Here is a 56,063-nt window from a genome sequence, read left to right as displayed (position 1 = left end):
CGATCAGCACCTCGGGCGCCGAGGCGCCGGCGGTGACGCCGACCGTGGTGATCCCCTCGAGGGCGCGCCAGTCGATATCCTCGGCGCGCTGCACGAGCTGGGCATAGGCGCAGCCCGCCGCGCGCCCGACCTCGACGAGGCGGCGCGAGTTCGAGCTGTTCGGCGCGCCGATCACCAACAGCGCGTCGATCTTCGGCGCGATCGCCTTGACCGCGGCCTGGCGGTTGGTGGTGGCATAGCAGATGTCTTCCTTGGCGGGGCCGACGATGCCCGGAAACCGCGCCTTCAGCGCCGCCACGATCCCCGCGGTATCATCGACCGAGAGCGTGGTTTGCGTGATGAAGGCGAGGCGCGCGGGGTCGCGCGGCGCCAGATGGGCGACATCCTCGACGGTTTCGACGAGCAAGACCTCGCCCTCGGGCAGCTGGCCCATCGTGCCGAGCACCTCGGGGTGGCCGGCGTGGCCGATCATCACCATCTGCAAGCCCTCGGCATGGTGGCGCTCGGCCTCGATATGGACCTTGGAGACGAGCGGGCAGGTCGCATCGACAAAAACCATCTCGCGGCGGCTGGCCTCGGCGGGCACCGATTTCGGCACGCCATGGGCCGAGAAGATCACCGGCCGGTCATCGGGGCATTCGTCGAGCTCCTCGACGAAGACCGCGCCTTTCTCGCGCAGGCTGTCGACCACGAATTTGTTGTGCACGATCTCATGGCGGACATAGACCGGCGCCCCCCATTTCTCGATCGCCATCTCGACGATCTTGATCGCGCGGTCGACGCCCGCGCAAAAGCCGCGCGGCGCGGCGAGGTAGAGGGTCAAAGCGGTCATGGCGGTCTCCTGTTCGGCCCGGACCAGACCTAATGCGCGCGCCTGCCCGCGTCCAGTGCGGGTTGCGCGGGCGCATTTGCGTATTTGGGCCAAGAAGAAGCGAGGGCTGTTTCTTCTTGGTGATAAATACGCAAGCTCCGGCGGGGCTGGGGGCGCGCAAGACAAAGGGGCGCGCGGGTGTCCGCACGCCCCTTGATCTGGTTGGGGTCCGACTCAGGCCTCGGTGCTGTCGCCCTCGCGCGGCTCGCGCGGGGGGCGGCCGATCACGTCGCGCAGCGCGTCGAGTTCGATGAAATTGTCGGCCTGGCGGCGCAGTTCATCGGCGATCATCGGCGGCTGCGAGCGGATCGTCGAGACCACCGAGACGCGCACGCCCATCCGTTGCAGCGCCTCGACCAGCGGGCGGAAATCGCCGTCGCCGGAGAACAGCACCGCATGGTCGAGCCGCGGCGCGAGTTCCATCGCGTTCACGGCCAGCTCGATATCCATGTTGCCCTTGACCTTCCGCCGGCCCATCGAGTCGGTGTATTCCTTGGCGGGTTTGGTCACCATGGCGTAGCCGTTGTAATGGAGCCAGTCGACCAGCGGGCGGATCGGCGAATATTCCTCGTTTTCCAGAAGCGCAGTATAGTAGAACGCCCGCACCAGCTTGCCGCGGCGTTCGAATTCCTGGCGCAGGAGTTTATAATCGATGTCAAACCCGAGCGCTTTCGCGGCTGCGTAAAGGTTCGACCCGTCGATGAACAGCGCAAGCCGTTCGTCCTTGTAAAACATCAATCAGTCCTTTCAACAGGCCCATCGAATGCGTCCGGGGTGGTTGACGCGGGCACTTGAATCACCAATTACGCCGACGGGATGCGTTTCCGTCGACCGACATAGCAAGGGCCTCCGGGCAAGGGTATCTGTCTTTATGTTCAATAGCGGTTTCTTGATTGCGCTCGGTGCGAACCTTCCCTCGGAGGTCGGCTCGCCGGCGCAGACGCTGGTCGCGGCGCTGGCGCGGCTGGGCGGGCAGGGGCTTTCTTTGCGCGCGGTCAGCCGGTTCTATCGCTCGCCGGCTTTCCCGGCGGGGTCGGGGCCCGATTATGTGAACGCGGCGGCGGTGGTGGCGGGCGAGATGGCGCCCGAGGCGGCGCTCGAGGCGCTGCACCGGGTCGAGGAGAGCCTTGGGCGGGTGCGCGCGCGGCGCTGGGAGGCGCGCAAGATCGATCTCGACCTGATCGCGGCGGGGGCGGCGGTTCTGCCCGATCGCGAGACCTTCGACGCCTGGCGCGCGCTGCCGCTCGAGGCGCAGATGCGCGAGGCGCCGGGGCGGCTTGTGTTGCCGCATCCGCGGCTGGCCGAGCGCGCCTTCGTGCTGATTCCCCTCGCCGAGATCGCGCCGGGCTGGCGCCACCCGGTCACCGGAGAAACCGTCGCGGCAATGGCAAAACGCCTCCCCGAGGCCGAAAAAGCGGCTTTGCACCCTTTCGAGGCGCCCTTTGCGGCGGATTGACCGCTTGTCAAGCGCTTGACGAGCGCCTAAATAGGCCGCTCACACCTCCCAAATCCTGACAGGAGATGCCGATGGCCCGCGTGACGGTTGAAGATTGCGTTGACAAGGTCCCGAACCGTTTCGAGCTGGTGATGCTGGCTGCCCATCGTGCGCGCGAAATCGCCGCCGGTGCGGCGCTGACCATCGAGCGCGACAATGACAAGAACCCGGTCTGCGCGCTGCGCGAGATCGCCGAGGAAACGCAGTCGGCGGACGATCTGCGCGAGCGGCTGATCGAGAGCAACCAGACCCAGATCGAGGTTGACGAGCCCGAGGACGATGCGATGTCGCTCCTGATGGGCGGCGAGGTCGATGCGCCGAAGGAAGACGACATGAGCGAGGAGCGCATGCTGCGCGCGCTGATGGACGCGCAGGGCCGCGACTGACGTCAAGACAGGGGGACAGAGCGCGAGATGATCGACGTCGAAGACCTGATCGCGCTCGTCCGCAATTACAATCCGCATACCGATGCTGATCTGATCCGCCGGGCCTATGCCTACGGGATGAAGATGCATGACGGGCAGTTCCGGCACTCGGGCGAGCCCTATTTCTCCCATCCCGTCGCGGTCGCCGCGATCCTGACCGAGCAGCGGCTCGACGATGCCACGATCGTCACCGCGCTCTTGCATGACACGATCGAGGACACCCGCTCGACCTATACCGAGGTCGCGGGGATGTTCGGCGCCGAGATCGCCGATCTGATCGACGGGGTGACCAAGCTCACCAATCTCCAGCTCTCCTCGGCGGCCTCGAAACAGGCGGAGAATTTCCGCAAGCTGTTCATGGCGATGTCGAAGGATCTGCGGGTGCTGCTCGTCAAGCTCGCCGACCGGCTGCACAACATGCGCACGATCCGCTCGATGCGGCCCGAGAAACAGGCCCAGAAGGCGCGCGAGACGATGGAGATCTTCGCGCCGCTCGCCGGGCGGATGGGCATGCAATGGATGCGCGAGGAGCTCGAAGACCTCGCCTTCAAGGTGCTCAACAACGAGGCGCGCACCTCGATCATCCGCCGCTTCGTCAGCCTGCAAAAGGAATCGGGCGATGTGATCCCGAAGATCACCGCCGATATCCGGCTGCTGCTCGAAGAGGCGCAGATCGACGCCGATGTCTTCGGCCGCGCCAAGCGCCCCTATTCGATCTGGCGCAAGATGGAGGAGAAACAGCTCGCGTTTTCGCGGCTCTCCGATATCTACGGCTTCCGGGTGATCACCCAGAGCGAGATGGATTGTTATCGGGTGCTGGGGCTGATCCACCACCGCTGGCGCGCGGTGCCCGGGCGGTTCAAGGATTACATCAGCCAGCCGAAGACGAACGGCTACCGCTCGATCCACACCACCGTTTCGGGGCGCGACGGCAAGCGCGTCGAGGTGCAGATCCGCACCCGGCAGATGCATGAGGTGGCCGAGGCCGGGGTCGCGGCGCATTGGTCCTATCGCGATGGCGCGCAGACCGAAAACCCCTTCGCGGTCGACCCGGCGAAATGGCTCTCCTCGCTGACCGAGCGCTTCGCCGAGGGCGATCACGATGAATTCCTCGAGAACGTCAAGCTCGAGATGTATTCCGACCAGGTGTTCTGCTTCACCCCGAAGGGCGATGTCATCAAGCTGCCCAAAGGCGCGACGCCGATCGATTTCGCCTATGCGATCCACACCCGTATCGGCAATTCCTGCGTCGGCGCCAAGGTCGACGGGATCCGCGTGCCGCTCTGGACACGGCTGAAGAACGGCCAGTCGGTCGAGGTGATCACCGCCGCCGGCCAGCGCCCGCAGCCGACTTGGCTCGATATCGTGGCGACCGGGCGCGCCAAGGCCTCGATCCGCAAATCGCTGCGCGAGGAGGACCGCACCCGCTTCGTCAAGCTCGGCTCCGAGCTCGCGCGGGTGGCGTTTGAACATGTCGGGCGCAAGGTCACCGACAAGGCGCTGCGCACCGCGGCGAAAACCCTCGGCCTGCCCGATGAGATCGAGGTTCTGGCCCGGCTCGGCTCGGCCGAACTCAAGGCGCGCGAGGTGATCGAGGCGCTCTACCCCGAGCTCGCCGCGCGCGGGCCGGTCGATACCGTCGAGCCCACCCGCGCGGTGCTGGGCCTCGGCGCCGATCAGAGCTTCCGACGCGCGAAATGCTGCCAGCCGCTGCCCGGCGAGCGGATCGTCGGCATCACCTATCGCGGCCAGGGCGTGGTGATCCATGCGATCGACTGCCCCGCGCTCGAGGAATTCGAGGAACAGCCCGACCGCTGGATCGACGTGCATTGGCAACCCGGCCAGCACCCGCCGGTCTATACCGCCGCGCTCAAGATCACGATTTCGAACGATGCCGGCGTGCTCGGCCATATCTGCAGCTTGATCGGCGGCCAGAAGGCCAATATCTCGGATCTGCATTTCGTCGACCGGAAACCGGACTTTTACTCCCTCGTGGTAGAGGTCGAGTTGCGGGACGCGGAACATCTGCACACGCTGCTCACGGCGCTGGAGGCCGAGACGGATGTGGCGCAGGTCGAGCGCTGGCGGGATCTCGCGCGCAAGCCCTGAACGGGCGCCCCGGCGGCGGGGCGAAAGGATGAACGGTGGTTTTCAAACGGCGCGATAAACGCCCCCTGCTGACGGCGCTGCGCGAGGCGATATGGCCGCGAACCGGCTGGACGCGGGCGTTCCATTACGTCAAGCACCGCGTGAACCGCCTGCCCGACCGCCCCCACCGCATCGCGCGGGGCGTTTTCGCCGGGGTGTTCATCTCCTTCACGCCGTTCTTCGGGTTCCATTTCCTCTCGGCGGCGGCGGTTGCGCTTTTGGTGCGCGGCAATGTGCTCGCCTCGTTGCTGGCCACCTTCTTCGGCAACCCGGTGACCTTCCCGATCATCGCGGTGAGCTCGGTCAAGCTCGGCCACTGGATGCTCGGCCGCACCCCCGGCCTGCATCACGGCGACAGCCTCGGCGCGACCTTCCTCGCCGCGGGCCATGATCTCAAACACAATATCGTGGCGATCTTCACCCCCGCCCATACTGAATGGAGCGGGCTTGCGATGTTCTTCAAGGATGTCTGGCTGCCCTATCTGGTCGGCGGCTTCATCCCGGGGATCATCGCGGGGGTCATCTGCTATTACATCTCGCTGCCGATCATCGAGGCCTATCAGAAGCGCCGCCGCACCCGGCTGAAGGAACGGCTCGAGAAGATCCGCGCCAAGATCGCCACCAAGCGCGAGGAAAAGCGCGAGGAAAAAACCGCCCGCGTCGAGGCCGCCAAGGCCCCCGAGGCGCCCAAGCCCTGACCGCGCGCCTCTGGCTGCGGCAGGTTTTGCGTATTTTTGCCAAGAAGAAACAGCTGTCTCAGCGCATTTCCCGCTGTTTCTTCTTGGTCCAAATACGCAAATCCGGCGCGCGCCACCCTTCCCTCCGCCAGGGCGCTCGCGCATAATCGCCCCAAAATGTGCCGCCCGAATTTGCCGGAGAAAATCATGCCCCATTCGCTGCGCCTTGGTGTCAATATCGACCACGTCGCCACCCTGCGCAACGCGCGCGGCGCGCCTTACCCAGAGCCCCTGCGCGCGGCCAAGCTCGCCGAAGCCGCGGGCTGTGACGGGATCACCGCGCATCTGCGCGAAGACCGCCGCCATATCCGCGACGAGGATATCGCGCGGCTTGCGGCCGAGCTCGTCGTGCCGCTCAATTTCGAGATGGCGCCGACGGCCGAGATGCAGGCGATCGCGCTCCGGATCCGCCCGCATGCCTGCTGCATCGTGCCGGAAAAGCGCGAGGAGGTGACCACCGAGGGCGGGCTCGATGTCGCGGCCGATCGCGCGCGGCTGGCCGACTATATCGCGCCGCTCAGCGCGCAGGGCACGCGGGTGTCGATGTTCATCGGCCATGATCCGGCGCAGATCGAGGCTTCGGCGGCGATCGGTGCGGCGGTGGTCGAGTTGCACACCGGCCATTATTGCGACCTGCATTACGCGGGCCGCTTTGCCGAGCGCGATATCGAGCTCGAGGCGCTGGCGGCGGGGGCGGCCTATGCGCATTCGCTCGGGCTCGAGGTCCATGCCGGCCACGGGCTGACCTTCGAGACGGTCGGGCCGATCGCCGCGATCCCCGAGGTTCGCGAGCTCAACATCGGTCATTTCCTGATCGGCGAATCGGTGTTTCTCGGGCTGGAGGGGGCGATCGGGCAGATGCGCGCCCTGATGAACGCCGCGCGGGGCGAGTGAAGGAGGGCGCGCCATGATCCTCGGCGTGGGCTCCGATCTGGCCAATATCGAGCGTATCGCGGGCACGTTGGCGCGGTTTGGCGACCGGTTCCGCAACCGGGTCTTCACCGAGGCCGAGATCGCCAAGGCCGCCTCGCGCGCCGATCAGGCGGGCACCTATGCCAAGCGCTGGGCGGCGAAGGAGGCCTGCTCGAAGGCGCTCGGCACCGGGCTTGCGATGGGGATCTCCTGGAAGGACATGGGGGTGACGAACCTGCCCACCGGCCAGCCGGTGATGGCGCTGACCGGCTGGGCAGCCGAGCGCCTCGCGGCGATGACCCCGGCGGGCCATGAGGCGGTCGTTCACGTCAGCTTGACCGATGATCACCCCTGGGCGCAGGCTTTCGTGGTGATTGAGGCGCGCCCGCTTCCTTGACACAGGGCCCCGGGCGGGCCAAGGAAGGCGGAACCTGAAAAACCTGAGGACCGGCAGAATGGCGAGCAAAACGGATGGCGGCATCGTCGAGACCATCAAGACGATCTTCTGGGCGCTGCTGATCGCGGGCGTGTTCCGCACGCTGTTCTTCCAGCCGTTCTGGATCCCCTCGGGGTCGATGAAGGACACGCTGCTGATCGGCGATTTCCTCTTCGTCAACAAGATGGCCTATGGCTATTCGGCCCATAGCTGCCCGTTCTCGGCCTGCCCGATCTCGGGGCGGCTCTTCGGCTCCGAGCCCGAGCGCGGCGATGTCGTGGTGTTCCGCCACCCGACCAAGGGCGTCGATTTCATCAAGCGCCTCGTCGGCCTGCCGGGCGACCGGATCCAGGTGATCAACGGTGTGCTCAACATCAACGGCGCGCCGGTCAAGATGGAGAGCGCGGGCGAGTTCACCGAGGTGAAGGCGCCGCAGGGCCCGCAGGGGCTGCTGCCGCGCTGCAAGAATGACCCGGTCGGCCAGGGCGGCACCTGCATCAAGGACCGCTACCTCGAGACCCTCCCCAATGGCGTCAGCCACGAGATCCTGAACATCTCCGACAGCTGGGTCGCCGACAACACCCCGGTCTTCGTGGTGCCCGAGGGGCAGTATTTCTTCATGGGCGACAATCGCGACAATTCCGAGGACAGCCGCTTCCCGGCCGCCGCGGGCGGGCTCGGCTTCGTGCCCTTTGAAAACCTGATCGGCCGCGCCGACCGGGTGATGTTCTCCTCGGCGGGGCGGTCGCTGTTCTTCTTCTGGACCTGGCGGATGGACCGCTTCTTCAAGGCGATCGAGTGAGCGAGGGCGGGGCGGTGAAGATCGGCGCGGATCTCGAGGCGTTCATGGGCCGGCTGGGGCATCGCTTTGCCCGGCCCGAGCTTCTGATGCGCGCGCTGACCCACAGCTCGATCGGCTCGGCCACCCGCCCCGATAACCAGCGGCTCGAATTCCTCGGCGACCGGGTGCTCGGCCTGACCATGGCCGAGGCGCTCTTTCGCGCCGACCGCGCCGCCTCCGAGGGCCAGCTCGCGCCGCGCTTCAACGCGCTCGTGCGCAAGGAAACCTGCGCCGATGTCGCGCGCCAGATCGACCTCGGCGCGGTCTTGAAACTCGGCCGCTCGGAGATGATGTCGGGCGGGCGGCGCAAGGAAGCGCTGCTCGGCGATGCGATGGAGGCGGTGATCGCCGCGGTCTATCTCGACGCGGGCTTCGAGGCGGCGCAGGCGCTCGTGCTCAGGCTTTGGGGCGCGCGGATCGACGCGGTCGAGGAAGACGCGCGCGACCCGAAGACGAGCCTTCAGGAATGGGCCCAGGCGCGGGGCTTGCAACCGCCCAAATACGTCACCATCTCGCGCGAGGGGCCCGACCACGCCCCCGTCTTCACCATCGAGGCACAGCTCGCCAATGGCGAGAGCGAGCGTGCCACCGCCGGCGCGAAACGGCAGGCCGAACAGGCCGCCGCCCGCGCCCTTCTCGCCCGGCTGGAGGGCCAAGCATGACCGAGACCACCCGCGCAGGCTTTGTCGCGCTCATCGGCGAGCCCAATGCCGGCAAATCGACCCTTCTCAACCGCATGGTCGGCGCCAAGGTCTCGATCGTCACCCACAAGGTCCAGACCACCCGCGCCCGGATCCGCGGCGTGTGCATGGCGGGCGCGGCGCAGATCGTCTTCGTCGACACGCCCGGCATCTTCCGCCCGCGCCGCCGGCTCGACCGGGCGATGGTCTCGGCGGCCTGGGGCGGCGCCTCGGATGCCGATATCGTCGTGCTGCTGATCGAGGCGCATCGCGGCCTGACCGAGGGCGCGCGCGCGATCATCGCCGCGCTGAAGGAGCGCGAGGGAACCCAGCCCGTCGCGCTCGCGATCAACAAGATCGACCGGGTGAAGGCCGAGAAACTGCTCGAACTCGCCGAGGCCGCGAATGCCGAATACCCCTTCGCCAAGACCTTCATGATCTCGGCCGAGCGCGGCTACGGGGTCGATGACCTGCGCGACTGGCTCGCGGGCGAGCTGCCGGTCGGCCCCTGGTATTACCCCGAGGACCAGATCGCCGACCTGCCGATGCGCCAGATCGCGGCCGAGGTCACCCGCGAGAAACTGACCCTGCGGCTCCATGAAGAGCTGCCCTATCAGCTCACCGTCGAGACCGAGAAATGGGAGGATCGCCCCGATGGCTCCACCCGCATCGACCAGCTGATCTATGTCGCGCGCGATGGCCACAAGGGCATCGTGCTGGGCAAGGGCGGCGAGACGATCAAGGCGATCTCCACCGCCGCCCGCGCCGATCTGGCCGAATTCCTCGGCCGGCCGGTGCACCTCTTCTTGCAGGTCAAGGTCCGCCCGAACTGGCTCGAAGAGGCCGAGCGCTACTCCGAAATGGGCCTCGATTTCAAGGACGGCGATTGATGGCAGGGCCCCGCCTGCGGGCGGAGCTCTGGGTGCGCGCCTATCTCAAACGGCTCGAACTGGCCAATATCCCCGCCTATATCGCCGCCCGCGGCCAACCCGACAGCGGCGCGGTGATGGTCAAATGCGCCCGCCTCGACGGCACCGCCCAGCTCTACGAGCGCCGCTCCGATCTGATCACCGGCGGCTGGCAATGGCTCATCCTCCATGACGGCCCCGAGCCCGAGATCGACGCCTCGATCCGCAAACAGCGCGGCTTCGACCCCGACCTCTGGGTGATCGAACTGGAGAGCCGCGAAGGCCGCACGCTGCTCGACGAAGCCGGCCTCGCCGACTGACTTTCCCTTTCATCTTGCACCAAATATCCTGCGGGGGTCCGGGGGTGCAAAACCCCCGGCCGGATCACAAGCGCATCATGGACTGGCAAGACAGCGGCACCATCCTCTCCACCCGCCCACATGGCGAGACCTCGGCGATCGTCGAGGTCTTCACCGCGGCGCATGGCCGCCACGCGGGGCTGGTGCGCGGCGGCGTCTCGCGCAAACTCGCCGCGACGCTGCAACCGGGCTCGCATGTTGCGGTCTCCTGGCGCGCGCGGCTCGAGGATCACATGGGCACCTTCACCATCGAGCCGCTGCGCTCGCGCGCGGGCGCGCTCTCTGACCGGCTGGCGCTCGCCGGGCTCAACGCCACCTGCGCGATGCTGCGCTTTGCCCTGCCCGAACGCGACCCGCATCCGCGCCTCTACGCCGCCTCCGAGCCGCTTTTCGACGTGATCGGCGCGGCGATCGAGGGCTGGCCGGTCGATTATCTGCGCTGGGAGCTCGCGCTCCTCGACGAGCTCGGCCTCGGGCTCGACCTGAGCCGCTGCGCGCTGAGCGGCTCGCGCGAGGATCTCGCCTTCGTCAGCCCCCGCACCGGCCGCGCGGTCAGCCGCAAGGCCGCGGGCGACTGGGCGCCGCGGCTCCTGGCCTTGCCGGAGGTCCTGCTCGGCCAGGGCCCGGCCACCTGGGGCGAGATCGGCGCGGGGCTGCGCCTCACCGGCCATTTCCTCAACCATTTCGCCGAGGAGCATCACCGCCGCGCCCTGCCCGAGGCCCGCAACCGGCTGATCGCGATGATCGCCCGTCAGGGCTGAGCGCGGGTATCCAGACGCAGCTGCATCAGCGCGAGATCGAGCCAGCGGCCGAATTTCTGCCCGACCTCGGGCATCCGCCCCACCGGCTCGAAGCCGAGGCTCGCATGCAGCGCGATCGAGCCCGCATTCCCCGCCTCGATCGCCGCGACCATGATATGCGCCCCGCGCGCGCGCGCCTCGGCGATCAGCGCCTCCATCAGCGCGCGCCCGCGCCCGCCGCCCTGCGCGCCCTTGCGCACATAGACCGAATGTTCGACCGTCGCGCGATAGCCGTCAAAGGCGCGAAACGGCCCATAGCTCGCATAGCCGAGCACCGCGCCGCCCTCCTCGCAGACCAGCACCGGAAAGCCCCCCTCGGCCCGCGCCGCCATCCACGCCCGCCGGTTTTCGGCATCGACCTCGATGTCGTTCCAGATCGCGGTCGTCTCGCGCACGGCGGCGTTATAGATCTCGGCCAAGGCGGGGGCGTCGGCGGGGGTCGCGGGGCGGATCATCAGGCTCTCCTTTTCGCGCGAGAATGCCGGAACCACGCGCGGGCGCAATGCAAAACGGGGCCCCAAAGGGCCCCGCTGCCGGAGATTTCAGCCCGCTCAGCCGATCAGACGGCGCGCGATCACCTGCGCCTGGATCTCGGCCGCGCCCTCGAAGATGTTGAGGATGCGCGCATCGCACAGGATCCGCGAGATCGCATATTCGAGCGCGAAGCCGTTGCCGCCGTGGATCTGCAGCGCGTTATCCGCGCTCGACCAGGCCACGCGCGCGCCGAGCAGCTTCGCCATACCCGCCTCGACATCGCAGCGCTCGCCGTGGTCCTTCTCCCAGGCGGAGAAATAGGTGAGCTGGCGCGCGATCATGATCTCGACCGCCATCATCGCGAGCTTGCCGGCGACGCGCGGGAATTCGATCAGCGATTTGCCGAATTGCTTGCGGTCGATGGCATATTGCATGCCGATCTCGCAGGCGGCCTGCGCCACGCCGACGGCGCGGGCGGCGGTCTGGATGCGCGCCGATTCGAAGGTTTCCATGAGCTGTTTGAAGCCCTTGCCGGTCTCGCCGCCCAGGAGGTTCTCGCCCTTGATGCGGAAGCCGTCGAAGCCGAGCTCATATTCCTTCATGCCGCGATAGCCGAGAACCTCGATCTCGCCGCCGGTCATGCCCGGCGTCGGGAAGGGGTTGTCATCGGTGCCCGGGGTCTTTTCGGCCAGGAACATCGACAGGCCGCGCCAATCGGTGGTGTCGGGCTCGGTGCGCGCGAGCAGCGTCATCACATGGGTGCGCTGGGCGTGGGTGATCCAGGTCTTGTTGCCGGTCACGACCCAATCCTCGCCGTCCTTGACCGCGCGGGTGCGCAAGCTGCCGAGGTCGGAGCCGGTGTTGGGCTCGGTGAAGACCGCGGTCGAGAGGATCTCGCCGCTCGCAAGCCCCGGAAGCCATTTGGCTTTTTGCTCCTCGGTGCCGCCGCACAGGATCAGCTCGGCGGCGATCTCCGAGCGCGTGCCGAGCGAGCCCACGCCGATATAGCCGCGCGAGAGCTCTTCGGTGACCACCACCATCGAGGCTTTCGAGAGGCCGAGCCCGCCGTATTCCTCGGGGATCGTCAGGCCGAAGACGCCCAGCTCGGCGAGCTCCTCGATGATCTCCATCGGGATCAGCTCGTCCTTGAGGTGCCATTCATGGGCGTTCGGGATCACGCGTTCCTCGGCATAGCGGTGGAACTGGTCGCGGATCATCTCGAGATCTTCGTCGAGGCCCGAGGCGCCAAAGAGCGCGCGGCCCTGATTGTCGCGCATGCAGGCCACGAGCGCCATCCGCGCGGCGGCGGTGTTGCCCTCGGCCATCAGTTTTTGCGCCGCCGTGGATGGCGCCCAGCTCACGCCGAGATCGGCGAGGCGCGCGACCTCGGTCTGGCTCATCGGGATGCCGCCGGCGATCTGGTTGAGGTATTCGCCAAAGCCGATCTGCAGGATCAGGCTCTCCATCGGGCCGAAGGCGCCGGCCTCGGCCACCCGGCCCGCCCAGCCGCGCAGCTGCATCAGCGACTGGTTGTAGGTCGCAAGCCACGAGAGCGCATGGGCGGCGAATTGATGCTCCTCGAGCGCCGCGCCCGAAACCTTGCCGTCGCGCGTCACGCGCGCGCGCAAGGCGGCGGTCGCGTCATCGGTCAGTTTCGCCACTTCGGGCAGCACGGCTTCGGTCAGAGCCAGCAGGTCGGTCATGTGAACGTCGGTCATTTGAGCCCCATCATGCGCCATGAATCGGTATCCTTCTTGCGGTTGCCCCGTGCTTAGGGCCTTCGCAGGCGCAGCGCAATAAAAATTCGCGCGGTGGTATAAATGTGACCGAATATGTCGCGCCGGTTTGACTCAGGCGGCGACCGGACTTCGGCTGCGGCTGCGGGCGGCGGCGAGAGATCGGGTCTCGAACCCCTCCAGAACGCGGCGCACCGGGCTGCGGTGCTCGGGCAGGGCGCCGAGCGCGGCGAGATCGGCGAGCGCGGTCGTCGCGGCGAGCGCGGGCTGGCGCGCGAGGCGGCCGGCGTTCAGGCTTTCGAGGCGGCAGCCGTCGGCGATCAGCAGGTGATGGCCCTCGAGCAAAACGCCCTGCCAGCCGAGCACATTGGGGCGATCGGGTTGCAGCGCGGTGCAGCCGTCGACGAGGTGGCGCGCCTCGACGAGCACCTCATCCTCGCCGAAGAGATAATCGACCGTGGGCCCCGAGAGCGCGATGCGGTGCTGCGGCAGAACCCACAGATCGCGGCTCGCGCCGAAGCTCGGCGCGCAGAGCCGCACCGGGCGCAGATGCCCGAGCGCGGGCAGCGCGATCCGCCCCGACCAGAGCACCGGCTGCGCGCCCGCATCCACCGTCTCCACGAGATCGCCCGCGCGCAGATTGCCCGCCGGGCGCCAGCCGGTGGGCGTCAGAAGCGGCGTCGAGGGCGCGAAACAGGCCGCGGGCCCCGCCGGATGCAGATGCGCGCCGACCGCCAGCCATTCGACCCGCGGCCCGATCCGCGCCGGCGCGCGGCCCTCGGCCAGCGTCTCGAGATCGGCGCGGGCGAGCGCGACGGGGGCGGGGGCGGCGCGTTGGCGCAGCGTGCCGCGCTCGAGCGCCTCGAGGGTCAAAAGGCTCTCGCCCGCGATGCAATCCCACCGCCAACTCAGCCGCATCGGCCCGCCCTCGGCGCAATCGGCGCTGGCGTCGATCGAGAGCGCATGGAAGGCCGCGCCGCGGCGGATCTCGAGGCGGATCAGCCCCTCGCGATCGAGGGTGAGCGCGAGCCGGTCGGCGCCCGCGCCCGGCGCGGTGAGGTCGAAGAGTTCGAGCGGGCCGGTTTCGCCACGGGTGAGGGTGAATTCGAGCAAGAGGCTGCCCTGGGCGAGCTGGCCCGGCACCCGCGCCTGATCGAACTCGACCCGGCCGTGATGGGGCAGATAGGCGGCGAACCAGCCGTGTTGGGCGCCGCTCATGCCGCGCGCTCGCGCAAGAGGCGCGCCTCGTAGCCCTTCAGCATCCGCCGCGCGGCGGGGGCGAAGCCCGTGCCGGTCGCCGGGTCGAGCTCGGGGAAGAGCGCGCAGATTTCGGCCTGGCAGGCGGCCTCGAGCCCGCCCAGCACCTGCGGCCCGGGCAGGAAGCTCTCGGTCGCGAGCCCCTCGGAGAAGATCACCTGATGGCGGTCGAAGAGCAGGTGGAAATACTCGACCTCGCCGCCCTCGACGACGCGCACGCGGGCGCCATCGACGAGATGTTTGGCCGCGACCAGCACCTCGGCCTCGCCGAACATCAGCTCCGCCAGCGCGTCGCGCATCAAGATCCGGTGTTGGGGCGAGACGGTGAGCACATCATGTCGGCCAAACGTATCGGCCTCGATGCGGATCGGGGCGAAATCGCCCGTCGCGCGGACGCGGTGCCGCCCGACCCAGCGCAGCGGCTGCGCGCCGTCGTCCTGGGTGAAGACGAGATCGCCCGGGCGCAGATCCTCGACGGCGCGGGGGCCCTCGGGGGTGGCGATGCGGGTGCCGGCGGTGAAACAGGGCACCACGTTGACGGTGACGAAACCGACATCGGTATGGCCCGCGCCATCGGAGATTTCATAGGTGAAGTTGACGGTCTCTTCCTCGGCATCGGTGAGGACCGTGAGCGTGCCATCGGGGTTGAGGGTGACCTGTTCGCCCGAGGCAAGCGTCACCGTCTGGCCCGCGGTAACGGCGACGCCGTTGATATGGGTGATCGTCAGCGTGCCGTTCGTGCCGCTGTGGTCGTTGGCGAGCACGTCGATCGTGCGCGCCTCGCCCGGGGCGACATTGGCCACGTCATCGGCGGCGATCAGCACGGTCTGGATGCTGTCGCCCGCGATCAGGATGTTCGAATCGTAGTTCGAATCCGAGGTGTCGGCGATGCCGATGCGGATCGAATTGACCACGCCGACATTGACCGGGAAGGTCAGCGACATGGTCACGGTGAAGCCGTCCATCTCGGTGTTGTAGCTATCCGAGGTGTTTGAAATGTAAAGGTTTTCGTTGTTCTGGCTGTTGACGTTGATGACCGAGGTATTGCCGTTGCCGGCGGCCAGTTCGACGTAGCTCCCGTTCACCCAGACGCCGACGATATCGTTGTAGATCGAGTTGATATACTCGGGATATTCCTCCGAGGCGAAGGTGAAGGAGACGGTCATCGTGTCGCCGGTGGGGATGAAATCCACATCGAGCCAGGCGGCGTCATAGGTGGTGGTGCCGGCGATCGCGTTGAAATCGGCGTTGTTGTTGACGCCGGAGGTGTTGGTCGAGGTGTTCGTCGAGGTGTTCACATCGCCAAAGGAATTGGTGAAGCTCGTCGCATAGCCGGTGGAGAGGATCACCCCGGTGTTCGAGGGCGTGGCCTCGGGCGAGAGCGCATCGCCGCGCGAATAGATCGCCGAGGAGCGCGCGTCGCCGGTGTAGGAAGCGCCGACCACGGTCACGCCATCGCCGAAGATGGTGTTGGCCATCTGCAGCGCCGAAGCGCTCGTGTTGTAGCTCAGCTCCGATGCCCAGGGCATTCTCGCCTCCCGCGTTGGAGGCAGCGCAATCACGACCGGCGCCCCCGAAGAGGGCGCTCGTGTCGGGCCGGTGGCCCGCAAATCCGGGTGGGTGCGTTGACCCTGCTCGTGTTGCCCTGCCTCAGGACGTTATTTTCCCCACAGTAGCCGGGGCGCCCTTGAGAATAAAGACAAATTTTCGCCACAAACGGGCTTGGGCCGGGCGGTGACCGGGCTGCAACACCTGACGCCGGGGAAGGGGGCTCGACGGGCGGCGCGGGGGGCGCTAATCCTGCGCGAAAGCCGCAAGGAGCCGCAGATGACCCATGCCCCGATTGATCCGGTCGCGCTGACCGCCGCGCTGATCCGCTGCCCGAGTGTCACGCCCGTCGAGGGCGGCGCGCTCGAGCTTCTCGCGCGGGTGCTGGGCGAGGCCGGGTTCGCCTGCACCCGGGTCGATCGCAACGGCGTGCCCAACCTCTTCGCGCGCTGGGGGGCGAAGGGCGCGCGCAGCTTCGGCTTCAACGGCCATACCGATGTCGTGCCGGTGGGCGATGTCGCCGCCTGGAGCCGCGACCCGTTCGGCGCCGAGATCGCCGAGGGCCAGATCTGGGGCCGCGGCGCGAGCGACATGAAATCGGGCGTGGCGGCCTTTGTCGCGGCGGCGGTGGATTTCGTGCGTGAGACCCCGCCTGAGGGCGCGGTGATCCTGACCATCACCGGCGATGAAGAGGGCCCGGGCCGCGACGGCACGCGCGCGCTGCTCGACTGGATGGCGGCCGAGGGCGAGGCGATGTCGGTCTGTCTCGTGGGCGAGCCGACCTGCCCCGAGCGGATGGGCGAGATGATGAAGATCGGCCGGCGCGGCTCGATGACCTTCTATATCGAGGCCGAGGGGGTGCAGGGGCACGCGGCCTATCCGCACCGGGCGAAGAACCCGCTCCATGCGCTCACCCGGCTCCTGGGCGAGATGACCGCTGCGCCGCTCGATCAGGGCACCGCGCATTTCGAGCCCTCGAGCCTGCAGATCACCACGATCGATTGCGCCAACCCGGCCAATAACGTGATCCCGGCTCGGGCCACGGCGACGGTCAATATCCGCTTCAACGATGCCCATAGCGGCGCGGGGCTCGTGGCCTGGGGCGAGGGGCTCGCGGCGCGGATCGAGGCCGAAACCGGCGTGCGGCTCACGCTGCGCTCGGAAATCTCGGGCGAGAGCTTCGTCACGCCGCCGGGCGCGTTCGTCGCGCTCGTCGCCGCCGCCGTCGAGGCCGAGACCGGCCTGCGCCCCGAGCTCTCCACCACCGGCGGCACCTCGGACGCGCGCTTCGTCAAGGACCATTGCCCGGTGCTCGAATTCGGCCTCGTCGGCCAGACCATGCACAAGGTCGATGAACGCGTCGAGATCGCCCATATCCACCAGCTCAAGGCGATCTATGCCCGCGCGCTTCGGGCGTTCTTCGCATGATCGAGGAGACGCAAGACCTCGCCGCCTGCCATGCGCTGCGCCGCGCGGTGTTCATCGAGGAACAGGGCATCGCCGAGGCCGAGGAATGGGATGATCTCGACAGCGCGGCGGTGCATCTTCTCGCCCGCGACGGCGCCGACCCCCTCGGCACCGCGCGGCTCTTCATCCAGGGCGCGCTGGGCAAGATCGGCCGGGTCTGCGTGGCGCGGCGCGCGCGCGGCACCGGCCTCGGCGCGGCGCTGATCGAAGCAGGCTGCGCGCGCCTCGCCCAAGCGGGCTGCACCGAGGCGCAACTCGGCGCGCAGCTCCAGGCGATACCCTTCTATGAAAAGCTCGGCTTTGTCGCCTTCGGCCCCGTCTATGACGATGCCGGCATCCCGCACCGCGACATGCGCCGCCCGCTCTGACCTTTCATCTTGCCCCAAATATCCCGGGGTGCGGGGCAGAGCCCCGCTGCTTCCCCCGTGACGCGCCCCGCCGCCCGTGCTAGGCAGGGCCATGAACCAATTGCCCACCAAAGACCAGATCCTCGCCTGGCTCGCCGATAACCCCGGCGCCGGCGCCAAACGCGATATCGCCAAAGCCTTCGGCATCAAGGGCGCGGCCAAGATCGAGCTCAAGCGCATGCTGCGCGAGCTCTCCGAGGAGGGCCAGATCGCCCGCCGCCCGCGCCGCAGCTATACGCTCGACAACAAGCTCCCGCCGGTCGCCGTGCTGCAGATCCTGCGCCCCGACAGCCAGGGCGATCTGTGGGCGCGCGCGCTCGAATGGGAGGGCGAGGGGCCCGAGCCGGTGATCCTGGTGATCCCGAAGGCGGGCGATGCGGCGCTCGGCGAGGGCGACCGGCTGCTTGCGCGGCTGACCGAGGTCGAGGGCGAGGGCTACGGCTATGAGGCGCGCCCGATCCGCAAGATCGGCGTCGCGCAGCACCGCATCGTCGGCATCTTCCGCAAGAGCGCCGAGGGCGGGCGGATCGTGCCGATCGACAAGGGCGACCAGAAGGAATGGCTGATCGCGGCCGGCGCCACGCTCGAGGCGCGCGATGGCGAGCTCGTCGAGGCCGAACAGGCCGGGCCGAAGACCCGCCTCGGCCTGCCGCGCGCGCGGGTGATCGAGCGCCTCGGCGACCCGACCGCGCCGCGCGCGGTCTCCCTGATCGCGATCCATCAGCACAATATCCCCGACGATTTCCCTGATGAGGTGGTGGCCGAGGCCGACGCCGCCGTGCCCGCGGGCTTTGACGGGCGCGAGGATCTGACCGAGCTGCCCTTCGTCACCATCGACCCGGCCGATGCGCGCGACCGCGATGACGCCTGCCTCGTGACCTATGACGATGATCCGGCCAACCCCGACGGGCTGATCCTCTGGGTCGCGATCGCCGATGTCGCCCATTACGTCCGCCCGGGCTCGGCGCTCGACCGCGAGGCGCGCAAGCGCGGCAACTCGACCTATTTCCCCGACCGCGTCGTGCCGATGCTGCCCGACCGGCTCTCGGGCGATCTGTGCTCGCTGCATGAACATGTGAACCGCGCGGTTCTCGCGGTGCGGATGAAGCTCGACGCCGATGGCACCAAGCTCTCGCATCGCTTCACCCGCGGGATCATCCGCTCGCGCGGCTCGCTCGAATATGCGCAGGTGCAAGAGGCCCATGAGGGCCGCCCGGACGCCAAGACCGCGCCGCTCCTCGAGGAGGTGATCGCGCCGATCTATGACGCCTATGCGGCGCTCTCGCGGGCCCGTGCGCGGCGCCAGCCGCTCGAGCTCGACCTGCCCGAGCGGCAGATCGTGATCAGCGAGGAGGGCAAGGTCGCCTCGGTGCGGTTCAAGGAACGGCTCGATGCGCATCGGCTGATCGAGGAATTCATGGTGCTGGCCAATGTCGCGGCCGCCGAGGAGCTCGAGAAGCTGCGCCGGCCGCTTCTCTACCGCGTCCATGAGGAGCCCAGCCCCGACAAGCTCGAGGCGCTGCGCGAGGTGGCGCAGGCCTCGGGCTTCACCCTGCCCAAAGGCCAGGTATTGCGCACCTCGCAGCTCAACTATCTGCTCGATCAGGCGGAGGGCTCGGAGTTCGACGAGCTGATCAACATGTCGACCCTGCGCACCATGACGCAGGCCTATTACGCGCCGCAAAACCTCGGGCATTTCGGGCTCGCGCTGCGCTCTTACGCGCATTTCACCTCGCCCATCCGGCGCTATTCGGATCTCGTCGTGCACCGCGCGCTGATCCTCGGGCATCATTGGGGCAAGGACGGGCTCTCGCCGCAAGAGATTGAAGTGCTTGAGGAAACCGCCAAGCATATCTCGGAGACCGAGCGCCGTTCGATGGCGGCCGAGCGCGACACGACCGACCGCTATCTCGCCGCTTACTTGAGCGACCGGGTGGGCTCGGAGTTTTCCGGCCGGATCTCGGGGGTGCAGAAATTCGGCGCCTTCGTGCGGCTCGACGAGACCGGCGCCGACGGGCTGATCCCGATCCGCGAGATCGGGCGCGAGTTCTTCCATTATGACCGCGAGGCGCAGCAGCTGATCGGCGCCGATACCGGGATGGTGGTGGGGGTGGGCCTGCGGGTTCTGGTGCGGCTCAAGGAGGCGGTGCCGGTGACCGGCGGGCTCGAGCTCGAGTTGCTCGAGATCGAGGGCGCGGCGATGCCGGGGCCGGGCAAGGGGGGCAAGAAACCCTTCCGGCGCGGGCGCAAGCTCGCCGCCGTCAAGGCGCGCGAGCGCGGCGTGGCGCGCAAGGTCAAGCGGACCCGCAAGTAAGGCTCAGAGCATCCATTCGATCGGCAGGCGCTTGGCGAGCCCCAGCGCCACGCCCGACCAAAAGCCGGTGCCCGGCTCGCGCCGGGTCGGCGCCTCGCCCGCGCGGCACCAGGTGATCTTGCCCTCCCGGTCGAGCTTGAGCGCCCAGGCGCGCGCCGGGATATAGCCCTCAAACGCCGAGGCCATCTTCGCCGCGATCACCGGGTTCTCGAGCACGAGGCCGAGCTCGGTGTTGAGCCGCATCGAGCGCGGGTCGAAGTTGAACGAGCCGATGAAGATCCGCGCGCGATCGGTGATGAAGACCTTGGCGTGGAGCTTGTTGCGGGCAAATGGCGCGGTGCCGCGCAGGCGCGGGCGCAGGAAGCTCGCGGGCGGGTGGCGGATCTCGGCGTCGGGGGCAAATTCCCAGATCTCCACCCCGCGTTTGAGCAGCGGCCGGCGCCGGTGGGCATAGCCCGAATGGACGAGCGGCACATCGGAGGCGGCGAAGCTGTTGGTGAAGAGCCGCACCTTCACCCCGGCTTTCGCATAGCGCCCGAGCACGCGCACGCCCGCGCGGGTGGGCACCAGATAGGGCGAGATCAGCACCAGTTCCTCGCGCGGCTGGCCGAGCGCGCGTAAGAGCCGTGCCCAGAGCATCCGGCGCGCGGCGATCGGGCCGGTGATCTTCTCGGGCGGGTCGAAGAGGAGCGTCGCGGGGCCGAAGCTGAGCGTCAGATCGGGGGAGAGGAGCGGCATGTCGGGGGCGGCGAGCGCGCGGGCGTAATCGCGCGCCTCCGGTGTGGCGAGGCGGGCGGCCTGGGCGGCAAGGCAGGCTTCGGCGCGGTCGGGCGCGAGGGGGGCGAGCAGCGCCGCCACCGGGATCGAGAGCGCCGAGTTCCAGTAGAGGTCGAACTGCGCGGCGACCTGCGGCACGATCGGGCCGGCGGCCATCAGGTCGAGGTCCATGTAGAGGCCGGTGGGGGCGAAGCGGTTGAAATATTCATCGCCGATATTCCGCCCGCCGAGCACCGCGAGCGCGCCGTCGACCACCATCGCCTTGTTGTGCATGCGCCGGTTCAGGCGGTGGAAATCGGCGAGATAGCCCAGCCAGCGGGCGCGCCGCAGCGGGAAGGGGTTGAACAGCCGGATGTCGAAATTCTCGAGCGATTCCAGCGTGCTGAGCGTGTCATCGAGGCCGTGGGTGCCGTTGTCGTCGATCAGCATCCGCACCCGCACGCCACGCGCCGCCGCCCTGCGCAGCGCGCCCAGCATCAGCGCCCCGGCGGTATCGTCCTGCCAGATGTAATATTGCAGATCGACCGAGCTTTCGGCCGCCTCGATCAGCTCGAGCCGGGCGGCGAGCGCATCGAGCGGGTCGAGCAGCAGATGCACCGCGGTGAGCCCCGGCTCGGCGGCGAGGCGGGGCGCGAAGGCGGCGGCGAGGCGGCTTCCCGCGGGGGGCGGCAGGGCATGGGAGGGCGCGAAGGGCCCGGCGGGGCGGGGATGCGAGAGCCGCGCCGAGAGCAGCGTCAGCCCCGCCACGGCCAGCGCGCCGAGGAGGCCAAGCAGCAAGATCAGGGGCAGGCCGTGCAGATGCATGGGCCCAATCTGGTGCAGCCCGGCGCAAAAGCAAAGGGGCCGGAAGATCCGGCCCCTCGCGGGTCACTGTCCAATCGGGGCGCGTGTTCAGCCGATCGCGGCGGCTTTCACGTCTTCGTCGATATAGGGCATGTATTGCGCGAAGTTTTCCGAGAACATCTTCACGAGTTTCGCGGCCTGCGCGTCGAAGGCGGCCTTGTCGGCCCAGGTGTCGCGCGGGTTCAGCAGGACGGCATCGACGCCCGGCACCGAGACCGGCACTTCGAAGCCGAAGTTTTCGTCCTTGCGGAACTCGACATCATGGAGCGAGCCGTCGAGCGCGGCGGTCAGCAGCGCGCGGGTGGCCTTGATCGGCATCCGCTTGCCGGTGCCGAAGGCGCCGCCGGTCCAGCCGGTGTTGACGAGCCAGCACGAGGCGCCCTGCGCGAGGATCTTCTCTTGCAGCAGTTTGCCATAGACCTCGGGGCGACGCGGCATGAAGGGCGCGCCGAAGCAGGTCGAGAAGGTCGGCAGCGGCTCGGTCACGCCCACTTCGGTGCCCGGGGTCTTCGAGGTGAAGCCCGAGAGGAAGTGATACATCGCCTGGGCGGGCGTCAGACGCGCGATCGGCGGCAGCACGCCATAGGCGTCGCAGGTCAGCATGATCACGTTCTTGGGCGCGCCGCCGAGCGCGGTTTCCGAGGCATTCGAGATGTAATGCAGCGGATAGGCGCAGCGCATGTTGTCGGTCAGCGAGTTGTCGAAGAAGTCGAGCTCGAGGGTTTCCTCGTCATAGACCATGTTTTCGACGACGGTGCCGAACATCGAGCAGGTCGCGTAGATTTCCGGCTCGGCTTCCTTCGAGAGGTTGATGGTCTTGGCGTAGCAGCCGCCCTCGAAGTTGAAGATGCCCTTTTCCGACCAGCCGTGTTCGTCATCGCCGATCAGGATCCGCGAGGGGTCGGCCGAGAGGGTGGTCTTGCCGGTGCCCGAGAGCCCGAAGAACACCGCCGAATCGTCGGGGTTGCCGATGGCGTGGTTGGCCGAGCAATGCATCGCCATGATGCCCTTGCCGGGGAGGATGTAGTTCAGCAGCGTGAACACGCCCTTCTTGTTCTCGCCGGCATAGGCGGTGTTGCCGATCAGGATCATCTTACGATCGAAGTTGAGCGCGATGACGGTCTCGGTGCGGCAGCCGTGGCGTTCCGGGTCGGCCTTGAACGAGGGGCAGTTGATGATCGTCCACTCGGGGGCGAAGGTGTCGAGCTCGGCGCGGTCGGGGCGGCGCAGCATGGTGCGGATGAACAGGCCATGCCAGGCGAGCTCGGTCACCACGCGCACGTCGAGGCGGTGCTCGGGATCGGCGCCGCCGAAGAGATCCTGCACGAAGTAATCCTTGCCCTTCATGTGCTCGAGCATGTCGGCATGCAGCACATCGAACTTGGCCGGATCCATCGGCTTGTTGTTTTCCCACCAGATCGTGTCTTCGACCGAAGCGGTGCGGACCACGAACTTGTCTTTCGGCGAGCGGCCGGTATGGGCGCCGGTCGAGCAGTAGAACGCGCCGCCCTTGCCAAGCGTGCCTTCATTGCGCTTGAGCGCCGCTTCGATCAGCGCGGGCTCGAGAAGGTTGTAATAGACATTGCCCAGACCAGTGATGCCCTGATCTTCCAGGCGTTTCGCCGGGTTCACGCGTCCGATGATCATCTGTAGCTCCCGATGCCGCCGAGCGGCTTTCCTTGGGTTCCTCCCGGCATCCCGCGCCATTGGAATACCGACCGGGGCGGAGCACTTCCGCCCAAGTGGCGCCCCTATAACATGACGATTTGGCGAAGGAACAGAACGCTTTGCCGCAGTTAGCGCAACCAAGTGTTTTTTTGGGAATGTTGGCGCCGAAGGTGCGGCAAATTAGTCAAACCTTCGGTTTTTTCGCCTCTCCTGAATCCGTGAGGCCGGGTGATTCGCACATCGCGGTTGATTCCGCGACTCGGAAAGCGGAGAATGGGTCAAAACAACATAACGAGCAGTTAGAGGGTGCCAGATATGTCCAGGATTGCGCTGGTCGATGACGACCGCAACATTCTTACCTCCGTCTCGATGACGCTGGAAGCGGAAGGTTACGAGGTCGAGACCTACAACGACGGGCAGGCGGCGCTCGATGCGTTCAACAAGCGCCTGCCGGACATGGCCGTGCTCGATATCAAGATGCCGCGGATGGACGGGATGGAGCTTCTGCAGCGGCTGCGCCAGAAGACCTCGATGCCGGTGATCTTCCTGACCTCGAAGGATGACGAGATCGACGAGGTTCTGGGCCTGCGGATGGGCGCCGACGATTATGTGAAAAAGCCGTTCTCGCAGCGGCTGCTGGTCGAGCGGATCCGGGCGCTGTTGCGCCGGCAGGAGGCGATCTCGACGGGCGAGGCGCCGACCACCGACGAGACCAAGGTGATCGTGCGCGGGGCGCTGACGATGGACCCGCTGCGCCATGCGGTGACCTGGAAGGGCCGCGATGTGACGCTGACGGTGACCGAATTCCTGCTCCTGCAGGCGCTCGCGCAGCGCCCGGGCTTCGTGAAATCGCGCGATCAGCTGATGGACGTGGCCTATGACGATCAGGTCTATGTCGACGACCGCACGATCGACAGCCATATCAAGCGGTTGCGCAAGAAGATGCGCGCGGCTGACGACGATTTCTCGGCGATCGAAACGCTTTACGGCATCGGCTATCGTTACAACGAGGAATGAGTGCTGCGGGGCGTATAGGGCTGAGCCGCCCGCGCAAGCCCGAGCCCGGGGTTCTGCTGGGCGAGGACTGGATGACCGGCGCCGAGACCTCGGAGGGGGAGGCGCTCAAGCCGCGGCGCGCGCGGCGGGGGCTGATTTCGCTCAACCGCTCGCCGCTGGCGCGCAAGATCATCATCTTCAACCTCGTTGCGATGGTGATGATGGTGGCGGGGGTGCTCTATCTCAACCCGTTCCGCGACAGCCTCGTGTTCCAGCGCGAAAGCGCGATCGTGAACGAGGCGGAGCTGATCGCCGATGTCTTCGAGGCGCGGCTGCCGAAATCGGCGCCGGTGAATTTCGCGGCCGGCGACGGGATCGACCTGCCCGATACGCTCGCCGGCATCGAACTGCCCACGGGCACGCATCTTTATGTCTTCGATCCGCGCGGGGCGATGCTGCTGAGCTCCTCCGAGGTGCCCGCCTCGCCGCGCGAGCGGGTCGACGGGCTGCAGATCGATCATCGCTCGACGCTGATCACCGACCTGCTCAACGGCATCTGGGACCGGATCTCGAAGGTCGTGCGCGATGAGCCGGAGAAAGACGCGGTCTATGACGCCAAGCGGATCGCGACCTCGCTCCTGCCGAAGATGGCTGATGGCGAGACCCATATCGACACCCGCCGCGATTCCGACGGGGCGACGATTTTCTCTGTCGTGACAGGGGTTTATCAGGGCGATCAGCTGGTCGGCATTCTCGCGCTGACCTCCGAGGCGGGCGAGATCGACCAGCTCGTGCGGGTCGAGCGCGAGCAGGTCTTGCAGATGTTCGTGATCGCGATCATCGTCTCGATCGGGCTGAGCCTGGTGCTCGCCTCGACGATCGCGAACCCGCTCTCCGAGCTCGCCGCCGCGGCCGAGATCGGCCAGGAGAAGAACGCCCGCAAGATGAGCCCGAGCCGGGTGCGGATCCCCGATCTGACCGCGCGGCCCGACGAGATCGGCCGCCTCTCGGGCGCGCTGCGCGGCATGGTGACGGCGCTTTACGATCGGATCGACGCGAACGAACAATTCGCCGCCGATGTCGCCCATGAGATCAAGAACCCGCTCGCCAGCCTGCGCTCGGCGGTGGCCTCGCTGCATGTCGTCAAGCGCGACGATCACCGCGCGCGGCTGCTCGAGGTCATCGACCATGATGTGAAGCGCCTCGACCGGCTGGTCAGCGACATCTCCAACGCCTCGCGGCTCGACAGCGAGCTGGTGAAGGAGGAGGAGGAGCATTTCGACCTGCTCAAGATGGTCGGCAATCTGGCCGATTATCTGGGCAAGCAGGCGGGCGAGAAGGGGGTCGAATTCATCATCGACCTGCCCTCGCAGCCGATCATGATCACCGGCCTCGAGGGGCGGCTCGCGCAGGTTTTCGTCAACCTGATCACCAATGCGATCTCCTTCTGCGAAGAGGGCGATGCGGTGCGGGTCTGGGCGCGGCGGCGCGACAACCGGGTGCTGGTCGTGGTCGAGGATACCGGGCCGGGGATCCCCGAGGAGGCGCTGACCAAGGTCTTCAAGCGCTTCTATTCGGAGCGCCCGGAGGGCCAGTTCGGCGATCATTCGGGCCTCGGGCTCGCGATCTCGAAACAGATCGTCGAGGCGCATGGCGGGGTGATCTGGGCCGAGAATATCCGCCCGACGGATGCCGATATCACCTCCGAGCCGCTCGGCGCGCGCTTTGTCGTCGGCCTGCCGATCTGAGATGGCGCCGCTGCGGCTCCATGCGAGCTGTGTCGCGCTCGACCCGGGGCGCGCGGTGTTGATCCTCGGGCCCTCGGGCGCGGGCAAGTCGCAGCTTGCGCTCGGGCTGATGGCGCTGGGCGCCCATCTCGTGGCCGATGACCAGGTGGAGCTGCGCGGCGCGGGCGTGGCGCTGATCGCCTCGGCGCCGCCCGCAATTTCCGGGATGATCGAGGCGCGCGGCGTCGGTCTGCTTGGCGCCGAGGCGCTGCCGCAGGCCGAGGTGAAACTTGTCGTCGATCTCGCGCAGATCGAAACCGAACGTTTACCACCGCTGCGCCAAACTGTCCTTTTGGATAGGTGCATCCCCCTTGTGCTGCGCCTGCAACATGGTCATCTTGAGGTCGCAATCCTGCAATGGCTGAAGGGTGGGAGAGTCGCTTGAGTGCTGAGGGCAAAGCCGCGCCGCAGGGGGGGCACCGGGTCGTTCTGGTGACCGGCCCGTCGGGGGCTGGCCGCTCGACCGCGATCGATGCGCTCGAGGATCTCGGCTACGAGACGATCGACAACCTGCCGATGAGCCTGATCCCGCGGCTGCTCGACGGGCCGCTGGCGCAGCCGCTCGCGCTCGGGCTCGATGTGCGCAACCGCGATTTCTCCGCGACCGGGTTGATCGAGCTGATCGACCGGCTGACGCGGGTGCCCGAGCTGCGGCTCGAGGTGCTCTATCTCGATGCGAGCCCCGACGTGCTGGTGCGGCGCTATTCCGAGACCCGGCGGCGCCATCCGCTCGCGCCCTCCGATACGCCGCTCGCCGGCATCACCCAGGAGATCGACATTCTCGCGCCGGTGCGGGTGCGCGCCGATGTCCTGATCGAGACCTCGGGGATGAGCCCGCATGATCTGCGCGCCGAGCTCGCGCAATGGTTCGACATGGGCAAGATCGCGCGGCTCGCGGTCTCGCTGCACAGTTTCAGCTACAAGCGCGGCGTGCCGCGCGGGCTCGACATGATGTTCGATTGCCGCTTTCTCGCGAACCCGCATTGGGTGGCGGCGCTGCGACCGCTGACCGGCCTCGACGGGGCCGTGGCGGCGCACGTCGAAGGCGATCCGCGCTACCTGGAATTCATCTCCAAGGTGCGGGATTTGTTGTGTTTTCTGCTGCCCGCGCATGTCGAGGAAGGCAAGAGTCACCTGTCGGTCGGCTTTGGCTGCACCGGCGGGCAACATCGGTCGGTTGCCGTAACGGAAGCCGTCGCCAAAGCGCTTGCGGAGGCGGGTTGGCAGGTGTCAAAACGGCACAGGGAACTGGAGCGGCGGGGGCAGGGCCTGCCGGCGGTGAAAGGGGTGTTTGGCGCGTGATCGGGATCGTGATCGTGGCACACGGGGGGTTGGCGCGCGAATATCTCGCCGCGGTCGAGCATGTGGTCGGCCCGCAGGAAGGGATTCGCGCGATCACGATCGAGAACGATCACGACCGTGCCGAAAAGCAGGAAGAGATCCGCGCCGCGGCCGATCAGGTCGATAGCGGCGACGGGGTCGTGGTGGTCACCGATCTGTTCGGCGGCTCGCCCTCGAACCTGAGCCTGCTCGCCTGCAAGTCTTGTGAACGCGAAATCATCTACGGGGCCAATCTGCCGCTGTTGATCAAACTTGCGAAATCGCGCAGCCTAGGCGTCCATGCGGCGGTCGAGGCGGCGCTCGATGCCGGTCGCAAATATATCAACAGCTATACGGCCAACGGGATCGACGCGAAGTCATGACGTCTAAAGAATTGCGGATTGTGAATGAGAAGGGCCTGCATGCCCGGGCCTCGGCGCGCTTTGTCGAGGTGGTGGAGCGGTTCGATGCGCGGGCCGAGGTCGAGAAGGACGGGATGCGGGTCTCGGGCGATTCGATCATGGGGCTGCTGATGCTCGCCGCCTCGCGGGGCACCTCGATCCATGTCTCGACGAGCGGCGCCGAGGCCGAGGCGCTCAGCGCGGCGCTCGAGGCGCTGGTCGCCAACCGTTTCGGCGAAGACAACTGAGCCATGAAAAAACGCGCGAGGAGCCCCCGCGCGTTTCTTGAGTTTTGGCGGCCTCAGCGGGTCGGAACCGGCTTTTCGCCCCGGTAATCGTAGAAGCCACGGCCCGATTTGCGGCCCAGCCAGCCGGCCTCGACATATTTCGTCAGAAGCGGGCAGGGGCGATATTTGGTGTCCGCCAGCCCGTCGTGCAGCACATGCATGATCGCAAGGCAGGTATCGAGGCCGATGAAGTCGCCCAGTTCCAGCGGGCCCATCGGGTGGTTCGCGCCGAGTTTCATCGCCATGTCGATCGACTCGACATTGCCGACGCCTTCGTAAAGCGTGTAGACCGCCTCGTTGATCATCGGCACCAGGATCCGGTTCACGATGAAGGCGGGGAAGTCCTCGGCCGAGGCCGCGGTCTTGTTGAGCGATTTCACCACGCCGAGCATGGTCTGATAGGTCTCGTCATCGGTCGCGATCCCGCGGATCAGCTCGACGAGTTTCATCACCGGCACCGGGTTCATGAAGTGCACGCCCATGAAGCGCTCGGGGCGGTCGGTTTTCGACGCGAGCCGGGTGATCGAGATCGACGAGGTGTTGCTCGCGAGGATCGTGGTGGGCTTGAGATGCGGCAGGAGCGCCTCGAAGATCTTGTCCTTGACCGCTTCGCGTTCGGTGGCGGCTTCGATGATCAGATCGCACTGGCCGAGCTCGGGCAGCGCCATCGTGGTCTTGATCCGGGCGAGGGCGGCATCCTTCCCGGCCTCGGAGATCTTCTCGCGCTGCACCTGCCGATCGAGGTTCTTGGTGACGGTCGCGACGGCCTTGTCGAGGCTTTCCTGCGCGATGTCGTTGAGCAGCACGTCATAGCCCGCGAGGGCGAAGACATGCGCGATGCCGTTGCCCATCTGGCCTGCGCCAACGATCCCAACCGATTGAATACTCATCTTCGCCCCATGTTTTGTTGCGCGCTAACCATACTCTTGCTGCGCTGCAGCATGCAAGCCAAAACCCCGCATCCTGCTTACCAGTCTGTTTCGCATTTTCACTTTAGCTCTTTGGCAAGAGTTCTTCGCCATCCTGCCTGTGGGTGAGTCGAAAAATGAGGTGGGATAATGGCCTTCGAATATCCGGGCGCTGGCGCCCTAGAGTATTTTCCGTGCCGCTACGGGAAATCGAAACTGCTGTTTCGCGGTCCGCGCCGCGATCTGAGCGTGCCGCATTGCGCGGCGCTTGGCGGCAATGAGACCTATGGCAGGTTCGTGGCCGAGCCCTGGCCGATCCTGCTCGAGGGGCGGCTCGGGCTGCCGGTGGTCAATTTCGGCTATCAGAATGCCGGGGTCGATGTGTTTCTCAACGAGCTGCAACTGACGCAGCCCAAGCATCCGCCGCAGCTGAGCATCATCCAGCTTCTCGGCGCGTGCAACATGTCGAACCGGTTTTACGCCGTGCACCCGCGCCGCAACGATCGGTTCCTGCGCGCCTCGAACCTGATGCGCTCGGTGTTCTCGGAGATCGATTTCACCGAGTTCAACTTCACGCGGCACCTGCTGCAGGCGCTGATGAGCCGCGCGCCGGAGCGGTTCGAGGCGGTGGTGGCGGAGCTGCAATCGGCCTGGGTCGCGCGGATGCGGGCGCTGCTCGAGCGGATGGACGGGCCGAAGGTGTTGCTCTGGCTCGGCGATTATCGCGACCCGTTGCAGGGCGATCCGCTCGGTGCGGAGCCGGTTCTGGTGACCTCGGCGATGGTGGAAAAGATCGCGCCGCTCGCCGATCAGGTGGTGCGGGTCGAGCCCTCGATGCTGGCGCGGTCCGCCGGCACGGTGGGGATGCATTTCGCGCCGATGGAGGAGCCGGTGGCGGGCACCATGCCCGGGCCGATGGTCCATCATGAAGTTGCCGAGGCGCTGGCCCCGGTCGTCTCGAAGCTGCTCTGAACCGGGTTCGAGACAGGCAAAAGCCCCGCCAATCGCTTGGCGGGGCTTTCGTTTTTCGGGGCCGGCTCAGACCTTGGCGGTCATTTCCGGGACGGCCTGGAAGAGATCCGCCACGAGGCCGAAGTCGGCGACCTGGAAGATCGGGGCTTCTTCGTCCTTGTTGATCGCGACGATGATCTTGCTGTCCTTCATGCCGGCGAGGTGCTGGATCGCGCCGGAGATGCCGCAGGCGATGTAGAGCTCGGGGGCCACGACCTTGCCGGTCTGGCCGACCTGCCAGTCGTTGGGTGCAAAGCCGCTGTCGACCGCCGCGCGGCTCGCGCCGACCGCCGCGCCGAGCTTGTCGGCGAGCGCGGTGATGATCGCGAAGCTCTCTTCCGAGCCCACGCCACGGCCGCCCGAGACGACGATCTTGGCCGAGGTCAGCTCCGGGCGATCCGAGGCCGCGACCTTGTCTTCGACCCAAGAGCTGAGGCCCTTGTCGCCGGCCGCAGCCGCCGCTTCGATCGCCGCCGCGCCGCCGGTGCCCGCCGCCTCGAAGGCGGTGGTGCGCACGGTCATCACCTTGACCGGATCTGCGGATTTCACCGTCTGGATCGCGTTGCCGGCGTAGATCGGGCGCTCGAACGTGTCGGCATCGACCACGCCGATCACATCGGAGAGCACCATCACGTCGAGCATCGCGGCCACGCGCGGCAGCACGTTCTTGGCCTCGGCGGTGGCCGGCGCGACGATATGGGTCACGCCCGCGGCGAGCGAGACGATCAGATCCGCCATCGGCTCGGCGAGGCCGTGGCCATAGGCCGCGTCATCGGCTTTGAGCACTTTCGCCACGCCCTCGAGCGCGGCGAAGGGGGCCGCATCGACACCCGAACCCGCGACCAGAACCGTCACCGGGCCGAGCTTCTTGGCCGCGGTCAGCGCTTTCGCCGTCGCGTCGAGGCCATTCACTTCCGCAATCAGAAGAACCGACATCAGATCACCCCCGCGTCTTTCAGTTTCGCCACGAGTTCGTCGACCGAACCCACCTTGATGCCCGCCGAGCGGCCCGCCGGCTCCGAGGTCTTGACGACCGTCAGGCGCGGGGTGACATCGACGCCATAATCGGCGGCGGTCTTCTCATCGAGCGGTTTTTTCTTCGCTTTCATGATGTTGGGCAGCGAGGCATAGCGCGGCTCGTTGAGGCGCAGGTCGGCGGTGATGATCGCCGGGAGCTTGACCTCGATGGTTTGCAGACCGCCGTCGACCTCACGGGTGACGCGGGCCTTGTCGCCCTCGATCGCCACTTCCGAGGCGAAGCTCGCCTGGCTCCAGCCCAAGAGCGCCGCGAGCATCTGGCCCGTCGCGTTCATGTCGTTGTCGATCGCCTGCTTGCCGGCGATGACGAGGCCCGGGGCCTCCTCGGCCACCACTTTCGCGAGGATCTTCGCGACCGCGAGCGGCTCGATATCGGTGTGCACATCCTCGGCCGCGGTCACCAGGATCGCCCGGTCCGCACCCATCGCCAGCGCCGTGCGCAGCGTTTCCTGCGCCTGCTTGACGCCGATCGAGACCACCACGATCTCGCTCACGACGCCCTTCTCCTTCAGGCGGATCGCCTCTTCGACGGCAATCTCGTCAAAGGGGTTCATCGACATCTTGACGTTGGCGAGATCGACGCCCGTGCCATCCGCTTTCACGCGAACCTTCACGTTATAGTCGATCACGCGCTTCACAGGCACCAGGACCTTCATGGGCACGCACTCCCTACCGTTGATTCCGCCGCCCGGGGGCGGCCCGACTTGTTCTCGGCAATTTTGTTACAAGAGCGTTTGGCGAAGGGACAGCCTAAAATCGTCGCTTTGGCGTGTCGCTACGTCACGTCGCGGGGCGGAATCGCAAAAATGACTCCGAGATGCGCAAATTTCCGCAGGGCATGAGAAAGCCCGCCGGGGTGCGGCGGGCTGGCTCGGGGGATCGAGATCTTGCGGTGGGGCTCAGCACGCGGCCCAGTAGCGGTTGCCGTAGGCGTCCTGATACTGGCACTGGCCCTGATCGTTCTTGGTGTTGTTGATCAGCATGCCGGCCGCGGCGCCCACCGCGCCGCCGATCAGCGCGCCCTTGGCCGGGTCATTGTCGTTGAGCAGCGCGCCCGCGGCCGCGCCGGTGGCGGTGGCGCCGACCATGGTGCGGTCGGCCTGGGTTTGCATGCAGGCGCCGAGCGCGAGCGTGGCGGGGAGGAGGATGAGGGCGAGCTTGGTTTTCATGGCTGTCTCCTGGGCTGGCGGGGGTCCGCTTTCGGAGAGTGAACGCGCACGGGCGGAAAAGGTTCCCCAAATTCCGCCCGGGTCATGTCAGCGGTTTGCGCCCGGCACCCAGAGGATATCGGCGCGGCCGTCGTCATTGGCGATGCGCGCGGCGCAGAAGAACCAATCCGAGAGGCGGTTGAGATATTTCACCGCGAGCGGGTTGGCGTCGCCCTCGGCGGCGAGCGCCACCGCCTCGCGCTCGGCGCGGCGCGCGACCGTGCGGGCGAGGTGCAGGTTCGCGGCGAGCGCGCTGCCGCCGGGCAGGATGAAGCTGCGCAAGGGTTCGAGCCGCGCCACCATCGCGTCGATCTCGGTCTCGAGCCGCTCGACCTGGGTCGCGATCACCCGCAGCACCGGGTAGCCCGCCTCGGCGTCCTTGGCCATCTCGGGGCGCGCCAGATCGGCGCCGAGATCGAAGAGATCGTTCTGGATCCGCGCCAGCGCCGCCGCGGTTTCGTCCGTCGCATGGAGCCGCGCCATGCCCAGCACCGAGTTCAGCTCATCGACCGTGCCATAGGCCTGCACCCGCGGGCAGGCCTTGCTCACCCGTGCGCCATTGACGAGCGCGGTCTCGCCCGCATCGCCGGTTTTTGTGTAGATCTTGTTTAGAACGACCATCTCTTCCCCTAGATGTTGTTAGCCTTTGGCCAGCAGCCAATCACGCAGCCGGGGCGGCGCGAGGCGGCGGATCCACGAGGCCAGATGCGTGGCGCCGGTGACATAATAGTGCGATTTCGGGTTTTCCGCCTCGAGCGCGCGCAAAATCGCCGCCGTCACCGCCGCAGGCGGCAGCTCGAAGGCGTCTTTCTTGCCCGAGGGCTCATAGAGGCGTTTGAGCAGCGAGCTCTCGTATTGCGCGCGCCGGGCCGAGGCGCGCCAGTCGATCCAGCGCTCGAAATGCGGGATCGAGTTGACGCGGATCTTCGAGGGGATCGGGCCCGGGTTGATGGTGATGATCCGCACCGGCGTGTCGCGCATCTCGAGGCGCAGCACGTCGGTGAGCCCTTCGAGGGCGAATTTCGTCGCGACATAGGCGCCGCGCCAGCGGATGCCGACGAGGCCAAGCACCGAGGAACATTGCAAGATCCGGCCCGAGCCCTGGGCGCGCATGACCTTGATCGCGCGGGTGGTGAGGTCATGCAGGCCGAACAGGTTGGTCTCGAAGATCTCGCGCAGCGCGCCCGCGGGCAGGTCTTCGACGGCGCCGGGGCAGGCGAAGGCGGCGTTGTTGTAGAGCGCGTCGAGCCGGCCGCGGCCGCGGGCCAGCGCCTCGTTGAACCCCGCCTCGATCGAGCTCGGGTCGGCCACGTCGAGCACGAAGGAGGTCAGCCCCTCGGCGCGCAGCCGTGCGCAATCTTCCTCGCGCCGGCAGGTCGCAAAGACCTTCCAGCCGGCTTTTGCCAGCCCATGCGCCGCGTCATAACCGATGCCCGAGGAACAGCCGGTGATCAGGATCGTCTTGGCCATGCGCGCCCCCTTCGTGTCCGCCCCAAGGGGATAGGGGCGGGCGCGCGCCGATGCAAGCGGCGGGTTTCTCAGCGCGCGGGGGCGAGGAGTTTGCCCGAGACCCAGCCCTCGACGCCATCGCCCTCGATGCGGATCTTCATCCAGGCGCCTTGCGCGGCGGTGACGAGCACCTCTTCGCCGGCGGTGACCTGATCGAGCACCGCGCCGCCGGGGGTGGCGCGCACGTTGAGCCGCGTCGCGATCACCCGGTAGAGCGCGGCGCCGGCAGGGGCGGCGGCGAGCGGTTCGGGGCGGCGATATTCGGGCGCGGGGCGCAGCGCGGGGCCGGGCATCCGCACCGCGGCGGGCTGCGCCACGATCAGCGCGGCCGGGCGCGCGGCGGCGTCCGGCGTTTCGATCAGCGCCGCGGGCGTCACCGCCGCCACCGGCGCGGGGCGTTCGATCTGCGCGCTGGCCGCCTCGGGCACCGCGACCGGCGCCGGGCCGGGCGCCTCGCGCCCCGCGACCGCGAGGATCGCATAAAGACCAACCAGCGTAAGCAAAGACATTTTCAGCATGACACACCCCCAAACCACTCGGACTCACCAAACAGGTCCATGATACCCTATTTCCGATCCGGCTTCCTCAAGGGAATGTGAAACTTCGCGATTGGTTCCCACCCGGCGCGTATTTTGCCCGCCGCGGCGCAGCTTTGCGGCTGGACCGGGGCGCGGGGGCGAATTACACCGGGCGCATGAGCCAAGATGACGATGTCCCGCACCCCTCCACCTCTTCGGAGCCCCTCAGCCGCGCGATCGGCGAGCGCTATCTGACCTATGCGCTCTCGACGATCATGCACCGCGCGCTGCCTGATGCGCGCGACGGGCTCAAGCCCGTGCACCGGCGGATCCTCTTCGCGATGCGCGAGCTGAAGCTCTCGCCGACCGGGGGCTTCCGCAAATCCGCGAAGATTTCGGGCGATGTGATGGGCAACTATCACCCCCATGGCGATGCGGCGATCTATGACGCGATGGCGCGGCTCGCGCAGGATTTCGCGATGCGCTATCCGCTCGTCGACGGGCAGGGGAATTACGGCAATATCGACGGCGATGGCCCGGCGGCCTCGCGTTATACCGAGGCGCGGCTCGCGCATCCCTCCGAGGCGCTGCTCGATGGGCTGGCGGAAAACGCGGTCGATTTCCGGCCCAATTACGATGGCACGCTCGAGGAGCCGGTGGTTCTGCCGGCGGCCTTCCCGAACCTCTTGGCCAATGGCGCGAGCGGCATCGCGGTCGGCATGGCGACGAATATCCCGCCGCATAACCTCGACGAGCTGGTCGAGGGGTGTCTCGCGATGATCAAGGCCCCCGAGATCGCCGAGGATGCGCTTGTCGATCTGATACCGGGGCCGGATTTCCCGACCGGCGGCGTGATCGTCGAGCCGCGCGAGTCGATCCGCGAGAGCTATCGCACGGGGCGCGGCGCGTTCCGGCTGCGCGCGCGGTGGGAGCGTGAGGATCTGGGCCGCGGCAACTGGCAGATCGTGGTCACCGAGATCCCCTATCAGGTGCAGAAATCGAAGCTGATCGAGCGGCTGGCGGAGCTCATTCAGACCAAGAAGGTGCCTGCGCTCGCCGATGTGCGCGACGAATCGGCCGATGATGTGCGGATCGTGCTCGAGCCGCGGGCGCGCACGATCGAGCCCGAGATGCTGATGGGGATGTTGTTCCGCAACTCCGATCTCGAGGTGCGATTCTCGCTCAACATGAACGTGCTGATCGACGGCAAGGTGCCGAAAGTGTGCTCGCTCAAGGAGGTGCTGCGCGCCTTCCTCGACCACCGGCGCGAGGTTCTGTGCCGGCGCGCGGGACATCGGCTGGAGAAGATCGCGCATCGGCTCGAGGTCTTGGGTGGCTATATCATCGCCTATCTCAACCTCGACCGGGTGATCGAGATCATCCGCACCGAGGATGAGCCCAAGCCCGCGCTGATGGCGGAAAACTGGGCGGTGGTGGATGGCGATCGGGTGTTCCTCAACGAGGTGCAGGCCGAGGCGATCCTCAACATGCGCCTGCGCAGCCTGCGCCGGCTCGAGGAGATGGAGCTGCGCGCCGAGCGCGACGGGCTGCTCGCCGAGCGGGCCGATCTCGAGGGGCTTCTCGCCTCGGAGAAAGCGCAATGGGGCCGGATCACGACCGAGCTGAAGGAGATCCGCAAGCAGTTCGGCAAGGCCGCGCCCGGCGGCGCGCGGCGGACCTCGTTTGCCGATGCGGCCGAGGTCGAGGAGGTGCCGATCGAGGCGATGATCGAGCGCGAGCCGATCACCGTGATCCTGTCGAAGATGGGCTGGATCCGGGCGATGAAGGGCCATCAGGCGCTCGACGCCGAGGTGAAGTTCAAGGACGGAGACGGGCCGGGGTTCGTGCTCCATGCCGAGACGATCGACCGGATCGTGGCGCTGGCGTCGAACGGGCGGGCTTATACGGTGCTCGGCGCCAACCTGCCCGGCGGGCGCGGCATGGGCGAGCCCCTGCGGCTGATGGTCGATCTGCCCAATGAGGCCGAGATCACCCATCTGATGGTGCCGAAGGCGGGCGAGAAATTCCTCGTCGTGTCCTCGGATGGCGACGGGTTTGTCGTGCCGGCCGAGGAGCTGGTGGCGCAGACGCGGGCGGGCAAGCAGGTTCTGAACCTGCGCGAGGGCGCGCGGTGGCAGGTCTGTGCGCCGGTGGCGGGGGATCATGTCGCCTGCGTGGGCGAGAACCGCAAGCTTTTGGTCTTCCCGCTCGAGGAGCTGCCGGAGATGGCGCGGGGCAAGGGCGTGCGGTTGCAAAAGTATAAGGATGGTGGGCTCGTCGATGCGATCACCTTCCGGCTGGCCGAGGGGTTGAGCTGGAAGGATCCGGCGGGGCGCACGCGGAGCGAGGCCGATCTCTCCGAATGGCTGGCCAAGCGGGCGACGGCGGGGCGGATGGCGCCGCGCGGCTTCCCGCGGGACAACAAGTTCACCTGAGCGGAAGGGCAGGGGCTTTGCCCCCGCACCCCCAGGATATTTTTGGCAAGATGAAGGGGCCTCAGGCGTAAAGCGCCGGGGCCCCGATCTTTTCATGGATCGCGTTGACCTCGGCGGGGGCGAGGCCGAGCGCTTCGGCGAGGCTGTGCAGGTATTGGGCCTCGGATTGTTCGTCGAGTTCGATCGCCATTGCCGACATCGTGTAGACTTGGGGTTCGAGCCCCTCGGGCACGGCGCGGGCGAGGGCCTCGACATCGACGGGCGCCTCGAGTTCGCGGGCGACGAAGGCGCGTTCGGCTTCGCTCACCTCGCCGAGGTGGGCCATCAGCTTTTCCTGTTCCTGCGCGTCGATCTGGCCATCGGATTTCGCGGCCTGGATCATTGCCTTGAGGAGGAGCGCGGCGGTGGCGTCCGCGGCGGGCGAGGGGGGCGTGTCGGGCTCGCCCTTGTTGGCGAAGGCGGAGTTCAGGCTTGCGCCGAGGCCGCCCGCGCCTGCGCCGAGCATGCCGCCGAGCAGCCCGCCGAGCCCGCCCGCCGCGGCGCCTGCGCCGAGCTGGGTCAGAAGCCCGCCGAGCGCGTTCTCATCGGTGCGGGTGCGGCGGGTGGTGGTGCGCCGGGCGGTGCCGGCGCCGCCCAGTTCGCTCAAGAGATCGCCGATGCCGCCGGCGCTTTGCCGCGCGCCGCCCGATCCGCCGAGAATCGCGCCCATCATGTCTTCAAGGCCGGTGGACTTGCGCGGGGCGCTGCGGCGCGGGGCGGAGGTCGCGGCGCCGGTCATCGAGGACATGCCTTTGGCCACGGCCACGCCGATCGCCACTTTCACGAGGGTTTTCATCATCGACATCGAGGGCTCTCCTTGGGTCGCTTCGGTCCGACTATAGCGCCCCGGCCGCACCGCGCGCGGGGAAAATCGCGCGCGCTTGCCCCCGCGGGCCCGGGCGCGGGGCGCAGGGGCGAGGCGGCGGCGTTTCCGCACGTCGGATTTGACGAACCGGGCTTGATTTTTCCTCGTTCTGGCAATAGGTAGCCCGCGATATTGACACGGGCCAATTCCGGCCCCCGAACCAGAGGCGCCCGCGATATGGCAAAGGCAAAGTTTGAACGGACGAAACCGCACGTCAACATCGGCACGATCGGCCACGTTGACCACGGCAAAACGACTCTGACGGCTGCGATCACGAAGTATTTCGGTGAGTTCAAGGCCTACGACCAGATCGACGGCGCGCCGGAAGAGAAAGCCCGCGGGATCACGATCTCGACCGCGCACGTTGAATATGAATCGGCGACGCGTCACTATGCGCACGTCGACTGCCCCGGCCACGCCGACTATGTGAAGAACATGATCACCGGCGCGGCGCAGATGGACGGCGCGATCCTCGTGGTGAACGCGGCTGACGGCCCGATGCCGCAGACCCGCGAGCACATCCTGCTCGGCCGTCAGGTCGGCATCCCGTACATGGTCGTCTACATGAACAAGGTCGACCAGGTGGATGACGAGGAGCTGCTCGAGCTCGTCGAGATGGAAATCCGTGAACTGCTGTCGTCCTACGACTACCCCGGCGACGATATTCCGATCGTCCGTGGCTCGGCTCTGGCGGCGATGGAAGGCCGTGACCCGGAGATCGGCGAGAACTCGATCCGTGCGCTGATCGCGGCGGTGGACGAGTACATCCCGACGCCGGAGCGTGCGGTTGACCAGCCGTTCCTGATGCCGATCGAAGACGTGTTCTCGATCTCGGGCCGCGGCACCGTGGTGACCGGCCGTGTGGAACGTGGCGCGGTGAACGTCGGCGACGAACTCGAGATCATCGGGATCCGTCCGACCAAGAAAACCACCTGCACGGGCGTTGAAATGTTCCGCAAGCTGCTCGATCGCGGCGAAGCGGGCGACAACATCGGCGCGCTGCTGCGTGGCGTTGACCGTGACGGCGTCGAGCGTGGCCAGGTCCTCGCGAAGCCGGGCTCGGTGACCCCGCACACCGAGTTCGAAGCCGAGGCCTACATCCTGACCAAGGAAGAAGGCGGCCGTCACACGCCGTTCTTCGCGAACTACCGTCCGCAGTTCTACTTCCGCACGACCGACGTGACCGGGACCGTGAAGCTGCCGGAAGGCACCGAGATGGTGATGCCGGGCGACAACCTGAAGTTCACCGTCGAGCTGATCGCCCCGATCGCGATGGAAGAGAAGCTGCGCTTCGCCATCCGTGAAGGCGGCCGCACCGTCGGCGCCGGCGTCGTCTCGAAAATCCTCAAGTAATCCTTGGGATTACCGAGTTGAGAGGGCCGCCTTCGGGCGGCCCTTTTTCATGGCGCGCGAAGAATTTCGGGCCCGGGCGAAAACGCTCTTGATTTCCCCGCGCGGCTCCTTTAGCACCCGCTCCACGGCTTAGGGGTTTAGCTCAGTTGGTAGAGCATCGGTCTCCAAAACCGAGGGTCGTGGGTTCGAGTCCCCCAACCCCTGCCAAGCCGTTCTCCCTCCCTTTCGATGCTCTTGCACGGCGGCCCTTGCGGGCAAAGCCGGGCTTGAAATCGGGGCGGTGAGACTGTATCTGAGCCCGGTCGCGCGGGGCAGCCCCGCGCCGCCAAGATGAGGATGAGACGCATGGCCAACCCCCTTCAGTTCCTCCAGCAGGTTCGCTCGGAAGTGGGCAAGATCACCTGGCCGTCGCGCCGTGAGGTGATGCTGACGACCGCGATGGTCTTCGTCATGGCCGCGCTGACGGCGATCTTCTTCTCGCTGGTCGACTGGCTGATCCGGATGGGCGTCGGCGCGATCATCGGCTGAGGCGGGCGGACCCGGGGCCGCACCTGTCTCCCGGGGCTCTTCGGTCTTGAAATCAGGCCGCTGCGGCGCTAAAGGGGCGGGACTTTCCCGCAACCGGCGCGCATCGATTCGGATGATGCGCGCTCATTTGTGTTCGGGAGGCGGGCGGCCAGATGGCCAAGCGCCTGAAACAACGAAATTTTCGGCGCGATCCGCGTCGGTGGCAAGAAGGCTAGGCGAGCATGGCGAAGCGTTGGTATTCGGTGAGCGTTCTCTCGAACTTCGAGAAGAAAGTCGCCGAGCAGATCAAGCAGGCCGTGGACGAGAAGGGCCTTCAGGACGAGATCGAAGAGGTGCTCGTCCCCACCGAGGAAGTGATCGAGATCCGTCGTGGCAAGAAGGTCACCTCGGAGCGCCGCTTCATGCCGGGCTATGTGCTCGTGCGGATGGACATGACCGATCGCGGCTATCACGCGATCACCTCGATCAACCGGGTGACCGGGTTCCTCGGCCCGCAGGGCCGTCCGATGCCGATGCGCGATTCGGAAGTGAACCAGATGCTCAACCGGACCTCGGAGACGGGCGAAGCGGCGGCGCCGCGCAACCTGATCCGTTTCGAGATCGGCGAGAATGTGAACGTGACCGACGGGCCGTTTGAGGGCTTCTCGGGCATGGTCGAGGAAGTTGACGAAGCGTCGGGCCGCCTGAAGGTCACCGTTTCGATCTTTGGCCGGCCGACGCCGGTCGAACTGGAATTCACCCAGGTGTCGAAAACCGCCTGAGTGAGAGCCGTGGGAGGCAGGCGACCCCTGCCGAACCACTAAACTTCGCCCCGTCGGGCGACAGTGAAAGGAGAGGGCCACATGGCCAAGAAAGTCATCGGGCAGCTCAAGCTGCAAATCAAGGCCGGTTCCGCGACCCCGTCGCCGCCGGTCGGCCCCGCGCTCGGTCAGCGCGGCATCAACATCATGGAATTCTGCAAGGCGTTCAACGCGCGCACGCAGGAGATGGAAAAAGACATGCCGGTGCCGGTGGTTATCACCTACTACGCCGACAAGTCCTTCACCTTCGAAACCAAGACCTCGCCGGCTTCGTACTACCTGAAGAAGGCCGCTGGTCTGAAGCCGGTTGGCAAGCGCAACCGTCCGAAGGGCTCGCCGAAGCCGGGCCGCGAAGTCGCGGGTTCGGTGACCGTCGCGCAGGTGCGTGAAATCGCTCAGGCGAAAATGAAAGATCTCTCGGCGAACGACGTCGAAGCCGCGATGCAAATCATCCTCGGCTCCGCCAAGTCGATCGGTATCGAGGTGAAAGGGTAAGCCATGGCCAAGATCGGTAAACGTACGGCCGCTGCGCGCGCCGCCTTCGAAGGCAAGGAAAACCTCTCGGTTGAAGACGCTGTCAAGCTGATCAAATCGGCTGCCTCGGCGAAATTCGACGAGACCCTCGAGATCGCGATGAACCTCGGCGTCGATCCGCGTCACGCGGACCAGATGGTCCGTGGCGTGGTCCAACTGCCGAACGGCACGGGCAAGACCGTGCGCGTGGCGGTGTTCGCCCGTGGCGCCAAGGCTGATGAAGCCAAGGCCGCTGGCGCCGATATCGTCGGTGCGGAAGACCTGATGGAGACCATCCAGTCGGGCAAGATCGAGTTCGATCGCTGCATCGCGACCCCGGACATGATGCCGCTCGTCGGCCGTCTGGGCAAGATCCTCGGTCCGCGCAACCTGATGCCGAACCCGAAGGTCGGCACCGTGACCATGGACGTCGCGACGGCTGTCGCCGCGGCCAAGGGCGGTGAAGTCCAGTTCAAGGTCGAGAAGGCCGGCGTCATCCATGGCGGCATCGGCAAGGTCTCGTTCTCGGACGACAAACTGGCGGAAAACGTGCGCGCCTTCGTGGACGCCGTTTCGAAAGCCAAGCCGACCGGCGCGAAGGGCACCTACCTCAAGAAGGTGTCGCTGAGCTCGACGATGGGCCCGGGCGTTTCGCTCGACCTCGCCTCGGCGACCGCGAAGTAATCTTGCAAAATTGAAGAGCCGCCGGGGATTTCCCCGGCGGTTTTTCGTTGCGGGGCAGGGGGCTGCCGGGCCCGGCCGCCTGGCGCGGCGGCGCGGCGATTGGGGCTTGGCTTTGCGGGCGAGAGCGCCTATAGCGACCACCTGTGCCTTGTCTGCGATTCGTCGCGGGCCTCGCATGACTTGTCCGAGACGGTGGGTGCCGGCCTTGCTGGCTTAATATCCTGCCTGAGATGGGAACTGAGACGAATTCCGAGGCTAGCCTCGGGCGATCGCTCGGGACCATCACTGGACCCGTGCCTGCGGCATGTGCCGCGGGTGAAAGAGAGCCGGGGGGAAACCCCCAAACTTGGAGTGTAACTGTGGATAGAGCCCAGAAAGAGAAAGTGGTCGAGGAACTCGGCCAGATCTTCGAAAGCTCTGGCGTCGTGGTGGTTGCCCACTACGAAGGCATGACGGTTGCTCAGATGCAGGATCTCCGCTCGCGCATGCGCGAAGCCGGTGGTTCTGTGCGCGTTGCCAAGAACACGCTCGCCAAGATCGCCCTTGAGGGTAAGCCCTGCGCAAGCATGGCCGGCCTTCTGACGGGGATGACCGTCCTTGCCTTCTCCGAAGACCCGGTCGCTGCGGCCAAGGTCGCGGTGGATTATGCCAAAGCGAACGACAAGTTCGCGATCCTTGGCGGGTCCATGGGCACGGAGGCTCTGGACGCGGCTGGTGTCAAAGTCGTTGCGGCCATGCCGTCGCGTGAAGAGCTCATCGCTCAGATCGCCTCGTGCATCGGTGCTCCGGCTTCGAACATCGCCGGTGCCATTGGCGCGCCTGCTTCCAACATCGCGGGTATCCTCAAGACTCTTGAGGAGCGGGAAGCCGCCTGAAGCAATCAATTGCCTTCGTCGGGAACGACCTGACGTTGGAACAACCCTATATCAGAATGGAACGGAAAAATGGCCGATCTTAAAGCCCTTGCTGAGCAAATCGTCAACCTGACGCTGCTGGAAGCCCAAGAACTGAAAACCATCCTCAAGGATGAATACGGCATCGAGCCGGCCGCCGGTGGCGCCGTCATGATGGCCGGCCCGGCTGCTGCCGCGGCGCCCGCCGAAGAAGAAAAGACCGAATTCGACGTCGTTCTGACCGACGCCGGCGCTAACAAGATCAACGTGATCAAAGAAGTCCGCGCGATCACCGGTCTGGGCCTGAAAGAAGCCAAGGACCTCGTGGAAGCTGGCGGCAAGGTCAAAGAAGCTGCGGCGAAAGCCGAAGCCGAAGACATCAAGAAGAAACTCGAAGCTGCCGGCGCGAAAGTCGAGCTCAAGTAATCGAGCAGGATGCGCCTGCATCCTATCTTCTGAAATTGGGCTGGGTCCGGGGCAATCCTGGGCCCAGCCGAACCTGTCTCGGAGAGGGCTAAACGCCCGTTAGTCTTCTCCAAGGCGGTGTTCGCGGCTCGGGAGCGCATCGGTGGGACGATGCGCAGGTATGGGGCCGCTTCCTCCTTCATTCGCCTGCGGCGCGCACCGGGCCCCGACGATGCGCACCCGCGAAGAGACGAAAGGTCACGACGAGCATGGCTCACGCATACGTTGGTCAGAAGCGTATCCGCCGCTATTACGGCAAAATCCGCGAAGTCCTTGAAATGCCGAACCTCATCGAGGTTCAGAAAGCTTCCTACGATCTGTTCCTGCGGTCGGGCGAGGCTGAGAAGCCGCTCGATGGCGAGGGGCTGCAGGGCGTCTTCCAATCGGTGTTCCCGATCAAGGATTTCAACGACAACGCGATTCTCGAATTCGTCAAATACGAGCTCGAGAAGCCGAAATACGATGTCGACGAATGCATGAGCCGCGACCTGACCTATTCGGCGCCGCTCAAGGTGACGCTGCGTCTGATCGTGTTCGATGTCGATGAGATCACCGGCGCGCGCTCGGTCAAGGACATCAAGGAACAGGACGTGTTCATGGGCGACATGCCGCTCATGACGCCGAACGGCACCTTCATCGTCAACGGCACCGAGCGGGTCATCGTCTCGCAGATGCACCGCTCGCCGGGCGTGTTCTTCGACCATGACCGCGGCAAGACCCATTCCTCGGGCAAGCTCCTGTTCGCCTGCCGGATCATCCCCTACCGCGGCTCGTGGCTCGACTTCGAATTCGACGCGAAAGACCTGGTCTTCGCGCGCATCGACCGTCGCCGCAAACTGCCGGTGACCACGCTCCTCTATGCCCTTGGTCTCGACCAGGAAGGCATCATGAGCGCCTATTACAACACCGTGACCTATCGCGCCGAGGGCAAGCGCGGCTGGGTGACGAAATTCTTCCCCGAGCGCGTGCGCGGCACCCGCCCGACCTATGATCTGATCGACGCCGCCACCGGCGAAGTGATCCTCAAGGCCGGCGAGAAAGCCACCCCCCGGATGGTGAAGAAATGGATCGACGAGGCCAAGGTCTCGGAGCTCATGGTTCCCTTCGAGCAGATCCTCGGCCGCTACTGCGCGCGCGACATCATCAACGAGCGCACCGGCTATATCTACATCGAGGCGGGCGAAGAGCTCACCGCCGATTACGACAAAGAGGGCCAGCTCTCGGGCGGCTCGATCAAGACGCTGCTCGACAACGGCATCACCGAAGTGCCGGTGCTCGATATCGACAACGTCAATGTCGGCCCCTACATCCGCAACACCATGGCCGCGGACAAGAACTGGAACCGCGACTCGGCGCTGATGGATATCTACCGCGTCATGCGTCCGGGCGAGCCGCCGACCGTCGAGGCCGCCTCGACGCTCTTCGACACGCTGTTCTTCGATAGCGAGCGCTATGATCTCTCGGCCGTCGGCCGGGTGAAGATGAACATGCGCCTCGACCTCGACGCGCCCGACACCCAGCGCACGCTGCGCCGCGAAGACATCATCGCCTGCATCAAGGGCCTGGTGGAGCTGCGCGACGGCAAGGGCGAGATCGACGACATCGACCACCTCGGCAACCGCCGGGTGCGCTCGGTCGGCGAGCTGATGGAGAACCAGTATCGCGTCGGCCTGCTGCGCATGGAACGCGCGATCAAGGAACGCATGTCCTCGGTCGAGATCGACACGGTGATGCCGCAGGATCTGATCAACGCGAAACCGGCCGCGGCCGCGGTGCGCGAATTCTTCGGCTCCTCGCAGCTGTCGCAGTTCATGGACCAAACCAACCCGCTCTCGGAAGTCACCCACAAGCGCCGTCTCTCGGCGCTCGGGCCGGGCGGTCTGACCCGCGAGCGCGCGGGCTTCGAGGTTCGCGACGTTCACCCGACCCACTACGGCCGGATGTGCCCGATCGAAACGCCGGAAGGTCAGAACATCGGTCTGATCAACTCGCTCGCGACCTTCGCGCGCGTGAACAAATACGGCTTCATCGAGACCCCCTATCGCCGCGTGACCGACAGCAAGGTCACCGATGAAGTGGTCTACATGTCGGCCACCGAAGAGATGCGCCACACCGTCGCTCAGGCGAACGCGCAGCTCGATGCGGATGGCAAATTCGTCAACGACCTGGTTTCGACCCGTCAGTCGGGCGAATTCATGCTCAACCCGCCCGAAGCGGTGGATCTGATCGACGTGTCGCCGAAACAGCTGGTTTCGGTCGGGGCGGCGCTCATTCCCTTCCTCGAAAACGACGACGCCAACCGCGCTCTGATGGGTGCGAACATGCAACGTCAGGCGGTTCCGCTGCTGCGCGCCGAGGCGCCCTATGTCGGCACCGGCATGGAAGCGGTCGTGGCGCGCGATTCGGGCGCGGCGATCATGGCCAAGCGCGGCGGGATCGTGGATCAGGTCGATGCGAGCCGGATCGTTATCCGCGCGAACGAAGATCTGGGCATGGGCGATGCGGGCGTCGATATCTATCGTCTGCGCAAGTTCAAGCGCTCGAACCAATCCTCGACGATCAACCAACGTCCGATCGTCAAGGTGGGCGATATCGTCTCCAAGGGCCAGGTCGTGGCCGATGGCCCGTCGACCGATCAGGGCGAGCTCGCGCTCGGCCGGAACGTGGTCGTGGCCTTCATGCCCTGGAACGGCTACAACTACGAAGACTCGATCCTGATCTCCGAGCGGATCCACCGCGACGACGTCTTCACCTCGATCCATATCGAGGAATATGAAGTCGCCGCCCGCGATACCAAGCTCGGGCCGGAAGAGATCACCCGCGATATCCCGAACGTCGGCGAGGAAGCTCTGCGCAACCTCGACGAGGCGGGCATCGTCTATATCGGTGCCGAAGTCGGCCCGGGCGATATCCTCGTGGGCAAGATCACCCCGAAGGGCGAAAGCCCGATGACGCCGGAAGAAAAGCTCCTCCGCGCGATCTTCGGCGAGAAGGCCTCCGACGTGCGCGATACCTCGCTGCGTCTGCCGCCCGGTGCCTATGGCACGATCGTCGAAGTGCGGGTCTTCAACCGTCACGGCGTCGACAAGGACGAGCGTGCGCTGCAGATCGAGCGCGAAGAGGTCGAACGTCTGGCGCGTGACCGCGACGACGAACTCGCGATCCTCGAGCGCAACATCTATGCGCGTCTGAAGACGCTGATCCTCGGCAAGGTCGCGGTGAAGGGTCCGAAGGGCATCAAGGCCGGTTCGGAGATCACTGAGGAGCTGCTCGGCACGCTGTCGCGTGGCCAGTGGTGGCAGCTCGCGCTCGAAAACGAGGGCGATGCCAAGGAAGTCGAAGCGCTGAACGACCAGTTCGACGCCCAGAAGCGCGCGCTTGAGCTGCGTTTCGAGGACAAGGTCGAGAAGGTCCGTCAGGGCGACGATCTGCCTCCGGGCGTGATGAAGATGGTCAAGGTCTTCGTCGCGGTGAAGCGCAAGCTGCAAGCCGGCGACAAGATGGCGGGCCGTCACGGCAACAAGGGCGTGGTGTCGAAAGTCGTTCCGATGGAGGACATGCCCTTCCTCGCCGACGGCACCCCGGTCGACCTCGTTCTCAACCCGCTCGGCGTGCCGTCGCGGATGAACGTCGGGCAGATCCTCGAGACCCACATGGGCTGGGCCGCGCGCGGCCTCGGCATCCAGATCGACGAGGCTCTGAAAGAGTATCGCCGCTCGGGCGATCTGACGCCCGTACGCGAGGCGATGCGCCACGGCTATGGCGACGACACCTACGAGGACGCCTTCGCCGCGATGGAGGAGGAGCGCTTCGTCGAATGTGCCGAACAGGTCCGCACCGGCGTGCCGATCGCGACCCCGGTCTTCGACGGCGCCAAGGAAGCCGACATCAACGACGCGCTCAAACGCGCGGGCTTCGACCAATCGGGCCAGTCGGAGGTCTTCGACGGCCGCACCGGCGAGAAATTCGCCCGCAAGGTCACCGTTGGGGTCAAGTACTTCCTCAAGCTGCACCACCTCGTCGACGACAAGATGCACGCCCGCTCGACCGGCCCGTATTCGCTCGTCACCCAGCAGCCGCTGGGCGGTAAGGCGCAGTTCGGCGGTCAGCGTCTGGGGGAAATGGAGGTCTGGGCTCTCGAGGCTTACGGCGCCGCCTATACCCTGCAGGAGATGCTGACGGTGAAGTCGGACGACGTGGCCGGCCGGACGAAAGTCTACGAGTCGATCGTCAAGGGCGAGGACAATTTCGAGGCCGGCGTGCCGGAATCGTTCAACGTTCTCGTCAAAGAGGTCCGGGGCCTCGGCCTCAACATGGAACTCCTGGATGCGGAGGACGAGGAGTGAGGGCTGCGGCCCTCACTTCCCCCCTCTCGCCCTCATTCAAGGACTGACAGATGAACCAGGAACTGACCCAAAACCCGTTCAACCCGCTGGCCGCGCCCAAGCAGTTCGACGAGATCAAGATCTCGCTCGCCTCGCCGGAGCGGATCCTTTCGTGGTCCTACGGGGAGATCAAGAAGCCCGAGACGATCAACTACCGGACCTTCAAGCCGGAGCGTGACGGCCTCTTCTGCGCCCGGATCTTCGGGCCGATCAAAGATTACGAATGCCTCTGCGGCAAATACAAGCGCATGAAATATCGCGGCGTCGTCTGCGAAAAATGCGGCGTCGAAGTCACGCTCCAGAAGGTGCGTCGCGAGCGGATGGGCCATATCGAGCTCGCCTCGCCCGTCGCGCATATCTGGTTCCTCAAGTCGCTGCCCTCGCGCATCGGCCTGATGCTGGACATGACGCTGCGCGATCTCGAGCGCATCCTCTATTTCGAAAACTACGTCGTGATCGAGCCGGGTCTGACCGACCTGTCCTATGGTCAGCTGCTGACCGAGGACGAATATCTCGACGCGCAGGACCAGTATGGCGCCGACGCGTTCACCGCCAATATCGGCGCTGAGGCGATCCGCGAGATGCTGGCCGCGATCGATCTCGAGGCGACCGCCGAGCAGCTCCGCGAGGAGCTCAAGGAGGCCACCGGCGAGCTCAAGCCGAAGAAGATCATCAAGCGTCTGAAGATCGTCGAGAGCTTCCTCGAATCGGGCAACCGCCCCGAGTGGATGGTGCTGACCGTTCTGCCGGTGATCCCGCCGGAACTGCGTCCGCTGGTGCCGCTCGATGGCGGCCGCTTCGCGACTTCGGATCTCAACGACCTCTACCGTCGCGTGATCAACCGCAACAACCGTCTCAAGCGCCTCATCGAGCTGCGCGCGCCCGATATCATCGTGCGCAACGAAAAGCGGATGCTGCAGGAATCGGTCGATGCGCTGTTTGACAACGGCCGTCGGGGCCGCGTCATCACGGGCACCAACAAGCGCCCGCTGAAGTCGCTCTCCGACATGCTGAAGGGCAAACAGGGTCGCTTCCGTCAGAACCTTCTGGGCAAGCGCGTGGACTTCTCGGGCCGGTCGGTCATCGTGACCGGGCCGGAGCTGAAGCTCCATCAATGCGGCCTGCCCAAGAAGATGGCGCTCGAGCTGTTCAAGCCGTTCATCTACTCGCGCCTCGAGGCCAAGGGCCTCAGCTCGACGGTGAAACAGGCCAAGAAACTGGTCGAGAAAGAGCGCCCCGAGGTTTGGGACATCCTCGACGAGGTGATCCGCGAGCACCCGGTTCTGCTCAACCGCGCGCCGACGCTGCACCGCCTCGGCATCCAGGCCTTCGAGCCGCAACTGATCGAAGGCAAGGCGATCCAGCTGCACCCGCTCGTCTGCTCGGCCTTCAACGCCGACTTCGACGGTGACCAGATGGCCGTCCACGTTCCGCTCTCGCTGGAAGCCCAGCTGGAAGCGCGCGTGCTGATGATGTCGACCAACAACGTGCTCTCGCCGGCGAACGGCTCGCCCATCATCGTTCCCTCGCAGGACATGATCCTTGGCCTCTATTACACCACGATGGAGCGCAAGGGCATGCCGGGCGAAGGCATGGTCTTCGGCTCGGTCGAAGAGGTCGAGCATGCGCTCACCGCCGGGGTCGTGCATCTGCACGCCAAGATCCAGGCGCGCGTCAAGCAGATCGACGACGAGGGCAACGAAGTGTTCAAGCGCTTCGAGACCACGCCCGGCCGTCTGCGCCTCGGCGCGCTCCTGCCGCTCAACGCGAAGGCGCCGTTTGACCTCGTCAACCGCCTGCTGCGCAAGAAGGACGTGCAAAACGTCATCGACACCGTCTACCGCTACTGCGGCCAGAAGGAGTCGGTGATCTTCTGTGACCAGATCATGGGCATGGGCTTCCGCGAGGCGTTCAAGGCCGGCATCTCGTTCGGCAAGGACGACATGGTGATCCCCGACACCAAGTGGGAGATCGTCAACGGCGTGCGCGATCAGGTCAAGGAATTCGAACAACAGTACATGGACGGCCTGATCACTCAGGGCGAAAAGTACAACAAGGTTGTCGATGCCTGGTCGAAGTGCTCCGACGCGGTGGCGGCCGAGATGATGAAGGAAATCTCCGCGGTGCGCGTCGATGACGCGGGCATGGAGAAAGAACCGAACTCGGTCTACATGATGTCGCACTCCGGGGCGCGGGGTTCGCCGGCGCAGATGAAGCAGCTCGGCGGCATGCGCGGCCTGATGGCCAAGCCTTCGGGCGAGATCATCGAGACGCCGATCATCTCGAACTTCAAGGAAGGTCTGACCGTTCTTGAATACTTCAACTCGACCCACGGCGCCCGGAAGGGTCTGGCCGATACCGCGCTGAAAACCGCGAACTCGGGTTACCTGACCCGTCGTCTCGTCGACGTGGCGCAGGACTGCATCGTGCGCTCGCACGATTGCGGCACCGAGCGCGCGATCACCGCGACCGCCGCCGTCAACGACGGTGAGGTCGTGGCGCCGCTCTCCGAGCGCGTTCTGGGCCGTGTGGCCGCCGACGACGTTCTCGTGCCGGGCACCGATGAGGTGATCGTGCGCAAGAACGAGCTGATCGACGAGCGCAAGTCGGACCTGATCGAACAGGCCGGCGTGCAATCGGTGCGGATCCGCTCGGCGCTGACCTGCGAGGCCGAAGAGGGCGTTTGCGCGCTCTGCTACGGCCGTGACCTCGCGCGCGGCACGCTGGTGAACCAGGGCGAAGCGGTGGGCATCATCGCGGCGCAATCGATCGGCGAACCGGGCACGCAGCTGACGATGCGGACCTTCCACATCGGCGGCATCGCGCAGGGTGGCTCGCAATCCTTCCAGGAAGCGAGCCAGGAGGGCAAGGTCGAGTTCCGCAACGCAAACCTGCTGACCAACGCGGCGGGCGAGCAGATCGTCATGGGCCGCAACATGCAGCTCGCGATCGTCGACGAGCATGGCGAAGAGCGGGCGAGCCACAAGCTCACCTATGGCTCGAAGCTCCATGTCAAGGAAGGCGAGGCGGTCAAGCGCGGCACCAAGCTCTACGAATGGGACCCCTACACCCTGCCGATCATCGCCGAGAAGGCCGGTGCGGTGAAATTCGTCGACCTCGTCTCGGGCATCTCGGTGCGCGAAGAGACCGACGAAGCGACGGGCATGACCCAGAAGATCGTGACCGATTGGCGCACCGCGCCGAAGGGCAACGATCTGAAGCCGGAGATCATCATCGTCACGGCCGATGGCGAACCGGTGCGCAACGATGCCGGCAACCCGGTCACCTATCCGATGTCGGTCGACGCGATCTTGTCGGTCGAGGACGGTCAGGACATCAAGGCCGGTGACGTGGTCGCCCGGATCCCGCGCGAAGGCGCGAAGACCAAGGACATCACCGGCGGTCTGCCGCGTGTGGCCGAACTCTTCGAAGCCCGTCGTCCGAAGGATCACGCGATCATCGCCGAGATCGATGGCTATGTGCGCTTCGGCAAGGACTACAAGAACAAGCGCCGGATCGCGATCGAGCCGACGCAGGAGGGCTTGGAGCCGGTCGAATACATGGTGCCGAAAGGCAAGCACATCCCGGTGCAGGAAGGCGACTTCGTGCAGAAGGGTGACTACATCATGGACGGCAACCCGGCGCCGCACGACATTCTGCGCATCATGGGGATCGAGGCTCTGGCCGACTATCTCATCGACGAGGTGCAGGACGTCTATCGACTGCAGGGCGTGAAGATCAACGACAAGCACATCGAAGTGATCGTGCGCCAGATGCTGCAGAAGATCGAGATCCTCGATTCGGGCGAGACGACGCTGCTCAAGGGCGAGCACATCGACAAGGCCGAGTTCGAGGAAGAGAACGCGAAGGTCGAGGCCCGTGGCGGGCGTCCGGCCACCGGCGAGCCGGTGCTCCTGGGCATCACCAAGGCCTCGCTGCAAACGCGTTCGTTCATCTCGGCGGCCTCCTTCCAGGAGACGACGCGCGTGCTCACCGAAGCCTCGGTGCAGGGCAAGCGCGACAAGCTCGTCGGCCTGAAGGAGAACGTGATCGTCGGCCGTCTGATCCCGGCGGGCACGGGTGGCGCGACCACCCGCGTGCGCAAGATCGCGGCCGATCGCGACGGCAAGGTCATCGAGGCGCGCCGCGCCGAGGCCGAAGCCGCGGTGGCGCTCGCCGCCCCGATCGAGACCGGCTTCGACGAAGCCGATTTCGGCCCGGTGGAAACCCCGGAAAGCCGCGATTGATCGCCGGCCTGAGGGCGTGACAACATCCCCCCGCGCGAGCGATCGCGCGGGGGTTTTTCGTGGCCCGCCCCGCAGCCCGGCACGCGCCGGGCCGCAGGCGCGCCGCGTCGCGGCGGCGGCGTCCGTTTACAAGTTGGGCCCGCGCGGCTAAGAGGTGTCGCGCGCCCTTCATGGGCCGCTGTCAGGATGAGGCCATGACGGACGTTTCGATCGTGATTCCGGCGCGCAATGAGGCGCCCAATATCGCCACGCTGCTCGACGGGATCGATGCGGCGCTCGCGCCCGTGTGCGATTACGAGGTGATCGTGGTCGATGACGCCTCCGATGACGGCATGGCCGAGGTGCTGCGCACGCGCCGGGCGACCGCGCCGCGGCTGCGGGTGCTGCGCCATGACCGCTCCGGCGGGCAATCGGCGGCGGTGCATTCGGGGGTGCGGGTGGCGCGCGGCGCGCTGATCGCGACGCTCGACGGCGATGGCCAGAACCCGCCCGAGGAGCTTCCGAAACTGCTCGCGCCCTTGATGGCGCCGGACTCGGAGGCGGTGGGCCTTGTCGCCGGCCAGCGGGTCGGGCGGCAAGACACGCTCTCGAAGAAACTCGCCTCGCGCTTTGCCAATGGCTTGCGGGCGCGGATCCTGAAGGACGGCACCCGCGATACCGGCTGCGGGCTCAAGGCCTTCCGCCGCGAGGCCTTTCTCGCGCTGCCCTATTTCGATCACATGCACCGCTACCTGCCGGCGCTGTTTGCGCGCGATGGCTGGGCGGTCGCGCATGTCGACGTGAGCCACCGCCCGCGCGGCGGCGGCCGGTCGCATTATTCCAACCTTCAGCGCGGGCTCGTCGGCATCGTCGATCTCGCGGGCGTGGCCTGGTTGCTGCGCCGGCGCAAGAAATCGCGCCCGACCGAACTGACGGAGTGAGCCATGCATTGGCTGATGAGCGTGCTGCATGTCGACAGCCGGACCGAGCTTCTGTGGGTGATCTTCGGCTTTGCCGCGCAGGGCATGTTCACCGGGCGCTTCCTCGTGCAGTGGATCGCCTCCGAGCGCGCGCGCGATTCGGTCGTGCCGGTGGCGTTTTGGTATTTCTCGCTCGCGGGCGGGATGATGCTGCTCTCCTATGCGATCTACCGCGCCGATCCGGTGTTCATCCTGGGCCAGGCGCTCGGGGTGCTGATCTATGTGCGCAACCTGTGGCTGATCCATGCCAAGCGCCGGCGTGAAGCCTGAGGCGGGCTGGCTGCGGCCAGCGCTTGCGCTTGTCGGCGCGCTCACCGCGCTGCGGCTTGCGGCGCTGGTCTCCGGGCGCACCGATCTCTTCGTCGATGAGGCGCAATACTGGCTCTGGGGCCAGAACCTCGATTTCGGCTATTATTCGAAACCGCCGCTGATCGGTTGGGTGATCCGGGCCTTTACCGAGGTTCTGGGCGCGGCGCCTTGGGCCGTGCGCGCGCCGGGGCCGCTCTTTCATGCGGCGACGGCGCTGATCCTCGGTGCGCTTGGCGCGCGGATCGGCGGCGCGCGGGCGGGGTTTTGGGCGGCCGCGCTCTACATCAGCGCGCCTTTCGTCGCGGTGGGCTCGGCGCTGATCTCGACCGATACGATCCTCGCGCCGTTCTTCGCGGGCGCGCTCTATTTCGCCTGGCGCACCGGCGAGGACCGTCGCGCAGCCCATGCGCTCGCGGCCGGGGCCTGCGCGGGGGCGGCGTTCTTGGCCAAATATGCGGCCATCTATCTGATCCCGGGGCTCGCGCTCGCCGCGCTGCTCGCGCCGGGGCTGCGGCCGGGGTGGCGTAATGCGGCGCTGATGGCTTTGGCCTTCGCGGCGGTGATCTCGCCCAATGTGCTTTGGAACCTGACCCATCAGCTCACCACCGTCGAGCATACGATGGATAATGTCGGTTGGCTGCGCAGCGGGGCGGGGCTGAAATTCGGCTCGATGGCAGAGTTCTTCGGCGCGCAATTCGCGGTTTTCGGGCCGGTGAGCTTTGCCGCGCTCCTCTGGGCGGTGGCGCGGCCGGGGGCGGGGGCTCGGCGCTGGCTCGCGCCTTTCGCGGCGATCCCGGTCGGGGTGGTGACGGTGCAGGCGCTTCTCAACAAGGCCTATGCGAACTGGGCGGTGACGGGCTATTTCGCGGGCGCGGTTCTGGTGGCGCTGATGCTGCCGCCGCTGTGGCGGCGCGTGGCGCTCGGGCTCAATCTGATCGTGGCGCTGGCGCTGCCCGCGCTCCTCCTCCTCGCGCCCTGGCCCGAGGCGGGGGGCAAGCCGCTTCTCAAGCGCTATCTCGGCCGCGCCGAGCTCTCGACGCGGATCCTTGCGCTCGCCCGCGCCGAGGGCGTGCCGGTCTATGCGACGGATCGCGACATCCTCGCCGATCTCTTCTATACCGGGCGCGACAGCGGCGTGACGATCTATGCCCCGCGCCCCGAGGCCCGCGCGCGCAACTATTATGAGCAGACCTATCCGCTGCCCGAGGGCTTTGCGGGCCGGGTGCTCTGGGTGCGCAATGCGCCGCTCGATTGCGGCGCCGGGGCGGTGCCGCCGGCGGGGATGCTCGCGCCCTCGGGCGCCTGGGCGGGCAAGGGGATCACGCCCTATCTGGTCGAGGGAGGATGTATCGATGCCACAGATTGACCTGACGATGACGGGCCGCTGGCTCTTGGCGGGCTGGCTCGGCGCGGTGGCGCTCTTTCTCGGCGCGCCGAGCGTCGATCTCGCGATCTCGGGCCTCTTCTGGGATCAGGGCTGGGCGCTCTCCGATCGCTGGGTGTGGGAGTTCCTGCGCCAGCGCGTCTGGGATGTCTCGATCCTGCTGTTTCTCGCCTCGCCCTTCGCGCTCTGGCGCGCGCTCGCGCGGCGGCGCGCGGTTCTCGGCCTGCCGGCGCGCGCCTGGGGCTTTCTCTTCACGCTTTACCTCCTCGTGCCGGGCCTTCTCGTCAACGGCTATCTGAAGGCCCATTCCGGCCGTGCCCGGCCCGGCGATGTGGCCGAGTTCGGCGGCGCGCATCTCTTCTCGCCGGCGGGCACCTTCACCGACCAATGCGCGCGCAACTGCTCCTTCGTGTCGGGCGAGGTCTCGGCGGCGACGGTGCTCGGCGTGGCGCTCTGGCTCTGGGCGAGCCTCGCGCGGAGCCTCGAGGGCTGGCAGCGGGTCTATCTGCGCGTCCTGGGCGTGGCGGTGGTGGTCTTCACCGCGGTGCAGCGGGTGATGACCGGGCGGCATTTCCCCTCGGACGCGGTTTTCGCCGCGCTGATCACGCTGACCGCGGCCTGGGCGCTTGCGGCGGTGTTCTCCGGGCAGGCCGGGCGGGCCCTCGCGGCCCGGCGCGGTTGACAAGACCCCCGACTCCCCCTATAGCCCCGCTACCTGACGGGCGCAGAGTGTCCGTCGGAAGACGGTTTCAGGGACGATGGTTCGTCCGCAGCCCCTGAGATGAAGGCGCATTCGCCCGAGCCATTGGCCCGGGAGGGTGCGGTTTGGCGTTTCGTGATCCGCACGATACGTCGTCGAGAAGTGGCGCAGCCGCCGTCTGGAGGGATCCGGGCCCGGCTGCGAGTATTGACAGAGCAACTACGGGGAACCGGAATGCCTACCATCCAGCAGCTGATCCGCAAGCCGCGGCAGCCCAAGGTGCAGCGCTCCAAGTCGCAGCACTTGCAGTCGTGCCCGCAAAAACGCGGCGTCTGCACCCGCGTCTACACCACGACGCCGAAGAAACCGAACTCCGCTATGCGTAAGGTCGCCAAGGTGCGCCTGACGAATGGCTTCGAGGTCATCTCCTACATCCCGGGCGAAAAGCACAACCTCCAGGAGCACTCCGTTGTGCTCATCCGCGGCGGCCGTGTGAAAGACCTTCCGGGTGTGCGTTACCACATCCTCCGCGGCGTTCTGGATACCCAGGGCGTTAAAGACCGTCGTCAGCGTCGTTCGAAATACGGCGCGAAGCGGCCGAAGTGATCGTAGAGAGGAGTATCACAGATGTCTCGTCGTCACGCCGCTGAGAAGCGCGAAGTTCTGCCGGACGCCAAGTATGGCGACCGCGTTCTGACCAAATTCATGAACAACCTGATGATCGACGGCAAGAAATCGGCCGCCGAACGCATCGTCTACAGCGCGCTCGAGCGCGTTGAGAGCAAGCTCAAGCGCGAGCCGGTGGAAGTTTTCCACGAAGCCCTCGACAACGTGAAGCCTTCGGTCGAAGTGCGTTCGCGTCGTGTGGGTGGTGCCACCTATCAGGTGCCGGTCGAGGTTCGCCCGACCCGTCGCGAAGCGCTCGCGATCCGCTGGCTGATCACCGCCGCCAAGAACCGCAACGAAAACACGATGGAAGAGCGCCTCGCGGGCGAGCTGCTCGACGCCGTGAACTCGCGTGGTTCGGCTGTGAAGAAGCGCGAAGACACCCACAAGATGGCCGACGCGAACAAAGCGTTCAGCCATTACCGCTGGTAACAGGAGCACGACCTATGGCACGCGCCTATCCGCTGAGCCGCTACCGCAACTTCGGGATCATGGCCCATATCGACGCGGGCAAGACCACGACGACCGAACGTATCCTGTTCTACACCGGCAAGAACCACAAGATCGGCGAAACGCACGATGGCGCTTCGACGATGGACTGGATGGAGCAGGAGCAGGAACGCGGGATCACCATCACCTCGGCCGCGACGACGACCTTCTGGCAGCGCCAGGAAGATCCGACCGCCGAGGGCACCTCGGACACGAAATACCGCTTCAACATCATCGACACCCCCGGTCACGTCGACTTCACC

At 66.4% G+C, this 56,063-nt stretch carries 54 protein-coding genes and 1 tRNA gene (2 of these 55 running past the window's edge); 39 read left to right on the top strand and 16 right to left on the bottom strand.

Features of this window, described 5'->3' with window-relative positions; genetic code table 11:
• Together ispH and LPB142_RS14150 are read right to left on the bottom strand one after the other, a co-directional pair.
• Window positions 1-832, bottom strand: partial view of a 4-hydroxy-3-methylbut-2-enyl diphosphate reductase gene (gene ispH / locus LPB142_RS14155; protein ID WP_068765324.1) — the 5' portion only. It extends 113 nt beyond the left edge of the window; only the first 832 of its 945 coding nucleotides appear in the window; its start codon is at window positions 830-832; its stop codon lies beyond the left edge, outside the window.
• 213 nt (window positions 833-1,045) lie between these two features.
• On the bottom strand, window positions 1,046-1,606 hold the full coding sequence (locus tag LPB142_RS14150) for a LabA-like NYN domain-containing protein (RefSeq protein WP_068765323.1): 561 nt from the start codon (window positions 1,604-1,606) through the stop codon (window positions 1,046-1,048).
• Window positions 1,607-1,742: 136 nt separating this feature from the next.
• Between LPB142_RS14150 and folK the strand changes: the two genes are divergently transcribed.
• The 11 genes from folK to recO all read left to right on the top strand — a co-directional run bounded on the left by folK (window position 1,743) and on the right by recO (window position 10,573).
• Window positions 1,743-2,327 (top strand): 2-amino-4-hydroxy-6-hydroxymethyldihydropteridine diphosphokinase, encoded by a 585-nt coding sequence (gene folK / locus LPB142_RS14145; RefSeq protein WP_068765322.1) that lies wholly within the window; start codon window positions 1,743-1,745, stop codon window positions 2,325-2,327.
• Window positions 2,328-2,398: 71 nt separating this feature from the next.
• Window positions 2,399-2,752, top strand: a complete 354-nt coding sequence (gene rpoZ / locus LPB142_RS14140) for a DNA-directed RNA polymerase subunit omega (protein WP_068765532.1) — start codon at window positions 2,399-2,401, stop codon at window positions 2,750-2,752.
• A 27-nt stretch (window positions 2,753-2,779) separates the two neighbouring features.
• On the top strand, window positions 2,780-4,900 hold the full coding sequence (locus tag LPB142_RS14135; RefSeq protein ID WP_068765321.1) for a RelA/SpoT family protein: 2,121 nt from the start codon (window positions 2,780-2,782) through the stop codon (window positions 4,898-4,900).
• A gap of 35 nt (window positions 4,901-4,935) precedes the next feature.
• The gene (locus LPB142_RS14130) at window positions 4,936-5,637 is read left to right on the top strand and encodes a DUF2062 domain-containing protein (RefSeq protein ID WP_068765320.1); all 702 of its coding nucleotides are present in this window, start codon (window positions 4,936-4,938) and stop codon (window positions 5,635-5,637) included.
• 186 nt (window positions 5,638-5,823) lie between these two features.
• Window positions 5,824-6,570 (top strand): pyridoxine 5'-phosphate synthase, encoded by a 747-nt coding sequence (locus LPB142_RS14125; protein ID WP_068765319.1) that lies wholly within the window; start codon window positions 5,824-5,826, stop codon window positions 6,568-6,570.
• 13 nt (window positions 6,571-6,583) lie between these two features.
• Window positions 6,584-6,985, top strand: coding sequence for a holo-ACP synthase (gene acpS / locus LPB142_RS14120; RefSeq protein ID WP_068765318.1), 402 nt, complete (start codon window positions 6,584-6,586; stop codon window positions 6,983-6,985).
• 58 nt (window positions 6,986-7,043) lie between these two features.
• Window positions 7,044-7,826 (top strand): signal peptidase I, encoded by a 783-nt coding sequence (gene lepB / locus LPB142_RS14115; protein ID WP_071166736.1) that lies wholly within the window; start codon window positions 7,044-7,046, stop codon window positions 7,824-7,826.
• Window positions 7,827-7,840: 14 nt separating this feature from the next.
• Complete coding sequence (gene rnc, locus LPB142_RS14110; RefSeq protein WP_068765531.1) at window positions 7,841-8,527, top strand: ribonuclease III; 687 nt, start codon at window positions 7,841-7,843, stop codon at window positions 8,525-8,527.
• Entirely contained in the window at window positions 8,524-9,435 is a 912-nt protein-coding gene (era, locus tag LPB142_RS14105) for a GTPase Era (RefSeq protein WP_071166735.1), read from the top strand. Before rnc ends, era begins: the two co-directional genes overlap by 4 nt.
• Window positions 9,435-9,773: a DUF1491 family protein gene (locus LPB142_RS14100; RefSeq protein WP_071166734.1), complete on the top strand. Its 339-nt coding sequence runs from the start codon at window positions 9,435-9,437 to the stop codon at window positions 9,771-9,773. The genes era and LPB142_RS14100 overlap by 1 nt, the downstream gene beginning before the upstream one ends.
• Window positions 9,774-9,847: 74 nt before the next feature.
• Window positions 9,848-10,573 (top strand): DNA repair protein RecO, encoded by a 726-nt coding sequence (gene recO, locus LPB142_RS14095; RefSeq protein WP_197474209.1) that lies wholly within the window; start codon window positions 9,848-9,850, stop codon window positions 10,571-10,573.
• Here recO and LPB142_RS14090 read toward each other — a convergent pair.
• From LPB142_RS14090 to LPB142_RS14075, 4 genes are all read right to left on the bottom strand, one after another.
• The gene (locus LPB142_RS14090) at window positions 10,564-11,067 is read right to left on the bottom strand and encodes a GNAT family N-acetyltransferase (protein ID WP_068765314.1); all 504 of its coding nucleotides are present in this window, start codon (window positions 11,065-11,067) and stop codon (window positions 10,564-10,566) included. The genes recO and LPB142_RS14090 overlap by 10 nt on opposite strands.
• Before the next feature lie 96 nt (window positions 11,068-11,163).
• On the bottom strand, window positions 11,164-12,825 hold the full coding sequence (locus LPB142_RS14085; RefSeq protein ID WP_071166733.1) for an acyl-CoA dehydrogenase family protein: 1,662 nt from the start codon (window positions 12,823-12,825) through the stop codon (window positions 11,164-11,166).
• Window positions 12,826-12,936: 111 nt separating this feature from the next.
• On the bottom strand, window positions 12,937-14,040 hold the full coding sequence (locus LPB142_RS14080; protein ID WP_071166732.1) for a Hint domain-containing protein: 1,104 nt from the start codon (window positions 14,038-14,040) through the stop codon (window positions 12,937-12,939).
• Window positions 14,037-15,608, bottom strand: coding sequence for a Hint domain-containing protein (locus tag LPB142_RS14075; RefSeq protein ID WP_071166731.1), 1,572 nt, complete (start codon window positions 15,606-15,608; stop codon window positions 14,037-14,039). Before LPB142_RS14075 ends, LPB142_RS14080 begins: the two co-directional genes overlap by 4 nt.
• A 298-nt stretch (window positions 15,609-15,906) precedes the next feature.
• On the opposite strand from LPB142_RS14075, the gene dapE reads away from it, so the two are divergent.
• The 3 genes from dapE to rnr all read left to right on the top strand — a co-directional run bounded on the left by dapE (window position 15,907) and on the right by rnr (window position 19,815).
• Window positions 15,907-17,055 (top strand): succinyl-diaminopimelate desuccinylase, encoded by a 1,149-nt coding sequence (gene dapE / locus LPB142_RS14070; protein ID WP_068765529.1) that lies wholly within the window; start codon window positions 15,907-15,909, stop codon window positions 17,053-17,055.
• Complete coding sequence (locus LPB142_RS14065; RefSeq protein WP_071166730.1) at window positions 17,052-17,462, top strand: GNAT family N-acetyltransferase; 411 nt, start codon at window positions 17,052-17,054, stop codon at window positions 17,460-17,462. Before dapE ends, LPB142_RS14065 begins: the two co-directional genes overlap by 4 nt.
• Window positions 17,463-17,553: 91 nt before the next feature.
• Complete coding sequence (gene rnr, locus LPB142_RS14060; protein ID WP_071166729.1) at window positions 17,554-19,815, top strand: ribonuclease R; 2,262 nt, start codon at window positions 17,554-17,556, stop codon at window positions 19,813-19,815.
• A 3-nt stretch (window positions 19,816-19,818) separates the two neighbouring features.
• On the opposite strand, the gene LPB142_RS14055 is transcribed toward rnr, so the two are convergent.
• Together LPB142_RS14055 and LPB142_RS14050 are read right to left on the bottom strand one after the other, a co-directional pair.
• Window positions 19,819-21,396: a phospholipase D-like domain-containing protein gene (locus LPB142_RS14055; RefSeq protein ID WP_083392695.1), complete on the bottom strand. Its 1,578-nt coding sequence runs from the start codon at window positions 21,394-21,396 to the stop codon at window positions 19,819-19,821.
• An 87-nt stretch (window positions 21,397-21,483) separates the two neighbouring features.
• Complete coding sequence (locus LPB142_RS14050; RefSeq protein ID WP_071166728.1) at window positions 21,484-23,082, bottom strand: phosphoenolpyruvate carboxykinase; 1,599 nt, start codon at window positions 23,080-23,082, stop codon at window positions 21,484-21,486.
• A 336-nt stretch (window positions 23,083-23,418) separates the two neighbouring features.
• Between LPB142_RS14050 and LPB142_RS14045 the strand changes: the two genes are divergently transcribed.
• Genes LPB142_RS14045 through LPB142_RS14020 form a run of 6 tightly spaced genes read left to right on the top strand, consistent with a single transcriptional unit; the run spans window position 23,419 to window position 27,855 of the window.
• Entirely contained in the window at window positions 23,419-24,120 is a 702-nt protein-coding gene (locus tag LPB142_RS14045; RefSeq protein WP_068765307.1) for a response regulator transcription factor, read from the top strand.
• Window positions 24,117-25,847, top strand: a complete 1,731-nt coding sequence (locus LPB142_RS14040; RefSeq protein ID WP_071166727.1) for a sensor N-terminal transmembrane domain-containing protein — start codon at window positions 24,117-24,119, stop codon at window positions 25,845-25,847. The genes LPB142_RS14045 and LPB142_RS14040 overlap by 4 nt, the downstream gene beginning before the upstream one ends.
• Before the next feature lies 1 nt (window position 25,848).
• Window positions 25,849-26,271, top strand: coding sequence for an HPr kinase/phosphorylase (locus LPB142_RS14035; RefSeq protein WP_071166726.1), 423 nt, complete (start codon window positions 25,849-25,851; stop codon window positions 26,269-26,271).
• A complete protein-coding gene (gene rapZ, locus LPB142_RS14030) occupies window positions 26,268-27,188 on the top strand; it encodes an RNase adapter RapZ (protein WP_232230896.1) in 921 nt (306 codons plus the stop codon). The genes LPB142_RS14035 and rapZ overlap by 4 nt, the downstream gene beginning before the upstream one ends.
• Window positions 27,185-27,589, top strand: a complete 405-nt coding sequence (locus LPB142_RS14025) for a PTS sugar transporter subunit IIA (protein WP_071166724.1) — start codon at window positions 27,185-27,187, stop codon at window positions 27,587-27,589. The genes rapZ and LPB142_RS14025 overlap by 4 nt, the downstream gene beginning before the upstream one ends.
• The gene (locus LPB142_RS14020) at window positions 27,586-27,855 is read left to right on the top strand and encodes an HPr family phosphocarrier protein (RefSeq protein WP_068765302.1); all 270 of its coding nucleotides are present in this window, start codon (window positions 27,586-27,588) and stop codon (window positions 27,853-27,855) included. Before LPB142_RS14025 ends, LPB142_RS14020 begins: the two co-directional genes overlap by 4 nt.
• A 53-nt stretch (window positions 27,856-27,908) precedes the next feature.
• On the opposite strand, the gene LPB142_RS14015 is transcribed toward LPB142_RS14020, so the two are convergent.
• Window positions 27,909-28,784, bottom strand: coding sequence for a 3-hydroxybutyryl-CoA dehydrogenase (locus tag LPB142_RS14015; protein ID WP_071166723.1), 876 nt, complete (start codon window positions 28,782-28,784; stop codon window positions 27,909-27,911).
• A gap of 168 nt (window positions 28,785-28,952) precedes the next feature.
• Between LPB142_RS14015 and LPB142_RS14010 the strand changes: the two genes are divergently transcribed.
• Window positions 28,953-29,774 (top strand): DUF6473 family protein, encoded by an 822-nt coding sequence (locus tag LPB142_RS14010; protein ID WP_068765300.1) that lies wholly within the window; start codon window positions 28,953-28,955, stop codon window positions 29,772-29,774.
• 66 nt (window positions 29,775-29,840) lie between these two features.
• Here LPB142_RS14010 and LPB142_RS14005 read toward each other — a convergent pair whose 3' ends face one another.
• The 6 genes from LPB142_RS14005 to LPB142_RS13980 all read right to left on the bottom strand — a co-directional run bounded on the left by LPB142_RS14005 (window position 29,841) and on the right by LPB142_RS13980 (window position 34,086).
• Complete coding sequence (locus LPB142_RS14005) at window positions 29,841-30,749, bottom strand: electron transfer flavoprotein subunit alpha/FixB family protein (RefSeq protein WP_068765299.1); 909 nt, start codon at window positions 30,747-30,749, stop codon at window positions 29,841-29,843.
• Window positions 30,749-31,507, bottom strand: coding sequence for an electron transfer flavoprotein subunit beta/FixA family protein (locus LPB142_RS14000; RefSeq protein WP_068765298.1), 759 nt, complete (start codon window positions 31,505-31,507; stop codon window positions 30,749-30,751). The genes LPB142_RS14005 and LPB142_RS14000 overlap by 1 nt, the downstream gene beginning before the upstream one ends.
• A gap of 243 nt (window positions 31,508-31,750) precedes the next feature.
• The gene (locus LPB142_RS13995; RefSeq protein WP_068765297.1) at window positions 31,751-32,020 is read right to left on the bottom strand and encodes a YMGG-like glycine zipper-containing protein; all 270 of its coding nucleotides are present in this window, start codon (window positions 32,018-32,020) and stop codon (window positions 31,751-31,753) included.
• Between the two features lie 87 nt (window positions 32,021-32,107).
• Window positions 32,108-32,680 carry a cob(I)yrinic acid a,c-diamide adenosyltransferase gene (locus tag LPB142_RS13990; protein WP_071166722.1) on the bottom strand — a complete coding sequence of 191 codons (573 nt, stop codon included), beginning with the start codon at window positions 32,678-32,680 and terminating at the stop codon, window positions 32,108-32,110.
• 18 nt (window positions 32,681-32,698) lie between these two features.
• Window positions 32,699-33,529, bottom strand: a complete 831-nt coding sequence (locus tag LPB142_RS13985) for an SDR family NAD(P)-dependent oxidoreductase (RefSeq protein ID WP_068765295.1) — start codon at window positions 33,527-33,529, stop codon at window positions 32,699-32,701.
• A gap of 68 nt (window positions 33,530-33,597) precedes the next feature.
• The gene (locus tag LPB142_RS13980; RefSeq protein WP_071166721.1) at window positions 33,598-34,086 is read right to left on the bottom strand and encodes an SH3 domain-containing protein; all 489 of its coding nucleotides are present in this window, start codon (window positions 34,084-34,086) and stop codon (window positions 33,598-33,600) included.
• A gap of 176 nt (window positions 34,087-34,262) precedes the next feature.
• Here LPB142_RS13980 and parC point away from each other — a divergent pair, with 176 nt between their 5' ends.
• Window positions 34,263-36,521: a DNA topoisomerase IV subunit A gene (gene parC / locus LPB142_RS13975; RefSeq protein ID WP_071167264.1), complete on the top strand. Its 2,259-nt coding sequence runs from the start codon at window positions 34,263-34,265 to the stop codon at window positions 36,519-36,521.
• 61 nt (window positions 36,522-36,582) lie between these two features.
• Here the strand turns inward: parC and LPB142_RS13970 are convergent, their stop codons facing one another.
• Window positions 36,583-37,365, bottom strand: coding sequence for a tellurite resistance TerB family protein (locus tag LPB142_RS13970; protein ID WP_071166720.1), 783 nt, complete (start codon window positions 37,363-37,365; stop codon window positions 36,583-36,585).
• A 237-nt stretch (window positions 37,366-37,602) separates the two neighbouring features.
• On the opposite strand from LPB142_RS13970, the gene tuf reads away from it, so the two are divergent.
• The 17 genes from tuf to fusA form a co-directional block, all read left to right on the top strand.
• The gene (gene tuf, locus LPB142_RS13965; RefSeq protein ID WP_071166712.1) at window positions 37,603-38,778 is read left to right on the top strand and encodes an elongation factor Tu; all 1,176 of its coding nucleotides are present in this window, start codon (window positions 37,603-37,605) and stop codon (window positions 38,776-38,778) included.
• A 131-nt stretch (window positions 38,779-38,909) separates the two neighbouring features.
• A tRNA-Trp gene (locus tag LPB142_RS13960) sits at window positions 38,910-38,985 on the top strand.
• Between the two features lie 138 nt (window positions 38,986-39,123).
• Window positions 39,124-39,306 (top strand): preprotein translocase subunit SecE, encoded by a 183-nt coding sequence (gene secE, locus LPB142_RS13955; RefSeq protein WP_071166719.1) that lies wholly within the window; start codon window positions 39,124-39,126, stop codon window positions 39,304-39,306.
• Window positions 39,307-39,527: 221 nt separating this feature from the next.
• Complete coding sequence (gene nusG / locus LPB142_RS13950; protein WP_068768093.1) at window positions 39,528-40,067, top strand: transcription termination/antitermination protein NusG; 540 nt, start codon at window positions 39,528-39,530, stop codon at window positions 40,065-40,067.
• Window positions 40,068-40,148: 81 nt separating this feature from the next.
• Window positions 40,149-40,601, top strand: coding sequence for a 50S ribosomal protein L11 (gene rplK, locus LPB142_RS13945; RefSeq protein ID WP_068768094.1), 453 nt, complete (start codon window positions 40,149-40,151; stop codon window positions 40,599-40,601).
• 3 nt (window positions 40,602-40,604) lie between these two features.
• Window positions 40,605-41,303, top strand: a complete 699-nt coding sequence (gene rplA / locus LPB142_RS13940) for a 50S ribosomal protein L1 (protein ID WP_068768095.1) — start codon at window positions 40,605-40,607, stop codon at window positions 41,301-41,303.
• A gap of 359 nt (window positions 41,304-41,662) precedes the next feature.
• The gene (rplJ, locus tag LPB142_RS13935; protein ID WP_068768096.1) at window positions 41,663-42,178 is read left to right on the top strand and encodes a 50S ribosomal protein L10; all 516 of its coding nucleotides are present in this window, start codon (window positions 41,663-41,665) and stop codon (window positions 42,176-42,178) included.
• Window positions 42,179-42,247: 69 nt separating this feature from the next.
• A complete protein-coding gene (gene rplL / locus LPB142_RS13930) occupies window positions 42,248-42,622 on the top strand; it encodes a 50S ribosomal protein L7/L12 (RefSeq protein ID WP_068768097.1) in 375 nt (124 codons plus the stop codon).
• A gap of 248 nt (window positions 42,623-42,870) precedes the next feature.
• Window positions 42,871-47,007, top strand: a complete 4,137-nt coding sequence (rpoB, locus tag LPB142_RS13925; protein ID WP_071166718.1) for a DNA-directed RNA polymerase subunit beta — start codon at window positions 42,871-42,873, stop codon at window positions 47,005-47,007.
• Window positions 47,008-47,057: 50 nt separating this feature from the next.
• Complete coding sequence (rpoC, locus tag LPB142_RS13920) at window positions 47,058-51,293, top strand: DNA-directed RNA polymerase subunit beta' (RefSeq protein ID WP_071166717.1); 4,236 nt, start codon at window positions 47,058-47,060, stop codon at window positions 51,291-51,293.
• Between the two features lie 194 nt (window positions 51,294-51,487).
• The gene (locus LPB142_RS13915; protein WP_071167263.1) at window positions 51,488-52,213 is read left to right on the top strand and encodes a glycosyltransferase family 2 protein; all 726 of its coding nucleotides are present in this window, start codon (window positions 51,488-51,490) and stop codon (window positions 52,211-52,213) included.
• Window positions 52,214-52,216: 3 nt separating this feature from the next.
• A complete protein-coding gene (locus LPB142_RS13910; protein WP_071166716.1) occupies window positions 52,217-52,522 on the top strand; it encodes a lipid-A-disaccharide synthase N-terminal domain-containing protein in 306 nt (101 codons plus the stop codon).
• The gene (locus LPB142_RS13905) at window positions 52,497-53,927 is read left to right on the top strand and encodes an ArnT family glycosyltransferase (RefSeq protein ID WP_071166715.1); all 1,431 of its coding nucleotides are present in this window, start codon (window positions 52,497-52,499) and stop codon (window positions 53,925-53,927) included. Before LPB142_RS13910 ends, LPB142_RS13905 begins: the two co-directional genes overlap by 26 nt.
• Entirely contained in the window at window positions 53,914-54,627 is a 714-nt protein-coding gene (locus tag LPB142_RS13900) for a phosphatase PAP2 family protein (protein ID WP_071166714.1), read from the top strand. The genes LPB142_RS13905 and LPB142_RS13900 overlap by 14 nt, the downstream gene beginning before the upstream one ends.
• A gap of 252 nt (window positions 54,628-54,879) precedes the next feature.
• Window positions 54,880-55,251: a 30S ribosomal protein S12 gene (gene rpsL, locus LPB142_RS13895; RefSeq protein WP_010399029.1), complete on the top strand. Its 372-nt coding sequence runs from the start codon at window positions 54,880-54,882 to the stop codon at window positions 55,249-55,251.
• A gap of 21 nt (window positions 55,252-55,272) precedes the next feature.
• The gene (gene rpsG, locus LPB142_RS13890; protein ID WP_068768103.1) at window positions 55,273-55,743 is read left to right on the top strand and encodes a 30S ribosomal protein S7; all 471 of its coding nucleotides are present in this window, start codon (window positions 55,273-55,275) and stop codon (window positions 55,741-55,743) included.
• 14 nt (window positions 55,744-55,757) lie between these two features.
• Window positions 55,758-56,063, top strand: the beginning of a protein-coding gene (gene fusA / locus LPB142_RS13885; protein WP_071166713.1) for an elongation factor G. The gene runs 1,818 nt beyond the window's last position; 306 of the gene's 2,124 nt are visible here — the first part of the coding sequence; its start codon is at window positions 55,758-55,760; its stop codon lies beyond the right edge, outside the window.

It is taken from the genome of Rhodobacter xanthinilyticus (assembly GCF_001856665.1).
Lineage (GTDB): Bacteria > Pseudomonadota > Alphaproteobacteria > Rhodobacterales > Rhodobacteraceae > Rhodobacter > Rhodobacter xanthinilyticus.
Note: the sequence above shows the minus strand (reverse complement) of the source record. Positions and strands in the feature narration are given on the sequence as shown.

Coding starts and splice junctions, on each gene's coding strand:
- LPB142_RS14150 (WP_068765323.1), bottom strand. CDS start 1,606: ATGTTTTACAAGGACGAACGGCTTGCGCTGTTCATCGACGGGTCGAAC.
- folK (WP_068765322.1), top strand. CDS start 1,743: ATGTTCAATAGCGGTTTCTTGATTGCGCTCGGTGCGAACCTTCCCTCG.
- rpoZ (WP_068765532.1), top strand. CDS start 2,399: ATGGCCCGCGTGACGGTTGAAGATTGCGTTGACAAGGTCCCGAACCGT.
- LPB142_RS14135 (WP_068765321.1), top strand. CDS start 2,780: ATGATCGACGTCGAAGACCTGATCGCGCTCGTCCGCAATTACAATCCG.
- LPB142_RS14125 (WP_068765319.1), top strand. CDS start 5,824: ATGCCCCATTCGCTGCGCCTTGGTGTCAATATCGACCACGTCGCCACC.
- acpS (WP_068765318.1), top strand. CDS start 6,584: ATGATCCTCGGCGTGGGCTCCGATCTGGCCAATATCGAGCGTATCGCG.
- lepB (WP_071166736.1), top strand. CDS start 7,044: ATGGCGAGCAAAACGGATGGCGGCATCGTCGAGACCATCAAGACGATC.
- era (WP_071166735.1), top strand. CDS start 8,524: ATGACCGAGACCACCCGCGCAGGCTTTGTCGCGCTCATCGGCGAGCCC.
- LPB142_RS14100 (WP_071166734.1), top strand. CDS start 9,435: ATGGCAGGGCCCCGCCTGCGGGCGGAGCTCTGGGTGCGCGCCTATCTC.
- LPB142_RS14090 (WP_068765314.1), bottom strand. CDS start 11,067: ATGATCCGCCCCGCGACCCCCGCCGACGCCCCCGCCTTGGCCGAGATC.
- LPB142_RS14085 (WP_071166733.1), bottom strand. CDS start 12,825: ATGGCGCATGATGGGGCTCAAATGACCGACGTTCACATGACCGACCTG.
- LPB142_RS14080 (WP_071166732.1), bottom strand. CDS start 14,040: ATGAGCGGCGCCCAACACGGCTGGTTCGCCGCCTATCTGCCCCATCAC.
- LPB142_RS14075 (WP_071166731.1), bottom strand. CDS start 15,608: ATGCCCTGGGCATCGGAGCTGAGCTACAACACGAGCGCTTCGGCGCTG.
- dapE (WP_068765529.1), top strand. CDS start 15,907: ATGACCCATGCCCCGATTGATCCGGTCGCGCTGACCGCCGCGCTGATC.
- LPB142_RS14065 (WP_071166730.1), top strand. CDS start 17,052: ATGATCGAGGAGACGCAAGACCTCGCCGCCTGCCATGCGCTGCGCCGC.
- rnr (WP_071166729.1), top strand. CDS start 17,554: ATGAACCAATTGCCCACCAAAGACCAGATCCTCGCCTGGCTCGCCGAT.
- LPB142_RS14055 (WP_083392695.1), bottom strand. CDS start 21,396: ATGCATCTGCACGGCCTGCCCCTGATCTTGCTGCTTGGCCTCCTCGGC.
- LPB142_RS14050 (WP_071166728.1), bottom strand. CDS start 23,082: ATGATCATCGGACGCGTGAACCCGGCGAAACGCCTGGAAGATCAGGGC.
- LPB142_RS14045 (WP_068765307.1), top strand. CDS start 23,419: ATGTCCAGGATTGCGCTGGTCGATGACGACCGCAACATTCTTACCTCC.
- LPB142_RS14040 (WP_071166727.1), top strand. CDS start 24,117: ATGAGTGCTGCGGGGCGTATAGGGCTGAGCCGCCCGCGCAAGCCCGAG.
- LPB142_RS14035 (WP_071166726.1), top strand. CDS start 25,849: ATGGCGCCGCTGCGGCTCCATGCGAGCTGTGTCGCGCTCGACCCGGGG.
- LPB142_RS14020 (WP_068765302.1), top strand. CDS start 27,586: ATGACGTCTAAAGAATTGCGGATTGTGAATGAGAAGGGCCTGCATGCC.
- LPB142_RS14015 (WP_071166723.1), bottom strand. CDS start 28,784: ATGAGTATTCAATCGGTTGGGATCGTTGGCGCAGGCCAGATGGGCAAC.
- LPB142_RS14010 (WP_068765300.1), top strand. CDS start 28,953: ATGGCCTTCGAATATCCGGGCGCTGGCGCCCTAGAGTATTTTCCGTGC.
- LPB142_RS14005 (WP_068765299.1), bottom strand. CDS start 30,749: ATGTCGGTTCTTCTGATTGCGGAAGTGAATGGCCTCGACGCGACGGCG.
- LPB142_RS14000 (WP_068765298.1), bottom strand. CDS start 31,507: ATGAAGGTCCTGGTGCCTGTGAAGCGCGTGATCGACTATAACGTGAAG.
- LPB142_RS13995 (WP_068765297.1), bottom strand. CDS start 32,020: ATGAAAACCAAGCTCGCCCTCATCCTCCTCCCCGCCACGCTCGCGCTC.
- LPB142_RS13990 (WP_071166722.1), bottom strand. CDS start 32,680: ATGGTCGTTCTAAACAAGATCTACACAAAAACCGGCGATGCGGGCGAG.
- LPB142_RS13985 (WP_068765295.1), bottom strand. CDS start 33,529: ATGGCCAAGACGATCCTGATCACCGGCTGTTCCTCGGGCATCGGTTAT.
- LPB142_RS13980 (WP_071166721.1), bottom strand. CDS start 34,086: ATGCTGAAAATGTCTTTGCTTACGCTGGTTGGTCTTTATGCGATCCTC.
- parC (WP_071167264.1), top strand. CDS start 34,263: ATGAGCCAAGATGACGATGTCCCGCACCCCTCCACCTCTTCGGAGCCC.
- LPB142_RS13970 (WP_071166720.1), bottom strand. CDS start 37,365: ATGTCGATGATGAAAACCCTCGTGAAAGTGGCGATCGGCGTGGCCGTG.
- tuf (WP_071166712.1), top strand. CDS start 37,603: ATGGCAAAGGCAAAGTTTGAACGGACGAAACCGCACGTCAACATCGGC.
- secE (WP_071166719.1), top strand. CDS start 39,124: ATGGCCAACCCCCTTCAGTTCCTCCAGCAGGTTCGCTCGGAAGTGGGC.
- nusG (WP_068768093.1), top strand. CDS start 39,528: ATGGCGAAGCGTTGGTATTCGGTGAGCGTTCTCTCGAACTTCGAGAAG.
- rplK (WP_068768094.1), top strand. CDS start 40,149: ATGGCCAAGAAAGTCATCGGGCAGCTCAAGCTGCAAATCAAGGCCGGT.
- rplA (WP_068768095.1), top strand. CDS start 40,605: ATGGCCAAGATCGGTAAACGTACGGCCGCTGCGCGCGCCGCCTTCGAA.
- rplL (WP_068768097.1), top strand. CDS start 42,248: ATGGCCGATCTTAAAGCCCTTGCTGAGCAAATCGTCAACCTGACGCTG.
- rpoB (WP_071166718.1), top strand. CDS start 42,871: ATGGCTCACGCATACGTTGGTCAGAAGCGTATCCGCCGCTATTACGGC.
- rpoC (WP_071166717.1), top strand. CDS start 47,058: ATGAACCAGGAACTGACCCAAAACCCGTTCAACCCGCTGGCCGCGCCC.
- LPB142_RS13915 (WP_071167263.1), top strand. CDS start 51,488: ATGACGGACGTTTCGATCGTGATTCCGGCGCGCAATGAGGCGCCCAAT.
- LPB142_RS13910 (WP_071166716.1), top strand. CDS start 52,217: ATGCATTGGCTGATGAGCGTGCTGCATGTCGACAGCCGGACCGAGCTT.
- LPB142_RS13905 (WP_071166715.1), top strand. CDS start 52,497: ATGCCAAGCGCCGGCGTGAAGCCTGAGGCGGGCTGGCTGCGGCCAGCG.
- LPB142_RS13900 (WP_071166714.1), top strand. CDS start 53,914: ATGCCACAGATTGACCTGACGATGACGGGCCGCTGGCTCTTGGCGGGC.
- rpsL (WP_010399029.1), top strand. CDS start 54,880: ATGCCTACCATCCAGCAGCTGATCCGCAAGCCGCGGCAGCCCAAGGTG.
- rpsG (WP_068768103.1), top strand. CDS start 55,273: ATGTCTCGTCGTCACGCCGCTGAGAAGCGCGAAGTTCTGCCGGACGCC.